This window comes from Phycicoccus sp. Soil802, from assembly GCF_001429605.1.
Lineage (GTDB): Bacteria > Actinomycetota > Actinomycetes > Actinomycetales > Dermatophilaceae > Pedococcus.
The window spans coordinates 621,214-678,340 of sequence record NZ_LMSS01000001.1 but is presented as its reverse complement, the minus strand read 5'-3'; the positions used below and the strand labels follow the sequence as shown (position 1 = coordinate 678,340).

Below are 57,127 nucleotides of genomic sequence, written 5' to 3'. Positions count from 1 at the left end.
CGTCCGGTGGCGTTGAGCCGGGCGCTGGCCTGCGTGCTCGACAACGCCGTGCGCGCCGCCGGCGACGGTGGTCACGTGCGGGTCGACACCTACACCGACCGTGAAGGTGTCCACCTCACGGTCACCGACGACGGACCGGGGCTCGGCAAGGTCAGCCCCCGCACGTCGCTCGGGCTGACCACCACCCGGGCGATGGTTGCGGCCTGCCACGGGTCGTTCCGGCTGCACGCCGGTGAAGACAGGGGAACCGTGGCCGACATCTGCCTCGCCCAGGCCGAGCTCCGGCGGGTGGCGTCATGAGGATCGTCGTCTGCGACGACCACCTGCTCCTGCTCGAGGCCCTGGGCCTCGCGCTGGGCGCCCGTGGTCACGAGGTCGTCGCCCTGGCGGGCACGCCCGAGGAGGCCGTCAGCGCGGTCGCGATGCACCGTCCCGACGTGTGCCTGCTCGACGTGAACTTCCCCGGTGGGACGTCGGTCTCGGCGATCCACGAGATCCGGGAGATCTCCCCGCAGACGAAGGTCGTGATGCTCTCCGCCGAGGCGGACCACGGCATCGTCGGCCGGGCCATCGCGGAGGGTGCGTCGGGCTACGTCGGCAAGGAGAAGCCGATCGTCGAGATCGTCGAGATGCTGGACCGCGCCGTGCGTGGTCAGCTCGCGGTCGAGCCGTCGCTGCTCCAGCGCGCGCTGCGCCCGCAGAAGTCGACCGACGACCCGCTGTGGGCGCTGCAGTTCCTGACCGACCGTGAGTGGCAGGTGATGCGCTGCATCATGGACGGCCAGACCACCGAGGAGATGGCGTCCTCGTTGGGGGTGCAGCGGAGCACGGCCAGGACGCACGTCCAGAACCTGCTCACCAAGCTCGGGGTGCACTCCAGGCTCCAGGCGGCAGCGCTGATGTCGGCCCACGGCTCGCACGAGTCGTGGCCGGTCCACCTGCGCTGACCACCTGCGCAGACGGCACGCTGCGCCGCACTGACCGTCTGGTCGGGGGTTGGGTGTGACGCCTGCGTCACGAGGGACGGGACTAGTCCCATCACCCTTTTGACGTAGGCGCCACTCCCGCACTCGCGTGTTCTGCGGACCGACGGGGTGCGCGACGCTGGGGTACATGCCAGCCCCTGTGCGCGTCTTGCTCGTGGATGACCATGAGGTGTTCGTGGACGCCTTGGCCCTCTGCCTGGGGGACTACCCGGACATCGTGGTCCAGGGGTCTGCGACCAGTGTCGCGCAGGGCCTCCGGCGCCTCCGGGAGTCCCCGTGCGACGTCGTCGTCCTGGACCTCGCCCTCGCGGGTGAGGACGGCCTGACGCTGGCGCGCGAGGCCCTGGCCGAGGACCCGACGCTCGGCATCGTCATCGCGACCGGAGCCGAGGCCGGCGACCAGATCGTCGAGGCCGTCCAGCTGGGCGTGCGCGGCTGGGTCACCAAGACCGAGACCGCCGATGCCCTCGTCGACGCGATCCGCGGCGTGGCCCGCGGCGAGACCCGCATCCCGGCCGACCTCCTCGCCGAGGTGCTGGTGTCGCTCTCGCGGGGCCAGCACACGACCGTCGAGCACGTCCAGGGCATCCGCGAGCTGACCAGCCGGGAGCTGGAGGTGCTGGCCTGCCTCGTCGAGGGCATGAGCCGCACCGAGATCGGGCTCCTGCTGCACGTCTCGCCCAACACCGTGCGCACCCACGTGCAGAGCATCCTGCACAAGCTCAAGGTCCACTCGGCCCTGGCCGCCGTCGCGATCGCACGCCGCGCAGGCATCACCGGAGCGACGGTCCCAGCCGGTTGAAGGGCACCGGCTCCGCGCGGGGCTAGGACCCGCGGGGGAGATGGGGAAGGTCGCCCTCCGGGCTGACCTCGCGGGCGTCCCGTCGCGCCAACCAGAGCAGCAGGCCGGCCCGCGGCCCCCGCACCGTGACCGCTCCGTCAGCCACCACCCACTCGTCACCCTCGTCGCTGACGACCCTCAGGCCGGGTGCGCCCTCGGTCGTTGCCAGCCGACCTACCGCGTCGTCGACGAAGCCGAGCACCAGCTCGGGCTCCACGTCCCCGAAGGTGAACCCGTCGGCGAGGTCGACGTGGTGGAAGACCACTTCGCGCAGCCGCAGCCTCGGCAGCACGAGCGGAGGGACCATCAGGCCACCCCGCATCTCGACCTCGGCGACGGCCAGCGGACCAGCGAGGGCGGCCAGGTGGGGCTCCAGCGCGGCAGCCGTGCCGGCCAGGTCGTCCAGGAAGGCTCCGGCCGGGCGGGGGTCGTCGGGGGAGGCCGGTCCGGGCTTCGCGGCGCCCTCCTCGATCGCGGCATCGCGACCCTTGGTGCCGCCGGGGTACATCGGCCTCGGCGCACCGTCGACGGCCCACTGCGCCAGCCGCTGGATGGCCTCGGCGTTGCGGGCCACGTGGGCCAGCACGTGCGCCCGGCTCCAGCCCTCGCACAGCGAGGGTGCCCGCACGTCGGCCAGCGTCGCGGTGTGCTCGACGAGCAGGGCGGTGTGGCGTCGCACGGCCGCGAGGTCGGCCTCGAGGTGGCCCGGGTCGGCCCTCACGGCAGCTGACCGCCGGGCTCGGCGGCGCCCTTCGCCTCCGCCTCCGCGAGGGCGTGGGCGGCGCCGATGAAGGTGAGGTGCGAGAAGGCCTGCGGGAAGTTGCCGACCATCCGCTTCTCGTGGGGGTCGTACTCCTCCGAGATCAGCCCCACGTCGTTGAACAGGGCCACCAGCCGGTCCATCAGGTCCCGGGCCTTCGCGACCTGGCCGCACACGGCATACGCACTCACCAGCCACCACGAGCAGGCCAGGAACGGGTGCTCGTCACCGGCGAGGCCGTCCACGCCGGTCTCGGTGCGGTAGCGCAGCAGGAAGCCGGCCCGCATGAGGTCCCGCTCGATCGCGGCGACCGTGCCGAGGACCCGCGGGTCGTCGGGCGGCAGGAACGCCACGAGGGGGATCAGCAGCAGCGAGGCGTCCACCTCGGTGGTGTCGTAGTGCTGCGTGAAGGTGTTGCGCTCGGCGTCGAAGCCCTTCGAGAGGATCTCCTCGCGGACCTGGTCGCGCAGCTCGCGCCACTGCTCGACCGGACCCTCGAGACCCCACTTCTCGACACCCCGGACGGCGCGGTCGAACGCGGCCCACACCATCACCCGGGAGTGGGTGAAGTGGCGCAGCGGCCCGCGGATCTCCCAGAGGCCGTTGTCGGGCTCCTGCCAGTGCCGGGCGAGGTTCTGCACCAGCGCGCGCTGCATGGCCCAGCTCTGGGTGGACACCTCGAGACCCTTGGCCCGGGCCTCGTCCAGCGCGATCATGACCTCGCCGAGGACGTCGGACTGGCGCTGGTCGACCGCACCGTTGCCGATCCGCACCGGTGTGGAGCCGGCATATCCGGGCAGGTGGTCGAGGGTGCGCTCGGGCAGCCGTCGCGACCCGTTGATGGCGTACATGATCTGGAGGTCCTCCGGGTCACCGGCCACGGCGCGCAGCAGCCAGTTGCGCCACAGCCGGGCCTCGTCGACGTAGCCCGAGGCGAGCAGCGCCTCGAGGGTCAGGGAGGCATCGCGCAGCCAGCAGTAGCGGTAGTCCCAGTTGCGCTCGCCCCCGAAGTCCTCGGGGAGGCTGGTCGTGGGCGCGGCGACGATACCGCCGTACCGCGAGTGGGTCATGCCGCGCAGGGTCAGCAGCGACCGCACCACCAGCTCGCGGTAGGGGCCCTCGTAGTCGCAGCGCTCGGCCCACTCGTTCGAGACCCGGATGGTCTCCGCGATCCGCGAGTCGATGTCCAGTGGCGGCGGGACCTGCTCGAACGAGGGGAACCACGTCGTCGAGAAGGTGTGCGTCTCCCCGGCGGCCACCTCGAACTCGTCCTCGTGGTGCCCGTCGTGGGCCTGGGGGAGCCGGCTGCCGCGCAGCACCAGCATGTCGGGCCCGGCCACGGCGGTGATCACGTCGCCGTCGAGCCGGTGGCCCACGCTGTGGGACACCCACGGGCGCACCTTGCCGTAGTCGAACCGGACGATCCACTCGTGCCGCATGGTCACGGTGCCGCGCAGTCCCTCGACGCTGCGGATGATGTCGGCCCGCCCGTCACCGAGCGGCATGAGGTCGAGGACCTTGACGGCCCCCGTCTCGGTCTCGTGGACGGTCTCCAGGACGAACGAGTTCTCGAGGTAGCGCCGGGTGCTCCTGGCCTCCCCGACCGGGCCGAGCAGCCACCGGCCGTGCTCGGGGGTGCCCAGCAGGGCCGCGAAGCACGCCGTGGAGTCGAAGCGTGGCAGGCAGAGCCAGTCGATCGACCCGGCCCGGCTGACCAGGGCGGCGGTCTCGGTGTCGCCGAGCACGGCGTACTCCTCGATGGGAGTGTGGGCGTGGGTGGCCATGCGCCGACTGTATGCCGCGGGGTGGGCGTGCGCCCACGGGCTCCGGCGAGCGTTGTCGGTGCGGCCACCTACGATGGGGCGCGTGACTTCAGCCGTACCTGCCCGCCGCCACCAGCACGACCAGCTCATCGTCCGGGGGGCCCGTGAGCACAACCTCCGCGACGTCTCGGTCGAGCTCCCGCGCGACTCGTTGATCGTCTTCACCGGGCTGTCCGGGTCGGGCAAGTCCTCGCTGGCGTTCGACACCATCTTCGCCGAGGGTCAGCGTCGCTACGTCGAGTCGCTGTCGGCCTACGCCCGCCAGTTCCTCGGCCAGATGGACAAGCCCGACGTCGACTTCATCGAGGGGCTGTCCCCGGCGGTGTCGATCGACCAGAAGTCGACCAACCGCAACCCGCGCTCGACCGTCGGCACGATCACCGAGGTCTACGACTACCTCCGCCTGCTGTTCGCGCGGGCCGGTCGCCCGCACTGCCCGGTCTGTGGCGAGCCGATCACCCGGCAGAGCCCCCAGCAGATCGTCGACCGCCTCCTCGAGCTGCCCGAGAAGACCCGGTTCCAGGTGCTCGCCCCGGTCGTCCGGGCTCGCAAGGGGGAGTACGTCGACCTGTTCGGCGAGCTGCAGAGCAAGGGCTTCTCGCGGGCCAGGGTCGACGGCGAGGTCGTATCGCTGACCGAGCCGCCCAAGCTGGAGAAGCAGGTCAAGCACACCATCGACGTCGTGGTCGACCGGTTGGTGGCCAAGGGTGACGACACCGGGGCCAAGCGGCGGCTCACCGACTCCGTCGAGACCGCGCTGGGGCTGGCCGGCGGTGTCCTGGTCGTCGAGTTCGTCGACAAGGACCCCAAGGACCCCGAGCGCGAGCGGCGCTTCTCCGAGCGGATGGCCTGCCCCAACGACCACCCGCTGTCGATGGACGAGGTCGAGCCGCGGTCGTTCTCGTTCAACAGCCCGTTCGGCGCCTGCCCCAAGTGCACCGGTCTCGGCACCGAGCTCGAGGTCGACCCCGAGCTCCTGGTGCCCGACGAGGACCTGACCCTGGCCGAGGGGGCGATCGCCCCCTGGGCCTCGACCAGCGGGTCGGCCGAGTACTTCCAGCGGGTCATGACCGCCCTCGGCGAGGACCTCAAGTTCGGCATGGACACCCCGTGGAAGGCGTTGCCGGCGCGCGCCAGGGAGGCGCTGCTGCACGGCCAGAACTACAAGGTGCACGTCCGCTACAAGAACCGCTACGGCCGTGAGCGGTCCTACACCACCGGCTTCGAGGGCGTCGTGCCGTTCGTCAAGCGGAGGCACTCCGAGACCGACTCCGAGTGGAGCCGGGAGCGCTACGAGGGGTTCATGCGCGAGGTGCCGTGCCCCGAGTGCGGTGGGGCCCGACTCAAGCCCGAGTCGCTGGCCGTGCACATCGGCGGTCGCAGCATCTCGGCCATCTGCGCGCTGGCGATCGCGGACTGCGCGAAGTTCCTCAAGGAGGTCGACTTCACCACGCGGGAGCGCCAGATCGCGGAGCGGGTCATCAAGGAGATCGACGCGCGGCTCGGCTTCCTGCTCGACGTCGGGCTCGACTACCTCTCCCTCGACCGGCCGGCCGGCACCCTGTCGGGCGGCGAGGCCCAGCGCATCCGGCTCGCGACCCAGATCGGGTCGGGGCTGGTCGGCGTCCTCTACGTCCTCGACGAGCCCAGCATCGGGCTGCACCAGCGTGACAACCACCGACTCATCGAGACGCTGACCCGGCTGCGCGACCTGGGCAACACGCTGATCGTCGTCGAGCACGACGAGGACACCATCGCCACCGCCGACTGGGTCGTCGACATCGGTCCGGGCGCGGGGGAGCACGGCGGGGTCGTCGTGCACTCCGGGCCGGTGCAAGGGCTCCTCGAGCACCCTGACTCGATCACCGGCAAGTACCTCTCCGGGCGCCTCGAGATCCCGATGCCGGCCGTGCGCCGTCCCCAGGAGAAGGGCCGCGAGGTCACCGTCGTCGGGGCCCGCGAGCACAACCTGCACGGGGTCGACGTGTCGTTCCCGCTCGGCAACCTCGTGGCCGTCACGGGCGTCTCCGGCTCGGGCAAGTCGACCCTCGTCAACGACATCCTCTACAACGTCCTGGCCAACAAGCTCAACGGCGCCCGCCACGTGCCCGGGCGACACAAGACGGTCAAGGGCCTCGACAACCTCGACAAGGTCGTCCACGTCGACCAGAGCCCGATCGGCCGCACCCCGCGGTCCAACCCGGCGACCTACACGGGAGTGTTCGACGCGATCCGCAAGCTGTTCGCCACCACGACTGAGGCGAAGATCCGCGGCTACCAGCCGGGCCGGTTCTCGTTCAACGTCAAGGGCGGGCGCTGCGACGCCTGCTCCGGCGACGGCACCATCAAGATCGAGATGAACTTCCTCCCCGACGTCTACGTGCCGTGCGAGGTCTGCCACGGGGCGCGCTACAACCGCGAGACGCTCGAGGTGCACTTCAAGGGCAAGACCATCGCCGACGTGCTCGACATGCCGATCGAGGAGGCCGCCGACTTCTTCGCCGCGGTCCCCGGGATCGCGCGGCACATGAAGACACTCAACGAGGTCGGGCTCGGCTACGTCCGGCTCGGCCAGCCGGCCCCCACTCTCTCGGGTGGTGAGGCCCAGCGGGTCAAGCTGGCCGCGGAGCTGCAGAAGCGCTCCACCGGGCGCACCATCTACGTGCTCGACGAGCCCACCACGGGGCTGCACTTCGAGGACATCCGCAAGCTGCTCATGGTGTTGCAGGGCCTGGTCGACAAGGGCAACACGGTGATCGTCATCGAGCACAACCTCGACGTGATCAAGAACGCCGACTGGATCGTCGACATGGGTCCCGAGGGTGGCAACGGCGGCGGCCGGGTCGTCGCCGAGGGCACCCCGGAGCAGGTCGCCCGGGTGGAGGACAGCTACACCGGGCAGTTCCTTGCGCCGATCCTGGCCCGCAGTGCCCGCACCCCGCAGCGGGCGACCGGGGCCAAGCGCACCGCAGCGGCGGCCGCCACGAAGAAGACGGCGACCACGTCGGCTGCCAAGGCCCCAGCCCGCAAGGTCGCGGCCAAGGCGACCACGCCCGCGACCAAGTCAGCCGCCAAGGCCCCCGCCCGCAAGGCGACGACCAAGGTGACCACCAAGGTGACCACCAAGGCGGCCGCGAAGTCGCCGGCCCGCAAGGTCGCCAAGAAGGCCTAGCCACCCCGTGCGAACGGCCCCCCGGTACACACCGGGGGGCCGTTCGGGGTGTGCCGGACGAGCGGCACGGAGGGAGCTCCTAGACGTCGCCACCGAGGTAGGCCGCCTTGACCGCGGGGTCGTTCGCCAGCTCCTGGCCGGTGCCCTCGCGGACGATCTCACCGGTCTCGAGGATGTACGCGCGGTGGGCGCGCTTCAGGGCCTGGGCGGCGTTCTGCTCCACGAGCAGCACCGTGGTGCCCTGCTTGTTGATCTCGGTGATGATGTCGAAGATCTGCTGGATCAGCTTGGGCGCCAGACCCATCGACGGCTCGTCGAGCAGCAGCAGCTTCGGGTTGGCCATCAGCGCTCGGCCGATGGCGAGCATCTGCTGCTCCCCACCGGACATCGTGCCGGCGACCTGGCTACGGCGCTCCGCGAGACGCGGGAAGAGCCCGAACACGCGGTCCCGGTCCTCCTTGATCTTCGGGGTCTTGCGGTCGGCCCGGGCGTAGGCCCCCATGTCGAGGTTCTCGAGCACGGTCATGCCGACGAAGCAGCCACGACCTTCGGGGGACTGCGCGATGCCGAGCACCGGCCGCTCGTGCGCGGGGGTCGAGGTGATGTCCTGGCCCTCGAACCGGACCGTGCCCTGGCGGACCGGCCGCAACCCGGAGACCGTCTTCATGGTGGTGGTCTTCCCGGCCCCGTTGGCGCCGATCAGCGTGACCACCTCGCCCTCGTCGACCGTGAACGAGATGTTGCGGATCGCCTCGATGCGTCCGTAGTTGACGCAGAGGTTCTCGACCTCAAGAAGCATCTTCATCAACTCCCAGATAGGCCGCGATGACGGCAGGGTTGTCCTGGATCTCCGCGGGGAGGCCCTCGGCGATCTTCTTGCCGAACTCCAGCACGACGATGCGGTCGGTGACGCCCATGACGAGCTTCATGTCGTGCTCGATCAGCAGCACGGTGTAGCCCTGTTCACGGATCGTCTGGATCAGCTCCATCAGACGGGCCTTCTCCGCCGGGTTGAACCCGGCGGCCGGCTCGTCGAGGCAGAGCAGCTTGGGGTTGGTCGCCAGCGCGCGGGCGATCTCCAGACGGCGCTGGTCGCCGTAGGGGAGGTTGCGGGCGAGCTCGTCGGCCCGCTTCTCCAGCCCCATGAACCGGAGCAGCTCGTAGGCCCGGTCGTTGCCCTCGGCCTCCTCGGCCTTGTGCTTCGGGAGCCGCAGCAGCGCCGAGCCCATGCCGGTGGAGTGGTGCGCGTCGGCTCCGACGAGGACGTTCTCCATGGCGGTCATGTTGTGGAACAGGCGGATGTTCTGGAAGGTCCGCGCGATCCCCAGCTTGGTGATCTGGAACTTCTGGCGCTTGCCGAGCGGCTCGCCCATGAACCGGGCCTGGCCGGAGGTGGGCTGGTAGACGCCGGTCATCACGTTGAAGCAGGTGGTCTTGCCCGCACCGTTCGGCCCGATGAGTCCGAGGATCTCGCCGGTGTTGATGTGGAACGAGACCCCGTCGAGCGCCGTGACACCACCGAACCGGAGGGTGACGTCGTCGACCTCGAGCATCTTGCCCTTGGGCAGGTGCGCCACCTCCTCCACGGAGATGTCGACGGAGGTGTCGGGCACGGCCTCCTCGTCGGGGGGCAGCACCGAGTCGTCGTCGACGCGGGTGCCGCGGTGCTCGTCCGCCTTGGTGACGCTGGCCTCGTCGGCGAGGTCCTTGGGGGGCTCGTTGGCGTCGGGGCGGCTGTCGCCGGCGGGACCCTTGGTGGCGTCAGGCATGCGCCGCTCCTTCCTCGAGAACTTCGGTTTCCTCGTCGGCCCGTTTCGCCCGGACGTTCCTTCGCGCGGGCATCAGGCCCTGCGGGCGGAAGATGGCCAGCGCCATCAGGGCCAGGCCGAAGAGCAGGAACCGGGCGTCGGACAGGTCCCGGAACCGCTCCGGCAGGTAGGTCAGCAACGCGGCTGCGACGACGACGCCCCAGCGGTTGCCCTGACCACCGACGACGACCATGGCGACGAACAGCACGGAGTAGAGGATGGTGAAGTTGTCGGGGTTGATGAACTGCTGCTTCGTGGCGAACAGCGCCCCAGACAGGCCACCGATGGCCGCGCCGGTGGCAAAGGCCAGCAGCTTGAACCGGAAGGTCGGCACACCCATCAGCTCGGCGGCGTCCTCGTCCTCACGAGTGGCTTCCCAGGCCCGGCCGACGCGGGAGTTCTGCATCCGCCAGTCGAGGAAGAGCACGAAGAAGACCAGGGTCAGCGCCAGCCAGTAGTAGGGGATCGAGTCGACCACCGAGAACTTGATGAAGCGGGTCTGGTTGTCGAGGTCGACCCTGGCGACGAAGCCGTCCCACACGAGGTGAGGGACCCCGAACAGGTCGAGGCTGGGCGGCGTCGGGATGCCGGAGATACCGCGGTTGCCATTGGTCAGCTTGTCGGCGTTGACCAGGATGAGCCGCACGATCTCACCGAACCCGAGCGTCACGATGGCGAGGTAGTCGCCACGCACGCGCAGGGTGGGCGCGCCGAGCACGACACCGGAGATCAACGTCACCGCCATCGCGGCGGGGATGCACAGCAGCAGCGGCACCTTCGCATGGGCCGAACCCAGCACACCGACGGTGTAGGCGCCGATCGCGAAGAAGCCGATGTAGCCGAGGTCGAGCAACCCGGCATACCCGATCACGATGTTCAGCCCGATGGCCACGAGGGCGTACATGGCACAGAGGAACAGCACCGCGCCGAAGTCGGAGTCGGGCGTCGTGATCACCGGCGGGTTGAGGATGGGCAGGAAGTAGACGAGCACGACCACGACGGCCAGAACCACGAGCCGGCCCCAGCGGGGCAGGGCACGGAACCGGTCGGCCACACCGTGGAAGAAGGACGAGACGGGGTTCATGCGCGCGCCTTTCCGAGGGACTCACCGAGCAGGCCGGTGGGTCGGAACAGCAGGATGACGACGAGCAGCGTGAACGCGACGACGTCCTTCCAGTTCGAGCCGAACAACGCCGAGCCGTAGCTCTCCGCGACGCCGAGCACGAAACCGCCGAGGAGGGCTCCGCGCAGGTTGCCGATGCCACCGAGGACCGCGGCCGTGAACGCCTTCACACCGAGCAGGAAGCCCGCGTTGTAGCGCGTCACCCCGATCTTCAGGAGGTACATCATCGCCGCGGCGCCTGCCATCGCCCCGCCGATGACGAAGGTCAGGCGGATCACCCGGTCGCGGTTCACACCCATCAGGGCGGCGGCCTCGGCGTCCTGGGCGACGGCCCGGATGCCTCGGCCGAGCCGGGACCGCTGCACGAACTGGTCGAGCACGACCATCATGACGATCGCCGACCCGAGCACGATCAGGTCGATGTTCGACACGTGGTAGTCGAAGATGTAGAAGAGCCGCACGGTCGGGACGTCGAGCGGCAGCGGCGAGGCCTCACGCGGCCGACCGACGTAGTCGGCCAGGTTGTCGTCGGCACCGAACCACTTGAACGGCTTGTCGCGCAGGCCCATCGCCTCCGAGAGCACGTACGAGGCGCCGATCGCGGAGATGAGCGCGATGAGGGGTGGTGAGTTGCGCTTGCGCAGTGGGCGGTAGGCGACGAACTCGAGCCCCAGGGCCACGGCTGCTGAGACGGCCATGGCCGCCGCGAAGCCGATGATCAGGAACGCGACCAGGCCGAGCCCGGTCGCGCCCTTCGCGCCGAGGGCGAGGAGCACCCAGACAGCGGCGAAGCTGCCCCACATGAAGACCTCGGAGTGCGCGAAGTTGATCAGTCGCAGTACGCCGTAGACAAGGGTGTAGCCGAGCGCGATCAGCGCGTAGATGGCCCCGAAGGCCAGCCCGCCGATCGTGTACGCCCAGAAGTTGCTGAGGAGAAGATCCATCGGGCCTCCGTGGTGGGGGACCGCCGCGTCATTTCGACGGGGCCCTGGTCCGGACGGGAACACGGTAGCGGCCAGGACCCCCGTTGCCGAGAGCCCTGGCCGCAATCCGGTCTAACTACTTGATTTCCTGGTCCGGAACGATCTTGCCGCCGGTGACCTTGTAGGCCCACACGGAGACCTCGGCCGGCTCGCCCTTGGCGTCGAACTTGACCGTCTTGGTCACGCCCTTGGCGCTGTACGAGCTGATGAACGACATCATGTCCGCGGAGGACGTCTTGCCGTCCTTGATGGCGGCCAGGAACACGTTCGCGGCGTCGTAGGCCTCAGCCGAGTAGGTGGCCGGGTCGGAGTTGTAGGCCTTCTTGAACGCCGCAGCGAACTCGGGGGCCTGGTCCGGGGGGAGGCACGGACAGGTCACGATGGTGCCCTCGGACGCCGCACCGGCGCCCTTGATGAACCCGTCGTCCTTGACGCCGTCGGCGCTGACGAACTGACCGGTGAAGCCACCGCTCTTGAGCTGCTTGACCAGCTTGCTGGCGTTCGAGTAGTAGCCGCCGTAGAAGAACACGGTCGCGCCCGAGGCCTTGGCCTTGGTCACGGTCGGCGAGAAGTCGTCCTGCTTGCCGTCGGCTGCGGTCTGGTCGGTCGCGACCACGGCGGAGCCGAGGTCCTTCTTGACGATGTCCGCGAGGCCCTTGCCGTACTCGGAGGTGTCATCGGAGACGAAGACCTTGTCGGCCTTGAGGATGTCCTTGATGTACTTCGCGGCGGCGGGACCCTGGGTGGCGTCGTTGCCGAGGATGCGGTGGAAGGTCTTCCAGCCGTTCTCGGACAGTGCCGGGTTGGTCGCCGAAGCGGTGATGGTGTTGAGGCCGGCCTGGGCGAAGATCGGGCCGGCTGCCTTGGACTCACCGGAGAACGCGGGGCCGACGATGCCGACGAGCTTCTTGTCGGTGACGGCCTTCTGGGCCAGTCCGGGAGCGATCGACGGGTCGCCCTGGCTGTCGAAGGACACCAGGGTGACCTTGCAGTCGGCGTTCTTGGCGTTGTACTCGTTGACGGCGAGCTCGGCGCCGTTCTTGATGTTGATACCGAGGTTGGCGGCATCTCCGGTCAGCGGGCCGAAGTAGCCGATCTTGAGGTCACACGCCTTGTCGCCAGAGGCGGAGTCACCGTCGCCGGTGGTCCCACCACAGGCAGACAGAGCGAGGGCAGCGGCCACGAGTGGCGCGCCAATCTTGAACACGGAACGCAAGACTCCTCCTGAAGTCATCTGGAGCACGCGGGACAGCCTGCGCCCGCGGGTCACCCCGGTTGGGGTGTGTGCAGACTATGCCGCCGTTCCCCGTGGATGTGGGCACATCGAGCCCATGCGTGACCGTGTCGTTATCACCCCGCCCGTCATATCCACATGAACGTCATGGCAGCGTCACACGTCGTACCCATGTCCGGCCCACACACTGGGCCCCCTTGGTCAGTCCCTCGGCAGGGGCACCTCCACCGAAAGGCGCGCGCATGACCACCCCCCACGACACCCCGACCCCCACCCACGTCGTCGAGCCGGCCGTCGAGCCGGCCGTCGAGCCGGTCACGGCTCCGGGCGCCCGGCCCGCGTCCGGCCCCTCGCGGCGCACCGTGCTGGCGTCCGTCGGCCTCGCCGGGGTCGGCGCGACGGCCCTGGCCGCGTGCGGCGCCGCGGAGGACGCGGCGAACGACGCCGCCGGCTCGGCCACCGACGCGGCGAAGGAAGCCATCTCCAAGGCGACCATCCCGGTCGGCGGCGGCAAGGTCTTCTCCGGCCAGAAGGTCGTCGTCACGCAGCCCACGTCCGGTGACTTCAAGGCGTTCAGCGCGGTCTGCACGCACCAGGCCTGCCTGGTGAGCGGCGTCGCCGACGGGACGATCAACTGCGCCTGCCACGGCAGCAAGTACGACATCGCCACCGGCGCCGTGAAGCAGGGCCCGGCCACCACGGCACTGCCCGAGAAGACGGTCTCCGTGAGCGGCGACGGGATCAGCGTCACCTGACCCACCCGCCCACCCCGCGCGCAGGGGGAGGTATGCCGCGTGGTCACCACGCGGCATACCGCTGGGTCGCGGGGCGGGCCGTCGGTGACCCTCCATAGAGTGGAGCCGTGGCTGACCCGTCGACCTACCGCCCGGCGCCGGGGGAGATCCCCGTCGACCCGGGGGTCTACCGGTTCCGCGACTCGGCCAAGCGGGTCATCTACGTCGGCAAGGCCAAGTCGCTGCGGCCCCGGCTGTCCTCCTACTTCCAGGACATCGCCGCCCTCCACCCCCGCACTGCGACGATGGTCACGAGTGCGGCGAGCGTCGAGTGGACCGTGGTGTCCACCGAGGTCGAGGCGCTCCAGCTGGAGTACTCCTGGATCAAGGAGTACGACCCGCGGTTCAACGTCAAGTACCGCGACGACAAGTCGTACCCCTACCTCGCCGTGACGCTCGGTGAGGAGTTCCCGCGGGCGCAGGTGATGCGGGGCGCCAAGCGCAAGGGCACGCGCTACTTCGGGCCCTACGCCCACGCCTGGGCGATCCGCGAGACGCTCGACCTGCTGCTGCGCGTCTTCCCGCTGCGCACCTGCTCCTCGGGGGTGTTCAAGCGGGCCGGTCAGGTCGGACGACCCTGTCTGCTCGGCTACATCGACAAGTGCTCGGCGCCCTGCGTCGGCCGGGTCTCGCCCGAGGAGCACCGCGCGATCGCGGAGGACTTCTGCGACTTCATGGCCGGCAACACCACCCGCTTCGTCAAGCGCCTCGAGCGCGACATGGCGGCCGCGTCGAAGTCCCTGGAGTTCGAGCAGGCGGCCCGGCTGCGCGACGACCTCGTGGCGCTGGGCAAGGCGCTGGAGAAGTCGGCCGTCGTGCTGGGCGACGGCACGGACGCCGACGTGTTCGCGCTCGAGGAGGACGGGCTCGAGGTCGCGGTCCAGGTCTTCCACGTCCGCGGTGGCCGGGTCCGCGGGCAGCGCGGCTGGGTGGCCGAGATGGACGCCGAGACGGTCCCGGAGATCGTCGGCCACCTCATGCAGCAGGTCTACGGTGGCGAGTCCGGCGACAGCGTCCCGCGCGAGGTCCTCGTGCCGGTGCTCCCCGACGAGGCCGACGCCGTGGCCGTCTGGCTCGGCTCGCTGCGCGGCTCCGCGGTCGACCTGCGGGTGCCCCAGCGGGGCGACAAGCGCACCCTCCTCGAGACGGTGCACCGCAACGCCAAGCAGTCGCTCGCGCGGCACAAGCTGGCCCGCGCCGGTGACCTCACCGCGCGCAGCCAGGCCCTGCAGGAGCTGCAGACCAGCCTCGACCTGGCGGACGCGCCGCTGCGGGTGGAGTGCTACGACATCAGCCACATCCAGGGCTCCCAGGTGGTCGGGTCGATGGTCGTGTTCGAGGACGGCGTGGCCCGCAAGTCCGAGTACCGCCGGTTCGTCATCCGCGGCGAGCAGGTCGACGACACCGCGGCGATGGACGAGGTGCTGACCCGACGGTTCCAGCGCTACCTCGAGGAGCGTGACCAGGCCTCCGACGTCGAGCTCGGGCCCGACCCGGAGGCGGGACCGGAGCGGATCGACCCCGACACCGGCAAGCCGAAGAAGTTCGCCTACCCGCCCAACCTCGTCGTGGTCGACGGTGGGCTGCCGCAGGTCAACGCGGCCCAGGCCGCCCTCACCGCGCTCGGCATCGACGACGTCGCCGTGGTCGGGCTGGCCAAGCGGCTGGAGGAGGTCTGGGTGCCGGGCCAGGACTACCCGGTGATCCTGCCCCGCACCAGCGAGGGCCTCTACCTGCTCCAGCGGGTGCGTGACGAGGCGCACCGCTTCGCCATCACGTTCCACCGGCAACGGCGGTCCAAGGCGATGACGAGCAGTGTCCTCGACGGCATCCCCGGGCTGGGCGAGACGCGGCGCAAGGCGCTGCTCCGGCACTTCGGGTCGGTGAAGAAGGTGCGGGCCGCCTCGGTCGAGGAGCTGCAGGAGGTTTCCGGGATCGGACCTGCACTGGCGGCCACGATTGCGGCAGAGTTGGTCTCGGCGGGCGCGCCCGCCCCGGCGGTCAACCTGATGACCGGGGAGATCCTCGACGATGACTGACCGCCACGAACCAGGAGACGGAGCAGGGATGAGCGAGGAGGAGCAGGCCGGGCACGACCCCGCCGAGCTCGTGATCGTCACCGGCATGAGCGGCGCGGGCCGGTCGACCACAGCGAACGTCCTCGAGGACTCCGGCTGGTACGTCATCGACAACCTGCCCCCGCACCTGCTGGTCTCCCTGGCCGACCTGGCCAACGAGGCACCGCGGCGGGCCGACCTCCCGCGCCTGGCCGCCGTCGTCGACGTGCGGGCCCGAGGCTTCTTCGACCACCTGCAGACGGCGCTCGACGAGCTGCGGGCCCGCGGCTGGCGGCCCAACCTGGTCTTCCTCGACGCCACCGACGAGGCGATCGTGCGGCGCTTCGAGTCGGTCCGCCGACCCCACCCGCTGCAGGGCGACGGCCGGCTGCTCGACGGGATCATCCGCGAGCGGGCCATGCTCGCCGACCTGCGGGCCCGGGCCGACGTCGTCATCGACACCTCGGGCCTCAACGTCCACCAGCTCGCCAAGAAGGTCCACCCGGTCTTCTCCGGCGACTCCGGGCACAAGGTGCGGATCGCGGTGATGTCCTTCGGCTTCAAGTACGGCGTGCCCCTCGACGCCGACTTCGTCTTCGACATGCGCTTCCTCCCGAACCCGTTCTGGATCCCCGAGCTGCGCAACTTCACCGGTCGCGATGCCCCGGTGGCCGAGTTCGTGATGGCCCAGGAGGGCGCTCCCGAGTTCGTCGACCGCGTCGTCGACCTGATGGAGCCGGTGACCGCCGGCTACATCAGGGAGGGCCGTCGCTACGTCACGCTCGCGGTCGGCTGCACGGGCGGCAAGCACCGTTCGGTCGCGGTGGCCGAGGCGCTGCGCGCCCGGCTGAGCAGCGACGACATCGCCACCTTCGTCGTGCACCGCGACCTGGGGCAGGAGTGAGCGGGCCGGCGGTCGTCGCCCTCGGGGGTGGCCACGGTCTCGCGGCCTCGCTCGAGGCGCTCAAGCTCGTCACCGACGACATCACCGCCGTGGTCACGGTGGCCGACAACGGCGGGTCGTCCGGCCGGCTGCGCGACGAGTTCGACGTGCTGCCCCCGGGTGACCTCCGGATGGCGCTGACCGCGCTGTGCGACGACACCGAGTGGGGACACACCTGGCGGGACGTCCTGCAGCACCGGTTCCGGGGCGAGGGGCCGCTTGCGGGTCACGCACTCGGCAACCTCCTCATCACCGCCCTGTGGGACGTGCACCAGGACCCGGTCGTCGGGCTGGACCTCGTCGGGCGGCTCCTGAACGCGCGCGGTCGGGTGCTCCCGATGGCCGCCGTGCCGCTGGAGATCACCGCGCGGGTGCACGGCCTCGACGCCGGCGACCCGGACACCCTGACCACCTTGCGCGGCCAGGTCGCGGTGGCCACGACCAGGGGCACCGTGGTGAGCATCGCGCTCGAGCCGCAGGACCCCCCGTCCGCACCCGAGACGATCGCCGCGGTCCTCGAGGCCGACTGGCTCATCCTGGGACCGGGCTCGTGGTTCACCTCCGTCATGCCGCACCTGATGGTCCCGGCCCTGCGCGAGGCGCTGCACGACACCACGGCCCGCCGACTGCTGACGCTCAACCTCGAGCACTCCGGTGAGACGGCCGGCTTCACCGCGGCGCAACAGGTCGAGGCCCTGGTCGACCACGCCCCCCGGATGCGTCTCGACGCCGTGCTGGCTGACCCCTCCGCCGTCGACGACGAGGCGGGGTTGCGGGCTGCCGCCGGACGGCTCGGCGCCGACCTCGTCCTCGCCCCGGTGGCGCAACGCAGTGCGCCGGGGCACCATGACTCGCTGCGGCTCGCCGCGGCATACCGTGACCTCTTCGGGTAGCGGGGTCAGGGGGGCCGTCGGCCGACATGCTTGACGGACGTGGTTGAGTCGGACGAGCAGGTCGGGGACGAGGGACGGGACCATGGGACGACAGCGAGATGGCAGGATGAACCAATGGCGATGACGGCGCGGGTCAAGGACGAGCTCAGCAGACTCGACGTCACGAAGCCGTGCTGCCGCAAGTCCGAGGTGGCCGCGACCCTGCGCTTCGCGGGCGGGCTGCACATCGTCGGGGGCCGGATCGTGGTCGAGGCCGAGCTCGACACCGCCAACGCCGCTCGTCGGCTCCGCAAGAACATCAGTGACCTCTACGGCCACCCCTCCGAGGTGCTCGTCCTCGCCGCCGGCGGGCTGCGCAAGGGCAGCCGCTACGTCGTGCGCGTGGTCCAGGACGGCGAGGCGCTGGCCCGCCAGACCGGGCTGATCGACGCCCGGGGCCGCCCGGTGCGGGGCCTGCCGCCCAAGGTCGTCAGCGCCTCGGCCTGCGACGCCGAGGCCGCGTGGCGAGGGGCGTTCATCGCGCACGGCTCGCTCACCGAGCCGGGCCGGTCGTCCGCCCTCGAGGTGACCTGCCCCGGACCGGAGGCGGCGCTGGCCCTCGTGGGCGCGGCCCGTCGGCTCGGCATCCAGGCCAAGGCCCGCGAGGTGCGTGGCGTCGACCGCGTCGTCATCCGCGACGGCGACGCCATCGGGGCCATGCTCACCCGACTCGGGGCCCACGACGCCGTGATGGCGTGGGAGGAGCGGCGGATGCGCCGCGAGGTCCGTGCCACGGCCAACCGGCTGGCGAACTTCGACGACGCCAACCTGCGCCGGTCGGCCCGCGCCGCCGTCGCCGCCGGGGCCCGCGTGCACCGGGCCATGGAGATCCTCGGCGACGACATCCCGGACCACCTCAAGGAAGCCGGGGCGTTGCGGCTGGAGCACAAGCAGGCCTCGCTCGAGGAGCTGGGCCAGCTGGCCCAGCCGCCGATGACCAAGGACGCCGTGGCCGGCCGGATCCGGCGGCTGCTGGCGATGGCCGACAAGCGCGCGCAGGACCTCGGCATCCCGGGCACGGAGGCCAACCTCACGCCCGACATGCTCGACGCCTGAGCCAGCTGCACGACGCACCCACGAGGAGCCAGCATGACGAGGATCGCCGTCGTCGGCACGGGGTACGTCGGACTGTCGATGGCCGTGCTGCTCTCGCAGCACCATGACGTCGTCGCGTTCGACATCGACCGTGAGCGGGTCGCGGGACTCCGCGAGGGTCGCAGCCCCATCAAGGACGCCGAGATCGAGGACTTCCTCGCCCACCGCGAGCTGCGGCTCACCTTCACCGACGACTCCGACGAGGCCTACTCCGGCGCCGACTTCGTCGTCATCGCCACCCCGACCGACTACGACCCGGTGACCAACTACTTCAACACCTCGACCGTCGAGAAGGTCGCCGCCGACGTGGCCGCGGCCAACCCGGCCGCGGTGATGGTGGTCAAGTCGACCGTTCCGGTCGGTTTCACCCGGGGCCTGGCCCAGCGGCTGGGCACCGACCAGCTCATCTTCAGCCCGGAGTTCCTCCGCGAGGGACGGGCGCTCTGGGACAGCCTGCACCCCTCCCGGATCGTGGTCGGCGACCTGGGGGATCGGGGGCGTGCCTTCGCCGACCTGCTCGTCGAGGGCTCGCTCGAGCCGGACGTGCCGGTGCTCCTCACCGACAGCACCGAGGCCGAGGCGGTCAAGCTGTTCGCCAACACCTACCTGGCCATGCGGGTGGCGTTCTTCAACGAGCTCGACACCTTCGCACTGACCCACGACCTCGACCCGCGCCAGATCATCGAGGGCGTGGGCCTCGACCCGCGGATCGGGCCGGGCTACAACAACCCGTCGTTCGGCTACGGCGGCTACTGCCTGCCCAAGGACACCAAACAGCTCCTGGCCAACTACCAGGACGTGCCGCAGTCGCTCATCGAGGCGATCGTCACGGCGAACACGACGCGCAAGGACTTCGTGGCGACCGACATCCTGCGCCGCAAGCCCCAGGTCGTGGGCATCCACCGGTTGATCATGAAGTCCGGCTCCGACAACTTCCGGTCCAGCAGCGTCCAGGGGATCATGAAGCGGATCAAGGCCAAGGGTGTCCAGGTCGTCGTCTACGAACCCGCCCTGGCGGACGACACCTTCTTCGGCTCACGGGTGATCCGCGACCTCGACGAGTTCTCCGAGCTCTCCGACGTGATCGTGGCCAACCGGATGGTGGCCGAGCTCGAACCGGTGGCGGAGAAGGTCTACACCCGCGACCTCTTCGGCGGGGACTCCTGACCGGGTGGGAGCCACCGGGTTACCCGCCCGTACGCCGGACCGCCCTGCCTGAGGCCCCAACCCATCCAATAGGCTCACCGCTGAGCAACACCGTGCCGCGAGCACGCGGCATACCGTCCCCATCTCAGAAGGACTTGGCATCGTGACTGTTCGCGTAGGTATCAACGGCTTCGGCCGCATCGGCCGCAACTTCTTCCGCGCCATCGAGGCGTCGGGCGCCGACATCGAGGTCGTCGCCACCAACGACCTGATGGACAACAAGACGCTGGCCCACCTGCTGAAGTACGACTCGATCCTCGGCCGCTTCCCCGGTGAGGTGACCTACGACGACACCTCGATCACCGCCGGTGGCAAGACCTTCAAGGTCTTCGAGGAGCGCGACCCGGCGAAGATCGACTGGGCGTCCGTCGGCGCCGACATCGTCGTGGAGTCGACCGGCTTCTTCACCGATGCGACCAAGGCCAGGGCGCACATCGACGGTGGGGCCAAGAAGGTCATCATCTCCGCGCCGGCGTCCAACGAGGACATCACCATCGTGATGGGTGTCAACGACGACGCCTACGACGCCGCGAAGCACACGATCATCTCCAACGCGTCCTGCACCACGAACTGCCTCGGCCCGATGGCCAAGGTCCTCAACGACGAGTTCGGCATCGTCAAGGGCCTGATGACGACCATCCACGCCTACACCCAGGACCAGAACCTCCAGGACGCCCCGCACAAGGACCTGCGTCGCGCCCGGGCCGCCGCCCTCAACATCGTGCCCACCTCCACCGGTGCGGCCAAGGCGATCGGCCTCGTGCTGCCCGAGCTCAAGGGCAAGCTCGACGGCTTCGCGCTGCGGGTCCCGATCGCCACCGGCTCGGCCACCGACCTCACCTTCGAGGCGGGCCGCGAGGTCACCGCCGAGGAGGTCAACGCCGCGGTCAAGGCTGCTGCCGAGGGCCCGCTCAAGGGCATCCTCGTCTACACCGAGGACGCCATCGTCTCCAAGGACATCGAGACCGACCCGGCCTCCTGCATCTTCGACGCCGGCCTGACCAAGGTGATCGGCAACCAGGTGAAGGTGATCGGCTGGTACGACAACGAGTGGGGCTACTCCAACCGCCTCGCCGACCTCGTCGTCCTCGTCGGCCAGACCCTCTGACCCGGTCCGGGCCACTCCTGATGCAGACCATCTCCGAGCTGGGCGACCTGCGTGGCAAGCGCGTCCTCGTCCGGTCCGACCTCAACGTGCCCCTCGACGGGAGCACGATCACCGATGACGGGCGGATCCGCGCGTCCGCGCCCACCATCGCGGCGCTGTCCGAGGCGGGGGCGCGCGTCGTCGTGTGCGCCCACCTCGGTCGCCCCAAGGGTGCACCCGAGGACAAGTACTCGTTGGCCCCGGTCGCGGCCCGGCTGGGCGAGCTGCTGGGCCGGGACGTCACCTTCGCCACCGACACGGTGGGGGAGAGCGCCCGGGCCGCGGTGGAGGCGGCGCAGGACGGCGACGTCGTGCTGCTCGAGAACCTGCGGTTCAACCCGGGAGAGACGGCCAAGACCGACGAGGAGCGGGCCGAGTTCGCGGCCCAGCTCGCCGGGCTGGCGGACGTGTTCGTGTCCGACGGGTTCGGGGTGGTGCACCGCAAGCAGGCCAGCGTCTACGACGTCGCCAGGCTGCTGCCGTCCGCCGTCGGCGGGCTGGTCGAGACCGAGGTCGGCGTGCTCAAGCGCCTCACCGAGGACCCCGAGCGCCCGTATGCCGTGGTGCTCGGCGGTGCGAAGGTCTCCGACAAGCTCGGCGTGATCGACAACCTGCTCCAGACCGCCGACCGCCTGCTGATCGGCGGCGGCATGGTCTTCACCTTCCTCGCCGCCAAGGACTACGAGGTGGGCTCTAGCCTGCTCGAGGCCGACCAGGTCGAGCAGGTCAAGGGCTACCTCGCCCAGGCCGAGGAGCGGGGCGTCGAGATCGTCCTGCCCGTCGACATCGTCGCGGCCACGGCGTTCTCGGCCGACGCGGACCACGAGGTCGTGCCGGCTGGCGCGATCCCGGCCGACCGGATGGGGCTCGACATCGGTCCCGAGTCCGGCGTGCTGTTCGCCGAGAAGCTCAAGGACTGCAAGACCGTGTTCTGGAACGGCCCGATGGGGGCGTTCGAGATGGCCCCGTATGCCGCGGGCACGGCTGCCGTCGCCGAGGCCCTCGTGGAGGTCACCGAGAAGGGGGCGCTCACCGTGATCGGTGGCGGCGACTCCGCGGCAGCGGTCCGCCAGCTGGGGTTCGCCGACGACCAGTTCGGTCACATCTCCACCGGTGGCGGCGCGAGCCTGGAGTACCTCGAGGGCAAGCAGCTCCCGGGCCTGACCGTGCTCGACGAGCCGAGCGCCTGAAACCACCGCCGACCACGTACCCTCCGGTGGGCCGGGCGCACTGCCCGGCCCACCGGCATACCCCCAAGGACGACACCTGATGGCAGCCAAGACCTCCGGCCGCACGCCCCTCATGGCGGGCAACTGGAAGATGAACCTCGACCACCTGCAGGCCACCCACCTGGTCCAGAAGCTTGACTGGACCCTGCGCGACGGACGCCACGACTTCGGCGCGGTCGAGGTGGCGGTGCTGCCGCCGTTCACCGACCTGCGCTCGGTGCAGACCCTCATCGACGGCGACCGGCTCGACCTGCGGCACGGCGCCCAGGACCTCTCGGCCCACGACAGCGGCGCCTACACCGGTGAGATCTCGGGTGCCTTCCTCGCCAAGCTCGGCTGCACCTACGTGCTGGCCGGCCACAGCGAGCGGCGCGAGTACCACCGCGAGACCGATGAGGTCGTGAACTCCAAGGTGAAGGCGGCGTTCCGGCACGGCCTGACCCCGATCTTCTGCGTGGGGGAGCACCTGGAGGTGCGCCAGGCCGGCACCCACCTCGACCACGTGCTCACGCAGCTCGAGGCCGGGCTGGTCGACGTCACCGCCGCACAGGCCGCCACGATCGTCATCGCGTACGAGCCGGTCTGGGCCATCGGCACCGGCGAGGTCGCCACCCCGCAGGACGCCCAGGAGGTCTGCGCCGCCATCCGCACCAAGCTGGCCGAGCTCTACTCCGGGGACCTGGCCGACGGCGTGCGGGTGCTCTACGGCGGGTCGGTCAAGGCCAGCAACGTGGCGGCGATCATGGCGCAGGAGGACGTCGACGGCGCCCTCGTCGGTGGCGCGTCGATCGACCCGGCGGAGTTCGCCTCGATCTGCCGCTACCGGGACCACCTGGCGACCTCCTGAGCATCGAACAGGTATCCTGACCCCTGCTGCGTTTTCGCAGCGACAACTGACGTCGACTCGAGATGGGTGCTCCGTGGAAGCCGTACGCATTGGCCTGCAGGTCCTGCTGGTCATCGGTGGTCTGTTCCTGACGCTGCTGGTCCTGCTCCACAAGGGCAAGGGCGGCGGCCTGTCCGACATGTTCGGTGGCGGCATGTCCACCTCGCTGGGCTCGTCGTCGGTCGCAGAGCGCAACCTCGACCGGTTCACCGTCGCGGTGGGCATCATCTGGTTCGCGTGCATCGTGGGGATCGGTCTGATCGACCGGTTCTCCAGCTGACGCAGCCAGCACGACGACCGAACCCAACCCTCACTTCCCTGACCAGATAAGGACCATTCGCACATGGCAGGTGGCAACGCAATCCGAGGTAGCCGAGTCGGCGCAGGCCCGATGGGCGAGGCCGAGCGCGGTGAGGCGGCCCCCCGGGTGTTCATCTCGTACTGGTGCGCCAACGGCCACCAGACGCGCCCCTCGTTCGCCGAGGAGCCCGGTCTGGCCGTCCCCGAGACCTGGGACTGCCCCCGCTGCGGGTTCCCCGCCGGGCAGGACGAGGCCAACCCGCCGGCCCCACCGAAGGTGGAGCCCTACAAGACCCACCTGGCCTACGTGAAGGAGCGTCGCTCCGACGCCGACGGCAAGGCCATCCTCGACGAGGCCCTGGCCACGCTGCGCGAGCGCAAGCTCATCCAGTAGCGGCAGCCACACCCCGGCACGACACGAAGCCCCGCCCGGTCCACCCGAGCGGGGCTTCGCCGGTCCTCACCACGTGTTGCGCCCTGATGGTCACGGAAGCCGCAGATCGGGCGCCGGTGATGAGCTCCCGGCAACACGTGCGGAGTGCTCTGGGTCAGCTCGGCAGGTCGGTCGCGGAGTCCGCGTCGACGAGCCAGATCGTCTCGCGGATGCCGCGGACCTGCGCCGCGCTGGACAGCTCCGGCCCGGCGCCCTCCACACCGTTGCGGACGGCTTCGGCCTTGTCCGCCCCGGCGACCAGGAACCAGACCCGGTCGGAGCGGCTGAGGCACTCGAAGGTGAGTGACACGCGGTCCGGCGGAGGCTTGGGGGAGTCGTGCACGGCCACGGCGATCGCGTCGGTCGTCAGCTGCGCCGGGTGTCCCGGGAAGAGTGAAGCGACGTGGCCGTCGGGACCGACGCCCAGGATCATGACGTCGAACTCGCCCCCGCCGCTGGCACGGACCGCCGCCGAGTAGAGCTCGGCGCTGTCCTCGGCCGAGGCGCTGGTGTCGGGGCCGGCGACGCGGTGCACGTTGGCTTGGTCGAGCCCGAGGCGGTCGAGCCCGGCGGCGTCGTTCTGGGTGTCGTTGCGGTCGGCGTCCCCGGCCGGGAGGTAGCGCTCGTCGCCCCACCACAGCGAGACCTTCGACCAGTCGACGGCCGTGTGGGCCGGCACCTCGAGGATCGAGGCGATGATCGCCGAGCCGAGCGAGCCACCCGTCAGCGACACGTGCGGGGCCCGTCCCGCGGCCTGCAGGTCGAGCAGTGTCGTCACCAGCCGGGCGGCGCCGCCGTCAGCCACGGACTGCTTGTCGGGGTGCACCACGACGACCGGGGCGGCGCTCATGCCTTGCCACCCTTCGGCGCCCGCTTCGTGGCCGCCTTGGCCTTCGCCGTGGTGCCCGTGGCCTTGGTCTTGGCCAGCTTGCGGGCCGCGGCCTTCTTGACGACCGCGGTGTCGGCCTTCGGTGTCGGTGCCGGCACCTGCACCATCTCGGCACTGCTGGCCTTCGACGCGCTCCGGGCGAGCCGGCGGGAGGCGCGCTCGGCCTCCTTGACCGACGGCGCCTCGCCCTCGCGGACGGCCTCGCTGGCGGTCACCGTCTTGGTGCCCACCTTCGCCAGCCCACTGCGGATGGTCTCCTCGTAGATCTCGTCCGGGTCGAGCCGGCGCAGCTCGTCGGCCAGGCACTCGGCCGTCGCACGGCGGGCCAGGGAGATCCGGCGGACCGGCTGTCCGGGCTGGCTGAGGGTCGCGATCGAGCCGTCCGGGCGGACCAGGTCGATGGCACCGCTGCGGCGTTCCAGCCGCACGCTGACCATGCCGGTCCCGGTGCGGGACCGGGCGCGGCGCACCGGGCACCGCAGGGTCAGGGCCAGCCAGGCTGCCAGCAGGTCGGTCGACGGGGAGTCCGAGCCGCCCGTGACGGTCGCCTCGATGACGGGCTCGAAGGGCGGCTGGTCGAGGGCGGCGGCGAGCAGCCCCCGCCACAGGGTGACCCGCGTCCAGGCCAGGTCCGTGTCACCACGGGTGTAGGCCTCGGCGCGCGACTTGAGCGTGGCCCGCGGGCTCTTGGACTCGGCGGCATCGGTGATCCGCCGCTGGGCCATCGAGCCGATCGGGTCCTGAGCGACGTGCACCGGGGCGTCGGTGGGCCACCACGCGACGACGGGGGAGTCGGGCAGGAGGAGCGGGATGACGACGCTGCGCCCGTGGTCGGTCAGCGCGCCGTAGAGCCGCAGCACGACCACCTCGCTGGCTCCGGCGTCGCCGCCGACCCGGATCTGCGCGTCGATCCGCGACTGTCCGCGCTTGTTGCCGATGACGACGGCGATGATGCGGCAGGGGTGCTGACGGCTGGCGTCGTTGGCCGCCTGGATCGCCTCCTCCGCGTCCTGCTCGTCGACGACGATCAGCAGGGTGAGGACCCGGCCGAGGGCCATCGCCCCGGTGTCCTGGCGGAGCGCGACCAGCTTCTTGCTGATCGCCACGGTCGAGGTGCTGGGCAGGTCGACGATCAAGGCATCCTCCAGACCCGGCCGTCACGGCGCATCATCTCGTCGGCCCCGGCCGGTCCCCAGCCGCCGGCGACATAGGGCTCGAGCTTGGCACGCGACTTGGACCAGTAGTCCTCGACCGGGTCGAGGATCTCCCAGGACAGCTCGACCTCCTCGTGCCGCGGGAACAGCGGCGGGTCACCCAGCAGCACGTCGAGGATGAGCCGCTCGTAGGCCTCGGGGCTCGACTCGGTGAAGGCCCGGCCGTAGCCGAAGTCCATCGTCACGTCGCGCACCTCCATCTGGGCACCCGGCACCTTGGCCCCGAACCGCATGGTGATGCCCTCGTCGGGCTGTACCCGGATGACGATGGCGTTCTGTCCGAGCTCCTCGGTGGCGGTGTCGTTGAACGGCAGGTGGGGAGCCTTCTTGAAGACCACGGCGATCTCGGTGACCCGCTTGCCCAGACGCTTGCCGGTGCGCAGGTAGAAGGGGACGCCCGCCCAGCGGCGCGAGTCGATCTCGAGCTTCATCGCGGCATACGTCTCGGTGCGCGAGCCCTTGGCCACGCCGTCCTCGTCGAGGTAGCCCCCGACCTGCTCGCCGCCCTGCCAGCCGGCGGCGTACTGCCCGCGGGCCGTGGACTTGCCGAGGTCCTTGGGGTGCCGGACCGCCGAGAGCACCTTCTCCTTCTCGGCGCGCAGGTGCTCCGCCGCGAACGAGACCGGCTCCTCCATCGCGGTGAGGGCGAGGAGCTGGAGCAGGTGGTTCTGGATGACGTCGCGAGCCGCCCCGATGCCGTCGTAGTAGCCGGCGCGCCCGCCGATGCCGATGTCCTCGGCCATGGTGATCTGCACGTGGTCGACGTAGTTGGCGTTCCAGACCGGCTCGAACATCTGGTTGGCGAAACGCAGGGCCAACAGGTTCTGGACGGTCTCCTTGCCGAGGTAGTGGTCGATGCGGAAGACGGCGTCGGCCGGGAAGACCCCCTCGACGATGTCGTTGAGCTCGCGGGCGCTCTTGAGGTCGTGCCCGAACGGCTTCTCGATGACGACCCGGCGCCACGCGTTGTCGTCGGGCTTGCTCAGCCCGGAGCGCTCGAGCTGCTCGCAGACCACCGAGAAGGAGGACGGCGGGATCGACAGGTAGAAGGCGAGGTTGCCGCCGGTACCGCGCTCGGTCTCGAGGTTCTTGACCGTCTCGGCGAGCAGGTCGAAGGACGTCGGGTCGTCGAACGTGCCCGGCACGAACCGGAAGCCCTCCGCCAGGTTGCGCCAGACGCTCTCCCGGAACGGCGTGCGGGCGTACTGCTTGACCGCGTCGTAGACGATCTTGCCGAAGTCCTGGTCGGCCCAGTCGCGGCGGGCGAACCCCACCAGTGAGAAGCCCGGTGGGAGGAGGCCACGGTTGGCCAGGTCGTAGATCGCCGGCATCAGCTTCTTGCGCGCGAGGTCGCCGGTTACCCCGAACAGGACCAGGCCGCAGGGGCCGGCGATCCGGGGGAGCCGCTTGTCGCGAGGGTCGCGAAGTGGGTTGCTGTCCTGCGTCACCCGCGTCGGACTCATGCGTCGCCTTCCGTGGGGGACAGGTCGGTCAGCGCCCGGGTGACCTGCGCCAGCCCGGCGTCGTGGTCGGTCAGGTGCAGCTGCAGCACCGGACGCTGGTGCTCGGCCAGCACCTGCGCGTCACCCGCGGCCTGCGAGGCGATGAAGTCACCGAAGGTGAACTCGCGACCCGGGATCGCGAGGTCCTCGTGGGGCGCCGTCGTGATCTGCAGGTAGACGCCGGTGGCCGGACCGCCCTTGTGGAACTGTCCGGTCGAGTGCAGGAACCGCGGCCCCCAGCCGAAGGTGGTGGGGCGTTCGGTATGCCGCGCCAGCCCGGGCCGCACGTCGGCCAGGGCCGCGTCGGTGATCCGGTCGAGGTAGGCCATCACGGACACGTAGCCACGCGCTGGGTCGAGCTGGGCGAACAGTGCTGCCAGCGCGTCCGAGACGGTGCTGGCGTCGCCGAGCCAGTCACCACCCAGGGAGCGGATCTCGACCGCCCCGTCCGTGGCGGCGGGTGCCTCGGAATCGCCGATTCCCTTGTCCAGCAACGCCCGAGCGGCCTTCTTGGCGCTCTCGACGTCAGGCTGGTCGAACGGGTTGATGTCGAGGAGGCGACCCGCCGCGGCGGTGGCCACCTCCCAGAGGAGCAGCTGGGCACCGAGGGTGCCACTGACGGCCACCTCGGAGCGGCTGCCGTCGACCTGGCCGTCGGGGCCGGAGCCGAGGGCGTCGAGGTCGACGTCGTCGTCGGAGTCGCCAACGAGCCGGGCGACGGTGACGTCGGCAGCCGGCCACCGGACCTCGGGGTCGGAGTCGCCGCCGACGACCACCGGCAGGACGCCGGTGCCCTGCTTGCCGGTGCTCTCGGCGATGAGCTGCTCGGCCCAGTCGGCGAACCCGACGATGCCTGACCCGTCGTCGACGATGACGAACTTGTCCCGCAGCGGGTCGGTGCCCGCCATGGCCGCGCCGAGGCGCAGACCCGGGTTGCCGTCGTCGTCGGCGCTCAGCACGTCGGCCACGGCCTCGGCGTCGTCGAGCAGCGCCTCGATGTCGGCGCCGGCCAGACCCGAGGGCACCAGCCCGAAGGCGGTCAGGGCCGAGTAGCGACCGCCGACGTTCGGGTCGGCGTTGATGACGCGGTAGCCCCCTGCGCGGGACTCCTCGTCGAGCGGGCTTCCCGGGTCGGTGACGATGACGATCCTGGCCGTGGGGTCGATGCCGGCCTCGGAGAAGGCGGCCTGGAAGGCGCGCCGCTGTGAGTCGGTCTCCACCGTGGAGCCGGACTTGCTCGAGACGACGACCACGGTGCGGTCGAGGTCGGTGATGGCAGCGCGCACCATGTCGGGCTGCGAGGAGTCGAGCACGACGAGGTCGACCCCAGCAGTGCCGCAGATGACCTCAGGGGCCAATGACGAGCCACCCATGCCGCAGAGCACGACCCGGTCGACACCCTCCTCCTTGAGCTGCTCGCGCAGCGCCGCGATCTCCCCGAGGAGCGGTCGCGACGCGCGCGGCAGGTTCACCCAGGACAGCCGGATGGCCGACTCGGACTCGGCGTCCGGACCCCACAGCGTGGCGTCCTGGGCGAAGAGCTTGCTGGCGAACTGCGACTCGACGAGGTCGGGCACCTTCATGGCGATGGCATCGGCTGCCGCGCCGGATGCCACCACGCCGAGAGAGCTCACTTGTCGCCAGCCTCGGCCACGTCGGCGCGGGCCAGGTCGAGGTCGTGCTGCGCCTCGTCGAGGAGCTCGCCCCACGCGGCCTCGAACTTCTCGACGCCCTCGCGCTCGAGCAGCGCCGTGACGTCGGCGTACGAGATGCCGAGGCCCTCGAGCGCGTCGAGCACGCCACCGGCCTCCTCGTAGGTGCCGGCGATGGTGTCACCGGTGACTTCGCCGTGGTCGGCGACGGCGTCGAGCGTCTTCTCCGGCATCGTGTTGACGGTGTTCGGGGCGACCAGCTCGGTGACGTAGAGCGTGTCGGAGTAGTTCGGGTCCTTGACGCCGGTCGAGGCCCACAGCGGACGCTGCGCGTTGGCGCCGTCGTCCTCGAGGTTCTTCCAGCGCGGGGTCGCGAAGACCTCCTCGTAGGCCTGGTAGGCCAGCCGGGCGTTGGCCACGGCTGCCTTGCCCTTGAGGGCCTTCGCCTCGTCGGTGCCGATCGCGTCGAGCCGCTTGTCGATCTCGGTGTCGACGCGCGAGACGAAGAAGGACGCCACCGAGTGGATCTTGGAGAGGTCCTCGCCCTTCTCCCGAGCCTGCTCCAGACCGGTGAGGAACGCGTTCATCACGCCGCGGTAGCGGTCGAGGGAGAAGATCAGCGTGACGTTGACGCTGATCCCCTCGGCCAGCACCTGCGAGATGGCGGGGAGCCCCTCGACGGTGGCGGGGATCTTGATGAGGACGTTGTCGCGGTCGACGGCGGCGGCGAGCTCCTTGGCCTGCTCGACCGTCTTGCCGGTCTCGTGGGCGAGCCGGGGGTCGACCTCGATGGAGACGCGGCCGTCGACGCCGTTGGTGGCGTCGAACACCGGCTTGAGGATGTCGCACGCGTTGCGGACGTCCTCGGTCGTGAGGCCGAAGACCGTCTCGTCGACGCTCTTCCCGTTGGCGGCGAACCTGCGCAGGTCGGCGTCGTAGCGCTCACCCTTCGCCAGCGCGGCCTGGAAGATCGACGGGTTGGTGGTCACGCCCACGACACCCTTGGTGTCGATGAGCTCCTGCAGGTTGCCGGTCTCGATGCGCTCACGCGACAGGTCGTCCAGCCAGACGGAGACGCCGTTGTCGGCGAGTGCCTTGAGGGCTGCATTGTCAGTCATGGCAGTTCACTTTCCCTTGACGGTCTTGAGGGACTTCTTGGCCGCGGCCACGACGGCCGCTGCGGTGAAACCGAACTCGCGGAAGAGCGTGGCGGCGTCGGCCGACGCGCCGAAGTGGTCGATCGCGATGATCTCGCCGGCGTCGCCGACGATGTCGCGCCAGCCCTGGGGCACCCCGGCCTCGACCGAGACGCGGGCCTTGACGGCCGCCGGCAGGACCTTCTCGCGGTAGGCCGGGGTCTGCTCCTCGAACCACTCGCGGCACGGCATCGAGACGACCCGGGTCGCGACACCCGACTTCTCGAGCGTCTCGCGGGCCGCGACGGCGAGCTGCACCTCGGAGCCGGTGGCCACGAGGATCACGTCGGGGGTCGCCTTGCTGGAGTCGTAGAGGACGTAGGCGCCCTTGGCGACCCCGCTGACCTTGCCCGCCGCGTCGGCGCCGGAGCGGTCGACGATGGGCAGGTTCTGGCGGCTGAGGGCCAGACCTGCCGGACGGCGGTTGCGCAGGATGGCCAGCCAGGCCGCGCCGGTCTCGTTGGCGTCGGCCGGTCGCACCACGTCGAACGACGGGATCGCCCGGAGCGCGGCGAGGTGCTCGATCGGCTGGTGGGTGGGCCCGTCCTCGCCGAGCCCGATGGAGTCGTGCGTCCACACGAAGGTCACCGGTGCCTGCTGGATGGCGGCGAGGCGCACGGCGGGACGCATGTAGTCGGAGAACACGAGGAACGTGCCACCGTAGGGACGGGTCAGTCCTTCGAGGGCGATGCCGTTGAGGATCAGGCCCATCCCGAACTCGCGGATGCCGAAGTGGAGGGTGCGGCCGTAGGGGCCGCCCGACCACTCACGGGTCTGCTTGGACTTCGGGATGAAGGAGGGCTGGCCCTCCATGGTGGTGTTGTTGGACTCGGCGAGGTCGGCCGAGCCGCCCCACAGCTCCGGGGCGATGTCGGCGAGGGCCCCGAGGACCTTGCCCGAGGCCGCGCGGGTCGCGATGCCCTTGGCATCGGCCGCGAAGGTCGGGACCGCCTTGTCGAGCCCGTCGGGCAGCTTGCCGGCGAGGAGGCGGTCGAGCAGGGCGGCGCGCTCGGGCTGGGCCCGGCGCCACGCGGCATACGTCTTGTCCCACGACTTGTGGGCGGCCTTGCCGCGCGCCACGACCTTGCGGGTGTGGCTCAGCAGCGGCCGCGGGACCTCGAAGGACTTCTTCGGGTCGAAGCCGAGGAGCTCCTTGGTGGCGGCGATCTCGGCGTCACCGAGGGCCGAGCCGTGCGACTTGCCGGTGTCCTGCTTGGTGGGTGCCGGCCACGCGATGATGGTGCGGAGCACGACGAAGGTGGGCTTGCGCGAGGTGCGGCTCTTCTCGAGCGCGGCCAGCAGCTGGTCGACGTTCTCGACGTAGCCACCGCTCGTGCCGTCGCCCCGCCAGTCGATCGTGACGACGTTCCAGCCGTAGGCCTCGTAGCGCTTGCCCACGTCCTCGGAGAACGAGATCTCGGTCTTGTCCTCGATCGAGATGGTGTTCTGGTCGTAGATGACGGTGAGGTTGCCGAGCTCCTGGTGACCGGCCAGGGCGGAGGCCTCGTGCGAGACGCCCTCCATGATGTCGCCGTCCGATGCGAGCACCCAGACGTGGTGGTCGAAGGGGCTGGTGCCCGGCTTCGCGTCGGGGTCGAAGAGACCACGCTGGCGCCGCTGGGCCATCGCCATGCCGACCGCGGAGGCCAGGCCGGAGCCGAGCGGACCCGTGGTGATCTCGACACCGTTGGTGTGGTGGACCTCGGGGTGGCCCGGGGTGAGGGATCCCCACGTGCGCAGCGCCTTGAGGTCGTCGAGCTCGAGGCCGTAGCCGGACAGGTAGAGCTGGATGTACTGGGTGAGGCTGGAGTGGCCGCAGGACAGCACGAACCGGTCGCGCCCCAGCCAGTGGGAGTCGGACGGGTCGTGGCGCATCACGTTCTGGTAGAGCAGGTATGCCGCGGGAGCCAGGCTCATGGCCGTGCCCGGGTGGCCGTTGCCGACCTTCTGCACGGCGTCGGCGGCGAGCACCCGGACGGTGTCCACGGCACGAACATCCAGGTCGGTCCAGCCGGCCTTGCGCGCCACCGGCGGCCGCAGCGAGCTGCTGCGTTTCCGCGCTGGCGTTGACTTGGCGGAGCGGGTCGAGGTGGGCACGGATGGGTCTCCTCACACTGAGCTGAACAGGCGTCGCACGGCAACGATCCGAGACTAGTCCCGAGGGTGACCCGCGTCGCATCCAGTCCCGTCCACCAGACAGGTGACGGGCGGGGATAGACTGGCCGCTGCTCCAAGCCCGCCCGCCCCTGCACCACCCGTGAAGGACGCCGTGACCGCACTCGATCCGTCTGCCCGGATCTCCGCGTCCCCGTCTGCCGGGAGCCGAAGCAAGGCTGCGGCATACCTCGCGCTCACCAAGCCGCGGATCATCGAGCTGCTGCTCGTGACGACGATTCCGGTGATGTTCTTGGCGCACAAGGGGATTCCGTCGCTCTGGCTGATCGTCGCGACGCTGGTCGGCGGCGCGCTGAGCGCCGGCGCGGCCAACACGTTCAACTGTGTCTACGACCGCGACATCGACGCGGAGATGCACCGCACGAGCAACCGGCCGATGGTCACTGGCGAGATCACCCCGCGCGAGGGCCTCGTGTTCGGGGTCGTCCTCGCCGTCGCCTCGACGGTGTGGTTCGCGGTGTTCACCAACTGGCTGTCGGCGGCCCTCTCGCTGGGCGCGATCGTCATGTATGCCGTGGGTTACACGATGATCCTCAAGCGCCGCACCGCGCAGAACATCGTCTGGGGTGGCGCGGCCGGGTGCATGCCGGTCCTCATCGGCTGGTCCGCGGTCGCCAACTCCCTGTCGTGGTCGGCCGTGATGCTCTTCCTCGTCATCTTCTTCTGGACGCCCCCGCACTACTGGCCGCTGTCGATGAAGTTCAAGGACGACTACGCCGCGGCCCACGTGCCGATGCTGCCGGTCGTCGAGGAGTTCGTCGTCGTCGCCCGGCAGATCGTGGCCTACTCGTGGGCGATGGTCGTCGTGTCGCTGGCACTGGTCTGGGTCAACCCGATGGGCTGGATCTACCTGGGCACCGCCGTCGTCACCGGCGTGCTGTTCCTCGCCGAGGCGCACCGCCTCCACCGGGCCGCGAAGAACGGTGCCGCACCCAAGGTGCTCAGGCCGATGCGGCTGTTCCACTTCTCGATCACCTACGTCGGGATCCTGTTCCTGGGCGTCGCGATCGACCCGCTGGTCTACCTGCCCGTCATCTCGCGCTGACCCCGGCGTCGCCACCCACCGGCATGTCCCGCAGTCCACGCAGCGGGCTCCAGTACATCGACAGGCACGCGACCACGTGGATCGCCGCCATCACCGCGATGGTGGGTCGCAGCCCGAGGGTGCTGCCCATCGCGCCGGCCATGAGGCCGGCCAGCGGCATGGTCCCGTAGTTGATCACCTGGACCGTGGTGACCTGCCTGGCCACCATGTGCTCGGGGACGTAGCGGTTGCGCCAGGCGCCGCGCACGACGTTGCCGGCGACGACGCCGGTGCCGACGAGGAGCATGCCGGCCACCATGGCGACCAGGCCGGCGCCCGGTGCGCCGAGTGGCACCAACAGGGCCGGCGGGCCGGCCAGGACCTGGAGGGCCAGCAGGGCGCGCGCCGAGCCGAGCCGGCGCGAGACGCGGGTCGCGATGGTCGCGCCGATGACACCGCCGAGCGAGCCGACGGCCATCACCAGCCCGACCGCCCCGGAGCCCAGGTGCACCTCGCGGACGAGGAACAGGACGAGGAGGGCCGCGTACCCGGTGAGTCCGAAGTTGCTCAGGCCGCCCATCACCGTGAAGAAGCGCAGGATCCGGTCGTGGCGGATGTAGTCGATGCCCTCACGGATGCGCTGGCCCAGTGAGGCGACCTCCGCGCCGTCCGTCAGGTGCGGCTCGGCAGCCGGGAGCTTGAGCCGCCACAGGCAGACCGCCGACACGAGGAAGCTGACCGCGTCGACGAGCAGCCCTCCGGCCGTGGAGATCGCCTGGGCGAGCAGGCCCCCGACGCCGGGGCCGGCGACCTGCATGGCCGACTCGGTGCCGAACAGCCGCGCGAACGCCTGCTCCTGCTGCTCGCGCGGTGCCACCTGACGCACGAGGGCGGGGTAGGCCGCGCGGAAGAACACGGTGCACACGCCGTTGCAGAAGGCGGCGACGGCGAGGTGGGGGAGCGTGAGGACGTCGAGCAGCCACGCAACCGGCACGCTGGCGAGGGTGAGCGCGGCGACGAGGTCGCTGGCGACCATGACCCTGCGGGCGGGGAGGCGGTCGACCCAGGCGCCGGCCGGCAGCCCGATGAGCAGCCACGGCACCCAGGCCGCGGCCGTGAGGGCGCCCATCCACCCGGCGCCGGCGTCGAAGCCGACGACGGCGAGCAGCGGGAGCAGCACCGACGTGGTGGCGTTGCCGAGGACGCTGACGCCCTCGCCGAACCAGAGCAGGGCGAAGTTCCGGTTGCGGGCCAGTGGGGGAGGCGGGGCAACCGGTGCGGTGTGGGTCGTCATGGCTGGGCCGGGAACCCTCGCGCGAAGACGTACACGGACTCGCGTTCGACGCCGTCGTCGGGCACCGGTCGGCTCGACCAGCGCAGGAGCACGTCGACGATCTCGTTCGCCACGTCGGTGAGCTCGTCCGGCGACAGCCGCATCCAGTTCTGGGTGGCGAACGCGGCGGCGTCCCAATCGGGTGCCGACGACGCGTTCGCGTTCCACTCCTGGGTGCGCTCGAACTGGCGCTGCAGCCCCAGGGCCTCTGCGGCATACGCCGCCGTCACCGCGGCCGTGTCGTCGGCGAAGTCGGCACGCGACCACCTGGTGCCGGCGTCGACCAGGCGCCACCAGCGCTCACGGCGGTCCTTGGCGAGCTCGGGCGCCTCCTCGACCAGGCCGGCCTCGTGCAGCACCTTGAGGTGGTGGCTCGCACTCCCGACCGCCTGGCCGGTGCGGGTGGCCAGGGCCGACGCGGTCGACGGGCCGTCGACCTTCAGGGCGTCCATCATCCGCGAGCGGAACGGGTTCGCCATGGCCGACAGGGCCTTGGCGTCGGTGACCGTCCTGATTCCGGGTCTGTCTACAGGCTTCATACCCACAAGACTAGTTGCACAAGTAGAATTGCACAAGAGTTCTTGTAGATGAGGCAACGATGAAGACGGCCACTAGGCCGGTTTCCCGCCCTGAGGGCGAGGTATGCCGCGTGGAAGCGGGCAGTTGGCCGGTTTCGTCAGGAGGTGGCGCGGAGCCGCACCATGGCGCGGGTCAGTGCCACGACGAGGAGGGTCGCGAGGAACATGTGCACCAGCACGACCACCCACGGCAGCCCGGTGACGTACTGGGTGTAGCCCACGACGCCCTGCGCGAGGGTCACCACGAACACGGCCGCCCAGGCCTGGCCGGGCAGGGCGGCCTCGGTGGTGAGCCGGCTGGCGACCCAGACGGCGACCACGAGGCCGACGAACAGCATCACCGCGTCGGCGTGCAGCCACGAGATGGTGCGCGGGTCGAAGCCGAACCGGGCCGGCTCGTCGGCGTCGCCCGAGTGCGGCCCGGAGCCGGTCACGACGGTGCCGAGCAGCAGCACGACGGCCGCCACCACGCAGGTGGCCCAGCCGAGCCGTTCGACCAGGGGGTGCACCACGAGCCGCCGTGGACCGACCGGCTCCTGCGCCCGGAAGACGAGGTAGGCCGCGGTCGAGACGAGGCACATGGACACCAGGAAGTGCGCGGCGACGGTGACCGGGTTGAGCCCCGTGCGGACCGTGATGCCCCCGAGGACGGCCTGGACGCCCACCCCGACGAGCACGCCGACGGCGGGGACGAGCAGGTCGCGACGACCGGCGGCCCAGCGCCACACGGCATACACGGTCGCGATCGCGGCGATGCTCACCACGCTGGTGAGGGTGCGGTTGCCGAACTCGATGTAGCGGTGCCAGCCCTCGGCCTGGTGGGGGACCGGCGTGTAGGAGCCGGGCACGCACTCCGGCCAGCTGGGGCACCCGAGTCCGCTGCCGGTCAGCCTGACGAGGCCGCCGGTGACGACGATGAGCACCTCGACGACGAGGTTCGCCAGCAGGATCCTCGGGAGCCAGGCGGCGCCGGTGGTGGGCTCTGCGACGGCCGGGGCTGACGTCGGGACGGGTGCTGCGGTCACGGCACGAGGGTACGGCTCAGGGTGGACCCTGACGCGGTTGGGGGAGTCCCCTCATGGTGCGCGGGCCGGCTCGCTGGCTGACTGGACCCATGGTGACGAACACGTGGCGGGCGGGGGTCGCGGTCGGCTACGCGGCGTTGTTCGCGGTGGCTGCCCTGACGGCTCGCCCCGGCTGGCTCGTGACCGGCCTCGCTGTCGCGGCCACCGCCTGCTGGGCCAGTGCCCGCGAGCCGGGTCAGTCGCTCCAGCGGAAGAACCGGCGGGCCGCGAGCGTGGCCACCACTGCCCAGCCGGTCAGGACGAGCCACGCCCCGGGCGCGGCCTGGCCGTCGACCAGGGCCGCGCGCAGGCTGTCACCGAGCGCCGCCGACGGCAGCACCCTGAGCACCGCCGCGAACCCGTCGGGCAGCTCGGTGCCGGCGACGACGACCCCACCCAGGCCCAGCAGGGCGACCCAGACCAGGTTGGCCACCGCGAGCACGCCCTCGGCGCGCAGGGTGCCGCCGAGCAGCAGGGCCAGGGCCGTGAACGCCCATGTCCCGAGGACGAGGGCGACGACCGCAGCCGGTATGCCGCGCAGCGCCGGCTCCCAGCCGAGCGTCGCCCCGAGGGCGCCGATCAGCGCGACCTGCACGGCGATCACGGCCAACACCGCCACCGCCTTGGCGAGCACCAGCCCGGTGCGCCCCAGCGGCGTGACGCCGAGCAGTCGCAGGACGCCGTAGCGGCGGTCGAAGCCGGTCGAGATGGCCTGGCCGGTGAAGGCCGAGGAGATGACGCACAGGGCGAGGACCCCCGGCACGGCAACGTCGACCCGGCGCCCGGCGCCCAGCGAGATCGACTCGGCGTGCACCAGGGCCACCAGCACCGCAGCGGGGAGCAGGACGGCGACGAGGAGCTGTTCGCCGTTGCGCAGCAGGGTCGTCGCCTCGAAGCGCGCCTGGGCCAGCACCCGTGCGGCGGGAGACGCGGGGCCGGTCGAGGTCACGGCCGGGTCGGCGGTCGTCATGCGACCGACCTGCGGGTGAGCGCGAAGTAGCGGTCCTCGAGCCGGTCGCCCTCGGTGACGTCGGCGAGCGACCCCTCGGCGACGACCGCCCCGCCCGCGACGACGACGATGTGGTCGGCCAGCCGCTCGGCCTCCTCGAAGGAGTGCGTGGTCAGCACGACCGCGACCCCGTCGTCCGCCAGCGACCGCACCAGCTCCCAGACGTCGAGCCGGGCGTGGGGGTCGAGGCCGGCACTGGGCTCGTCGAGGAAGGCCACCTCGGGGCGACCGACCAACGCGGCCGCGAGCGCCACCCGCTGGCGCTGCCCACCGGACAGCCGACGCACCGTCGTGTCGGCGAACCGGTCGATCCCGAGCCGCTGGACGATCGGGTCGAGCGGCGCGGGGGCGGCATACATCGCGCTCAGGTGGCGCAGCAGCCGGAGGGGCCGCGCGGACGCGGGCAGGCCGCCGTCCTGGAGCATCACGCCGACCCTGGCCCGGTGCTCGGGTAACGCGTTCCAGGGGTCGGTGCCGAGGACGCGGACCTGGCCGCCGTCGGGGCGTCGCAGGCCCTCGCAGCACTCGACCATCGTCGTCTTGCCGGCGCCGTTGGGTCCGAGCACGGCCGTGACGGCTCCGGCCGAGGCCTGCCAGGTGGCGCCGTCGAGGGCCACCACACCGCCGTAGCGCTTGGCGAGACCGGAGACGTGGACGGCGGGTGGCACGCACTGAGTGTAGGTCGCGGCGCCCCGTGCACCGGTCGCGGGCCCGGGGGCCTCAGACGCCCCGACCGCGCGGCAGTCATGGGCGACTTCCCCATGCCGGGGGGTACCTCAGGAGCGAACTGTGGAGTCATCCGCACGACCCGACCAGCACCACCCGAAGGAGCAGAGCAATGAGCCTCACCGCACACCCCTACGTCGTCCTCGCCGAGCAGCAGTGGAAGCAGGAGAGCCTCTCCGGCGCGAACCTCGCCGCGCAGCGGTCCAGCCGGCGTCGCCGGGCCCGTCGTCCCCGCACCGACTGGCACCTGCCCCGGCCGCTGGGAGCGCTGACCCGGCACACGCCGCGGCCCGTCTAAGGCCCCCCCTGGAGGGCGGCCGGACAGAGATAAGGCACTCGCCCCATGTGGGCGCCCACCTCAGGGCATCAGGTTTGAGACGTCACGAGAGACCACCAGAAGGAGCACACCATGAGCATCAACGCAGACCCGCTGTTCGTCGCCGCCGAGGTCCAGTGGCGCACCGAGAACCTCTCGGCCGGACTGGCCCACGCCTCGTCGGGCCGGCACCACGGTCACGCGATCCGCGCCGCGATCCAGCGGGTGCGCCACCCGCACGGAGCCGGCCGGCACGCCGCCGGTCAGCCCGCGGCTCGCGTCGCCTGAGCCGGCCGCCGCGATGGCGACCGCGCTCCATACCCCGATGGCGACCGCGCTCCACACCGAAACCCACGACACCGTGTCGGACCACTCCGACATAATCGGTGCCGTGGGTTTCGAGCGTTCGGCAGCCGGGTTGTTCGTCGGACGTGACGACGAGGCGGCCCAGCTCGCCCGGCTGTTGGGCATCTCCGACCCCGACGGCACCGGCCTGGTGCTGCTGTCCGGAGACGCCGGCATCGGCAAGACCCGCATCCTGGCCGAGGTCGCCGGACGAGCCCGCGAGGCCGGCTGGGCGGTCCTGACCGGGCACTGCCTGGGCGAGGCCGGTCAGGCGCTGCCCTACCTCCCGTTCATCGAGGTCCTCGGCCGGCTCGAGAACACCTCGCCCGAGCTGCTCGACCGGGTCCTGTCGGCCCACCCCGGACTCACCCGGCTGGTCCCGTCGCGCCGGCACGAGCCGAACCCCGACGACCCCACCGACGAGGTGGTCGACCGCGGTGACCTCGTCGAGGCGGTCCACGCGGCCCTCGACGACCTCGCCAGCGACGCACCGCTCCTGCTCGTGGTCGAGGACGTGCACTGGGCCGACCAGTCCTCCCGTGACCTGCTCACCCTGCTCTTCACCCGCGGCTTCTCGCGCCGCGTCAGCATCGTCGCCTCCTACCGCAGCGACGACCTCCACCGGCGCCACCCGCTCCGCACCACGCTGGCCCACTGGGCCCGGCTCGGTGACGTCGAGCGCCTCGACCTGGCACCCCTGCCCGACCGGGCCGTGCGCGAGCTGGTGCGCGGCCTGCAGTCCCAGCCCCTGCCCGAGGCCCAGGTGCGCCAGGTGGTCGCCCGGGCCGAGGGCAACGCGTTCTTCGCCGAGGAGCTCGTCGCCGCCACGGCCCTGGGCGGCTCCGGGCTGGCCGAGGACCTCTCGCGGCTGCTCCTGGTCCGCTTCGACCAGCTGGACACCGCCGGCCAGCACGTGGTCAGGGTGGCCTCCGCCGCGGGGCGCCACGTCTCCCACCGGCTGCTGGCCGCAGTGGCCGGGCTCGGCGAGGCCGAGCTCGACGCCGGGCTGCGCGACGCCGTCGAGCACCACGTCCTCGTGCCCACCGACAGCGGTGGCTACGCCTTCCGCCATGCGCTGCTCGGCGAGACGGTCTACGACGACCTCCTGCCGGGAGAGCGGGTCAGGGCGCACGAGCGGTATGCCGCGGCGCTGGCCGACGACCGCACGCTCGGCACCTGGGCCGAGCTGGCCCGGCACGCCACGGCAGCCGGGCTCCGCGAGCAGGCCCGCGAGGCCAGCGTCCAGGCCGGCGAGTCCGCGATGCGGATGGCCGGTCCGGAGGAGGGCTTCCGCCACTTCAAGAACGCCCTGGCCCTGATGTCCGAGACCGACGCCGACGTCGACGCCGTCACCCTGCGGGCCGCCGCTGCGGCCACTGCCGTCGGCCAGACGCTCAAGGCGCTCGAGCTGCTCGAGGACCGGCTCGCGCGTCGCACGCCCGGCTCCGACCCGGCTGGTCGGGCCGAGCTGCTGGCAGCGCTGGCGACCACCGCCCGCATCACCGAGAGCACCCTCGACACCCTGGCCGCCACCAAGGAGGGGCTCGGACTGCTCGACACCGTCGACCTCGACCACCCGCAGACCCGGGCCCGGCTGCTCGCCGCCAAGGTCCAGGCGCTGGCCGACCGTGGTCGCGACGGCGAAGCCCTCGCCGCGGTGGAGGAGTCCGTCGAGGCGGCCCTGGCCGCCGGGCTGCGCGACGTGGCCGACGAGGTGCGCGTCGTCGAGGCCCGCATCCTCGAGCGCGCCGGCGATCCCGAGACCTCGCGCCGCCGCCTCGAGCGGATCATCGCCGACTCCAGGGCACCGGGTGACCCGGCCGAGGTCCGGGCCTACCACCACCTCGGCTGGCTGCACCACCGCGCCGGACGGCTCGACGAGGCCGTCGACGTCTACCGACGCGGGGTCGAGCGAGCCAGGGGGGCCGGCCGCCCGTGGGCGCCCTACGCGTTCGACGGCCGGCTGCTGGCCGGCATCGCCGCCTACGAGCGGGGTCGCTGGCCCGAGGCGCTCGACATCCTCGACGTGTCCCACGAGGTGCCGCCCGAGCCGGCCCGCTCGCTCCTGCTCGGGGCCCGGATGTACATCGCGGCTGCGCAGGGCGACTACTCCGCCGTGTCCGGCTACGAGGTGTCCCGCCCCTGGTGGGAGAGCGAAGGACTCGTCCCGCTGCTCACCGGCAGCGCCGCCATCGACCTGCACGGCCACGCCGACGACCTCGACCAGGCCATCGCCGTCCACGACGAGGTCGTCGAGGTGCTGAACCGGGTCTGGTACCCGTTGTTCCAGGGTCAGCTGCGGCTCGACGCGCTCCTGCTCGGCCAGCTCGGCAGCCACATCCAGCGGGTGCCGAGCTCCGAGCGGCCGGCCCTGCTGGCCCGGGGAGTCGAGCTGGCCGAGTCGGCCACCCAGGTCTGGGACCGCGCCACCGCGCGGCCGGGCAACGACGGCCCCGAGTCGACGGCCTGGCTCGCCCGGGCCGCCGCGGAGGCGCTGCGCCTGCAGTGGCTCGGCGGGGCCGACGTCGACCCGACTCGGCTCGTCGCCGCCTGGCAGGCCGCGGTCGACGCGTTCGAGGCCTACGGGCACCCCTACGAGACGGCCCGGTCGAGGGCGCGGCTCGGCGCCTTCCTCAAGTCCGTCGGCGACCCGCGCGGGTCCGAGGAGCTCACCGCCGCCCTCGAGGTCGCCCAGCGACTGGGGGCCGACCCGCTCCGGGCCGAGATCCGGCAGGGCGGGGGAGCACGGGCCACCTCGAAGGCCGCCTCCCGGCAGGGCGAGTCCTTGACCGCGCGGGAGGCGGAGATCCTCGCGCTGGTCGCGCTGGGCCGCAGCAACCGCCAGATCGGCACCCAGCTGTTCATCAGCGCCAAGACCGCGAGCGTGCACGTCTCCAACATCATCGCCAAGCTCGGGGTCACCGGGCGCGGCGAGGCGGTGGCGGTGGCCCGCGACCGCGGACTGCTCGACTGACCCGGTCGGTGGGGGCGCTGGCGAGGTTAGGTAGACCTTGCTAGGCAGGGGGCCGGGCATTTACGTAACATTGGTGTTGTGAATATCCCGTCCGCCTCCGTGTCGCCCCGTGCGACGGACTCGCGGGCTCACGATGTGCCACTGGTGCTCGAGTCGCGCACCCGCGACCGGGTGCTCCAGGCGATCAGTGAGCGGGGTCCGATCACGGCGGCCACGCTGGCACTCGACCTCGGCCTCACCGCACCGGCCGTGCGGCGGCACCTCGAGAACCTCGAGGAGGCCGGCCTGATCACCGAGCGCGAGCCGGCCCCCGGCATCCGTGGTCGCGGCCGTCCGGCCCGGGCCTTCGTGCTCAGCGACGCGGGCCACCACGCGCTCGAGTCCGACTACGACCACCTCGCCACCGAGGCGCTGCGCTTCCTGGCGCAGGAGGCCGGCGAAGGGGCCGTGCGCCGCTTCGCCGAGAGCCGCGTCGCCGAGGTCGAGACCCGGTATGCCGCGCAGCTCGCCGCCGCGGGCACCGACCGCGCCGCCCGGGTCGACGCCCTCGTCGCCGCGCTGACCCGCGACGGGTTCGCCGCCTCGGCCCGGCCGGTCGGCGATCCGGGCTCCGCGAGCCCGTTCACCGGCATACAGCTCTGCCAGGGGCACTGCCCCGTGCAGGACGCGGCTCGGGAATTTCCCGAGATCTGTGACGCTGAGACTGATGCGTTCTCGCGGTTGCTGGGCGTGCACGTGCAGCGCCTCGCGACGCTGGCGCACGGCGAGCACGTGTGCACCACCTTCATCCCCACCGGTGCCGTGTCGGCGCCGACGCACCACACCACCCCCGACACCACCCCCGCCATCACCCACACACACCCAACAGAAGGGTCGTCCACGCGATGAGCACCCACATCGAGGAGCTGAACCCGGGTCTGAAGGACCTGGGCCGCTACGAGTACGGCTGGGCCGACAGCGACACCGCTGGCGCGACCGCCAGGCGTGGCCTCAACGAGGACGTCGTGCGCGACATCTCGGGTCGCAAGAGCGAGCCCCAGTGGATGCTCGACCTGCGCCTGAAGTCACTGCGGCTGTTCGGCAAGAAGCCGATGCCCAACTGGGGCAGCGACCTCACCGGCATCGACTTCCAGAACATCAAGTACTTCGTGAAGTCCACCGAGAAGCAGGCGACCACCTGGGACGAGCTGCCCGAGGACATCAAGAACACCTACGACCGGCTCGGCATCCCCGAGGCCGAGAAGCAGCGCCTGGTCTCCGGCGTCGCGGCCCAGTACGAGTCGGAGGTCGTCTACCACCAGATCCGCGAGGACCTGGAGGAGAAGGGCGTCATCTTCGTCGACACCGACACCGGTCTGCGTGAGCACGAGGACCTGTTCCGCGAGTACTTCGCGTCGGTCATCCCCGCCGGTGACAACAAGTTCGCCGCGCTCAACACCGCGGTCTGGTCGGGTGGCTCGTTCATCTACGTGCCGCCGGGCGTCCACGTCGACATCCCGCTGCAGGCCTACTTCCGGATCAACACCGAGAACATGGGCCAGTTCGAGCGCACCCTGATCATCGCTGACGAGGGCTCCTACGTGCACTACGTCGAGGGCTGCACCGCGCCGATCTACAAGTCCGACTCGCTGCACTCCGCGGTCGTCGAGATCATCGTGAAGAAGAACGCCCGCGTGCGCTACACGACCATCCAGAACTGGTCCAACAACGTCTACAACCTCGTCACCAAGCGGGCCACCGCCGCCGAGGGCGCGACGATGGAGTGGATCGACGGCAACATCGGCTCCAAGGTCACCATGAAGTACCCGGCCGTCTTCCTCCTCGGCGAGCACGCCAAGGGCGAGACGCTGTCGATCGCCTTCGCGGGCGAGGGCCAGCACCAGGACGCCGGGGCCAAGATGGTCCACGCTGCCCCGAACACCTCGAGCACCATCGTCTCCAAGTCGGTGGCCCGTGGTGGTGGCCGCACGTCCTACCGGGGTCTGGTGCAGATCCTCGAGGGCGCGCACGGCTCGCGTTCGAGCGTGGTCTGCGACGCCCTGCTGGTCGACACCATCAGCCGCTCCGACACCTATCCCTACGTCGACATCCGCGAGGACGACGTGACGATGGGCCACGAGGCGACCGTCTCCAAGGTGTCCGAGGACCAGATGTTCTACCTCATGTCCCGCGGGATGACCGAGGAAGAGGCCATGGCCATGATCGTGCGCGGGTTCGTCGAGCCCATCGCGCGTGAGCTGCCCATGGAGTACGCCCTCGAGCTGAACCGCCTGATCGAGCTTCAGATGGAAGGAGCCGTCGGCTGATGAGCCTTCTGGCCCAGAAGACCCCCGAAGCGACGGCGGGGTCCCACGAGGACTCTGCCGCCGCGTTCGTCCCCGACCAGTCGCGCGCCGAGCGCAGGACCTCGTATGCCGTGGACGACTTCGCCGTACCCGGTGGCCGAGAGGAGGAGTGGCGCTTCACGCCGGTCGACCGGCTCGCGTCGCTGTTCCAGGTCGCGCCGACCGACACCGGCAAGCTGACGGTCGACGTGCAGTCGCCCGACGGCGTGACCGTGTCGCAGGTCGACCCCCGGTCCGCCGGCGTGCTCGTGCCCGCCGACCGCGCGTCAGTCGTCGCCTTCGCCGGCGAGGCGCAGGCCACCCGGGTGAGCATCGCGGCCGAGGCCGAGCTCACCGAGCCCGTGCGCATCACGGTCACCGCGACCGACCTCGCGCGGGTCAACGGCCACCTGGTCGTCGACGCCGGCCACCACAGCAAGGCCACCGTCGTGCTGACGCACCGCGGCTCCGCCGAGTGCGGTGCCAACGTCGAGATCAAGGTCGGCGACGGCGCGGACCTCACCTTCGTCACCGTGCAGGAGTGGGACGACGACGCGCTGCACGTCACCCAGAACGACGCGCTCATCGGCCGGGACGCCCGGCTGCGCCACATCGCCGTCACGCTGGGTGGCGAGATCGTCCGCGTCTCCACCAACGCGCGCTACTCCGGGCCGGGCGGTTCCTTCGAGGGCCTCGGCGTCTACTTCGCCGACGCCGGTCAGCACCAGGAGCACCGCCTCTTCGTCGACCACGAGGCGCCGCACTGCCACTCGAACGTCGAGTACAAGGGCGCCCTCCAGGGCGACACCGCCCACACCGTCTGGGTCGGCGACGTCCTCATCCGCGCCAGCGCCGAGGGCACCGACACCTACGAGCTGAACCGCAACCTGGTCCTCACCGAGGGTGGTCGCGCCGACTCGATCCCGAACCTCGAGATCGAGACCGGTGAGATCGTCGGTGCCGGACACGCGTCGGCCACCGGTCGGTTCGACGACGAGCAGCTGTTCTACCTGCAGGCCCGTGGCATCCCCGAGGACGTCGCCCGCCGCCTGGTCGTGCGTGGCTTCTTCGCGAGCATCGTCGCGCGGATCGGCGTTCCCGAGATCTCCGAGCACCTGATGGAGGTCATCGACGCCGAGCTCGGTGCGGTGCCCGGCATCGCCACCGAGGACGTCGCGTGAGCGCCGCCCCCGAGCTGGTCACCGACGACGGCGACTTCGTGCGGGTCTGCCGCGTGGACGAGCTGCCCGAGGTGGGCGTGGCCGCGGCCGACATCAACGGCACCATCGTCGCGATCGTGCGCACCGCGGCGGGTGACATCCACGCCGTGGACGACACCTGCAGCCACGCGAACGTCTCCCTCTCCGAGGGTGAGCTCGACGGCTGCACGCTGGAGTGCTGGCTGCACGGCTCGCGGTTCGACATCCGCACGGGTGAGCCGTCGGGCCCGCCCGCGATCATCCCCATCAACGTCTACCCGGTGCGGGTCGAGAACGACGAGGTCTTCGTCGGCACGACCCCGCTGAACGCCTGAACGACCTGCACTGACTGCCGAGCAGTGTCCTGAAACAGATTGAGGAAACGAATCACCATGGCAACACTTGAGATCCGCGGCCTGACCGTCACCGTCGACGTGGAGGAGGGCACCAAGGAGATCCTGCGCGGCGTCGACCTGACCGTGAAGTCGGGGGAGACCCACGCGATCATGGGTCCCAACGGCTCGGGCAAGTCGACCCTCGCCTACTCCATCGCCGGGCACCCGAAGTACACCGTCACCGGTGGCACGGTCACCCTCGACGGTGAGGACGTGCTGGCCATGAAGGTCGACGAGCGCGCCCGCGCCGGCCTGTTCCTCGCGATGCAGTACCCCGTCGAGGTCCCCGGCGTGACGGTGAGCAACTTCCTGCGCACCGCCAAGACGGCGATCGACGGCCAGGCGCCCAAGCTGCGCACCTGGGTCAAGGACGTCAAGGCCTCGATGGACGCCCTGCGCATGGACCCCGCGTTCGCCGAGCGCAACGTCAACGAGGGCTTCTCCGGTGGCGAGAAGAAGCGCCACGAGATCCTCCAGATGGAGCTGCTCAAGCCGAAGGTCGCGATCCTCGACGAGACCGACTCCGGCCTCGACGTCGACGCGCTGCGCATCGTCTCCGAGGGCGTCAACCGCGCCAAGGAGGGCACCGACATCGGCGTCCTGCTGATCACGCACTACACGCGCATCCTGCGCTACATCCGGCCCGACTTCGTGCACGTCTTCGTCGACGGCAAGATCGTCGAGGAGGGCGGCCCCGAGCTGGCCGACCGCCTCGAGGCCGAGGGCTACGACCGCTACCTCGCCACCCAGGCCTGAGAGCCGACCACGAGCCGGCCGGCACCTGACATGAGCGCCACGACCTTCACCGACGCGGAGCTGGCCCGGATCCGGGCCGGGTTCCCGATCCTGTCGCGCACAGTGCGTGACGGGAAGCCGCTGGTCTACCTGGACTCCGGGGCGACGTCGCAGCGGTATGCCGGTGCCCTGGATGCCGAGCGCGCCTTCAGCGAGCAGGTCAACAGTGCCGTGCACCGCGGGGCCCACCAGCTCAGCGAGGAAGCCACCGACGCCTACGAGGGTGCTCGCGCCACGGTCGCGCGGTTCGTCGGGGGAGCGGACGAGGAGGTGGTGTTCACCAAGAACGCCACCGAGTCGCTCAACCTGGTGGCCTACGCGTTCTCGAACTCCGTGGCGGGCCAGGCCAAGGACCCTCGGCTCGACCTCGGTGTCGGCGACGAGATCCTCATCACCGAGATGGAGCACCACGCCAACCTCGTGCCCTGGCAGGAGCTGGCCCGCCGCACCGGCGCGACGCTGCGCTGGATCGGTGTCACCGACGAGGGCCGGCTCGACCTCGAGGGCGTGCACGGACCTGCCCTCGGCGAGCTGCTGACCGAGCGCACCAAGGTCTTCGCCTTCACCCACGTGTCCAACGTGCTCGGCACCATCAACCCGGTCCGCGAGCTCACCGCCGCGGCCCGGGCGGTGGGCGCACTCACCGTCCTCGACGCCTGCCAGTCGGCGCCGCACCTGCGGCTCGACGTGGCTGACCTCGGGGTCGACTTCGTGGCGTTCTCCGGCCACAAGATGTTCGGGCCCACCGGTGTCGGCGCGCTCTGGGGTCGCAGCGAGCTGCTGCACGCCATGCCGCCGTTCATCACCGGTGGCTCGATGATCGAGACGGTCCGGATGGAGGCGACCACCTATGCCCCGCCGCCGCAGCGCTTCGAGGCCGGGTCGCCCAACTCGGCGCAGGTCGTGGGTCTCGGTGCCGCCATCGACTACCTCGACGAGCTCGGCCTCGACCGCATCGCCGCCCACGAGCACGCCCTCACCGAGCGACTGCTCGCCGGCCTGGCGCAGCGCCCCTGGGTCCGGGTCGTCGGTCCCGCCGACGCGGTCGACCGGGTCGGCGCCGTCGCCTTCGACGTGCAGGGGGTGCACGCCCACGACGTCGGGCAGGTGCTCGACGACCAGGGCGTTGCCGTCCGGGTGGGCCACCACTGCGCCTGGCCGCTGCACCGCCGGATGGGCGTGACCGCCACGACGCGGGCCACCCTCGCCGCCTACAACTCGCCCAGCGAGCTCGACACCATGCTCGACGCCCTCGACCGGGTGCCCGCGATCTTCGGGGTGGCCAGCTGATGGACCTCTACCAGGAGCTCATCCTCGAGCACTCCAAGCGACCGCACCACGCCGGGCTGCGCGAACCGTTCGGCGCCGAGGTGCACCACGTCAACCCCACCTGCGGTGACGAGGTGACCCTGCGCGTGCACGTCGAGGGCACCGGCGCCGATGCGGTGGTCCGCGACATCTCCTACGACGCGCTCGGCTGCTCGATCTCGATGGCTTCCACCAGCGTGCTGGCCGAGGAGGTCATCGGGCACACCGTGGCCGAGGCGATGACCACCCACGAGGCGATGCGCACCATGCTCACCTCCAAGGGCGCCGACGCCGGCGACGAGGAGCTGATCGGTGACGGCGTGGCCTTCGCCGGCGTGAGCAGGTACCCAGCGCGCGTGAAGTGTGCTCTGCTGGGATGGATGGCCTTCACCGACGCGTTGCACCAAGCAGGCATCGACACCACGACCACCGACAGCACCAGCAACGACTCCACCATCATCGAACGCAGCAGCAAGGACGAGTCATGAGTGACACCACCACCGCCACCCCCAACGTCGCCGACGTCGAAGAGGCCATGCGCGACGTGGTCGACCCCGAGCTCGGCATCAACGTCGTCGACCTCGGTCTGGTCTACGGCATCACGGTCGACGCCCAGAAGCACGCCGTCCTCGACATGACGCTCACCTCGGCGGCCTGCCCGCTGACCGACGTGATCGAGGACCAGACCGCCCAGGCGCTCGAGGGCCTGGTCGCGTCCTACCGCGTCAACTGGGTGTGGATGCCGCCGTGGGGCCCCGACAAGATCACCGAGGACGGCCGCGAGCAGCTGCGGGCCCTCGGGTTCAACCTCTGAGCCCTTCCCCGGCTGACTCCCGGCCGCGCGTCGTCGAGGTCGCTCCCGAGCGGATCGGCGGCTGGCTGGAGCGGTTCGCCGCCAACAACGCCGAGCGCGAGTCGCCGCAACGGGTCACGGCGCGCGAGGAGTTCCCGCACGACCCGGTCGGGGTCCTCCTCATCCGGCGCGGTGGGTATGCCGTGGGGCTGGCCGACGGCCCGGCGTTCACCGAGTCCAAGGTGGGCAAGCGGCACGTCCAGTCCCGGACCGCCGCCGGCGGTTGGTCACAGCAGCGCTTCGCGCGGCGCCGGGGCAACCAGGCCGACGAGCTGGTGCGCGCCGTCACCGAGCACACGCTGCGGATCCTGCCCCGCGGCATACCCCGTGGTCTGGTCGTCGGCGGCGACAAGGCGCTGGTGCGCGCGGTCCTCGACGACCCGCGGCTGGCGCACCTCGACGCGCTCCCGCGACGCGAGCTCTACGACCTGCCGGACCCCCGACGGGATGTCCTGGAGGACGCCCTGCGCCGGGGCCGGGCGGTTCGGGTGACCATCGAGGACGGACCTGTCGCATGATGGCGACATGGCGAAGTACAAGGTCAACCGGGCCGCCGTGCGGCACTGCCGCGAGCTAATCAGGGCCGGCCAGGTCGTGCTCGACAGCGAGTGGGGCGCGGTGCAGCCCGATGCGGACAGCGAGAACGCGTTCCTCGAGGAGCACGGCTGGGACGACTACCCGAAGTGGTTCCTCGGGCTCACCGAGGGCGCCAACGACGAGACCAAGGCGCGGCACGCCTTTGCCTACGGGGACTTCACCAAGGTCCACCGCAGCGGGCTCATCGCCTGCGTCTACCGGGCCGCCGAGTGGCGCCACAAGGACGTCGAGCTGGCGGCACACCGCCTGCTGCAGGAGCTCGACAAGGCGCATCCCGGCGCCAAGGACGACTGAGTCGCAGCGACCCGCGCGCGGCCGCGCCTACTCGACGGTGTCCGGGCTCAGGGTGTCGCACTGGTTGAGGTCGCCCGACTTGTAGCCGGTGGTGAACCACTTCTGGCGTGCGGCAGCGGAGCCGTGGGTCCACGACTCGGGGCTGACCCGGCCCTGGGTCTTCTCCTGGATCCGGTCGTCACCCACCGAGGAGGCCGCCGAGAGGGCGTCCTTGATGTCCTGGTCGGTCAGCGGCTTGAGGAAGGCGACCTCGCCACCGCTGGTGCTCTCACCCTTGGTCTCGGTGGCGTGGTTGGCCCAGACGCCGGCGAGGCAGTCGGCCATGAGCTCGATGCGCACCCCGCCGCTCTGCTCGCCCTTGGGGTCCTTCTGCGCCTCGTCGAGCAGGCCGAGCAGGTCCTGGACGTGGTGGCCGTACTCGTGGGCGACGACGTACTCCTGGGCCAGCGGGCCGCTGCTCGAGCCGAACTGGTCGCTGAGGATCTGGAAGAAGCTCGCGTCGATGTAGACCTGCTTGTCGAGCGGGCAGTAGAACGGGCCGACCTGGTTGCTCGCGGTGCCGCACGCCGACTGCGTCGAGCCGTTGTAGAGGATCGTCGTCGCGGGGGTGTACTCCCGCTTGTACTTCGGCAGCTCCTGCGACCAGAACGTGTTGACGGCCAGGACGGTGGCCTTGACGCGGCAGGCGTCGTTCTTGTTGGCGTCGGCCCCGGTCTTGCAGTTGGCCAGCTCCGAGTCCTGCTCGGTGCCGCCCGGCTGGACCTGGCCCTGGTCGCTGCCGCCGCCGCCGGGGTTCGTCGGCAGGTCGCTGGGGTTGATGCCGAAGATGAGCGCGATGATCAGCAGGATGATGCCGCCGATGCCGCCCCCGACGACCGCGCCGCCGGGGCCGCCGCCGCTGCCGCCGGACCCGACTTGTGAGCCGCCGATGTTGACGTCGTCGTTGAAGCTCATCTGGCCTCCGCGGTCGTGGGCGGGTGCTGCCCGGTGCAGCTGTCCTGAGTGGTCAGCCTTGCAAGTTAGACTAATGATCTCAGCCTCTGAGCGGCGCATCCGCAACTCGTCGGAGCGCCCCACCCCTCGCCTGTGATGTCTGGAGTTCCGTCGTGATTGCCGCCAGTGGGATCGAGCTGCGTGCTGGGTCCAGGCTCCTGCTCGACGGTGCGACCTTCCGGATCGCCGCCGGAGACCGCGTCGGGCTGGTGGGCCGCAACGGTGCCGGCAAGACCACGCTCACCAAGGTGCTCGCCGGTCAGGGTCAGCCTGCTGCCGGCTCGGTGACCGCCACCGGCGAGGTCGGCTACCTGCCCCAGGACCCGCGCACCGGCGACCTGCACGTCCTGGCCCGCGACCGCATCCTGTCGGCCCGCGGCCTCGACCGGATCATCACGCAGATGCGCGAGGCCGAGGGCGCGATGGCGAGCGCCGACGACGAGACCCGGGACAAGGCGATGCGTCGCTACTCGCGGCTCGAGGCCGAGTTCACCGCCGAGGGCGGCTATGCCGCGGAGTCCGAGGCCGCGACCATCGCCAGCGCGCTGTCGCTCGAGGAGCGGGTGCTCGGCCAGCCCCTGGGGACGCTGTCCGGTGGTCAGCGTCGCCGGGTCGAGCTGTCGCGGATCCTCTTCTCGGGGGCGGCCACGCTGCTGCTCGACGAGCCGACCAACCACCTCGACGCCGACTCGATCGGCTGGCTGCGCGACTACCTCAAGGGCTACCAGGGCGGGCTGGTCGTGATCAGCCACGACGTCGAGCTGCTCGACTCCGTCGTCAACCGGGTGTTCCACCTCGATGCCAACCGCGCCGAGCTGGACCTCTACAACGTCGGCTGGAAGCCCTACCTCCAGCAGCGCGAGACCGACGAGCGGGCCCGCAAGCGGGAGTATGCCAACGCGACCAAGAAGGCCGCCGCGCTGATGGAGCAGGCCGAGAAGATGCGGGCCAAGGCGACCAAGGCGGTGGCCGCCCAGAACATGATCAAGCGCGCCGAGCGGATGCTCGCGGGAGTCGAGGGGGAGCGGACCAGCGACAAGGTCGCCAAGCTGCGGTTCCCCGACCCCGCACCGTGCGGCCGGACGCCGCTGCGCGCCTCCGGCCTGTCGCGGTCCTACGGCAGCCAGGAGGTCTTCACCGACGTCGACCTGGCCATCGACCGCGGTTCGCGGGTCGTCGTGCTCGGGCTCAACGGTGCGGGCAAGACCACCCTGCTCCGGATGCTCGCCGGGGCCGACCAGCCCGACACCGGCCAGGTCGAGCCGGGGCACGGGCTCAAGCTCGGCTACTACGCGCAGGAGCACGAGAACCTCGACGTGTCCCGCAGCGTGCTGGCCAACATGAAGTCGGCCGCGCCCGCCTCGTTCGGCGAGACCGAGGTGCGCAAGGTGCTGGGGTCGTTCCTGTTCAGCGGTGACGACGTCGACAAGCCGGCCAGCGTGCTGTCCGGTGGCGAGAAGACCCGGCTCTCGCTGGCCATGCTGGTCGTCTCCAGTGCCAACGTGCTGCTGCTCGACGAGCCCACCAACAACCTCGACCCCGCGTCGCGCGAGGAGATCCTCGGCGCCCTGCGCACCTACAAGGGCGCGGTCGTCCTCGTGACGCACGACGAGGGTGCGGTCGAGGCACTGGAGCCGGAGCGGATCCTGCTGCTGCCCGACGGCGTCGAGGACCACTGGGGCCAGGACTACCTGGACCTCATCTCACTGGCCTGACCCCTCGTCCCCGGCGGCACGGCATACCCACCGGTTTGGTGGGGATTGCGGTCGGATAATGGACGGTTATGCAATGCATAAGCGAACGGGCAGAATGGTGGGGTGACGCAGACCCCCATCCGTCCCCAGCGGCAGGCAGGCAAGGCCACCGGCGCCTGGGCCGACGGCGATCGCACCCCCCTGAACGCCAACGAGGAGTTCAAGCAGGCCGATGACGGCCTCAACGTGCGGGCCCGCATCGAGGAGGTCTACTCCAAGGAGGGCTTCGCCAGCATCCCGGGGGAGGACCTGCGGGGTCGGATGCGCTGGTGGGGTCTCTACACGCAGCGCAAGCCCGGCATCGACGGCGGCAAGACCGCCACCCTCGACCCCAGCGAGCTCGACGCGGAGTTCTTCATGCTGCGGGTCCGCAGCGACGGCGGGGCGCTCGACGCCGACCAGCTGCGCACGGTCGCCGAGATCAGCCGGGAGTTCGCCCGTGACACCGCTGACGTCACCGACCGGCAGAACATCCAGCTGCACTGGATCCGGGTGGAGGACGTGCCCGAGATCTGGCAGCGCCTGGAGGCGGTCGGCCTGACCACGGCCGAGGCCTGCGGCGACACCCCGCGCGTCATCCTGGGCTCGCCGGTCGCGGGCATCGCGGCCGACGAGGTGCTCGACGGCACGCCGGCGGTGCGCCAGATCCTCGACCGCTACATCGGCAGCCCGGAGTTCTCCAACCTGCCCCGGAAGTTCAAGACCGCGATCTCGGGCAGCCCCAGCCTCGACGTCGCGCACGAGGTCAACGACATCTCGTTCGTCGGGGTGGAGCACCCCGAGCACGGCCCGGGGTTCGACCTGTGGGTCGGCGGGGGCCTGTCCACCAACCCGATGTTCGCGCAGCGCCTGGGGGCCTGGGTGCCGCTCGAGGAGGTCCCTGACGTCTGGAAGGGCGTCGTCTCGATCTTCCGTGACTACGGCTACCGCCGGCTGCGCAACCGCGCCCGCCTGAAGTTCCTGATGGCCGACTGGGGAGCCGAGAAGTTCCGCGACGTGCTCCAGAACGAGTACCTCAAGCGGGTGCTCCTCGACGGACCCGCGCCGCCCGCCCCGAGTGCCCACCGCCGCGACCACGTGGGCGTGCACCCCCAGCAGGACGGCAACTTCTGGGTCGGCGTCGCCCCGATCGCCGGCCGCGTGAGCGGCACGACCCTGGCTGCCGTCGCGGAGCTGGCTGCGAAGCACGGCTCGGGCCGGGTGCGCCTCACCGCCCACCAGAAGCTGCTCGTGCTGGACGTGCCCCAGAAGCAGGTCGCAGCCCTCACGGCGGCCCTGGACGAGATCGGTCTCCCGGCTGCCCCGAGCGAGTGGCGGCGCGGTCTCATGGCGTGCACCGGGATCGAGTTCTGCAAGCTGGCCCTCGTCGAGACGAAGGCGCGGGCGCACACCGTGATCGCCGAGATGGAGCGCCGCCTGCCGGAGTGGGACGTGCCGTTCTCGATCCACATCAACGGCTGCCCCAACTCGTGCGCCCGCACCCAGGTCGCCGACGTGGGCCTCAAGGGCATGGTGCAGACCGACGACGACGGCAACCTCGTCGAGATCTTCCAGGTGCACCTGGGCGGTGGGCTGGGCACCGAGCCGCAGCTCGCGCGCAAGACCCGCGCGCTCAAGGTCCGTGCCGAGGACCTGCCCGACTACGTCGAGCGGCTCGCCGGCCGGTTCGTCGCGCAGCGCGAGGGCGAGGAGTCGTTCGCGCACTGGGCGCACCGCGCCGAGGAGGACGACCTGCGATGAGCGACAGCCCCCGCGCCAGCATCATCTACTACTGCCCGTTCTGCGCCGAGGAGGACCTCCGGCCGGTGGAGGAGCCCCGGGGTGGATGGCGCTGCAACGCCTGCGCCCGCGTCTTCACCGTGCAGATGGCCGCCCTCGACACGACCCGCATCCCGGGTCGTCTCCGCGAGGAAGCCGAGCTCCGAGGAGGAGGACCAGCATGAGCCCGACCGACACCGACACCACCGCAGGCACCCGCTCCGGCGAGGAGCTGAAGGCCCTGGCTGCGGCCGCCGAGGAGCGCTTCGGTGCGCTGGAGGCGCAGGGCGACGCCGCGGCCTACGAACAGCGGGTGGAGCTGGCGCGGGACGCGCTGCGCTGGGCGCAGGAGACCTTCGGCGAGCACCTCACAGTGGCGTCGTCGATGGGTGACGAGGTGCTCGTGCACCTCGTCGGGACGACCATCCCCGGGGCCGACGTGTTCTTCCTCGACACCGGCTACCACTTCGTCGAGACGCTGGGCACCCGAGACGCCTACGCGGCCATGCTGCCCCTGAACATCCGGACCATCCTGCCGCTGCTGACCGTCCCGCAGCAGGACGAGAAGTACGGCGCCAAGCTGCACGACCGCGACCCGAACGCGTGCTGCGCGATGCGCAAGGTGGAGCCGCTCAACCGCGCGCTGTCGACCCACCAGGCCTGGGTCACCGGCATGCGTCGCGTCGACGCGCCGACCCGCACCGACATCGGCATCGTCGGCTGGGACGAGAAGCGCGAGATGGTCAAGCTCAACCCGATCGCCGGCTGGTCCGACGACGACGTCGACCGCTACGTGGCCGAGCACGGGGTCTTCCTCAACCCGCTGCGGCAGGAGGGCTACGCGTCGATCGGCTGCGCCCCTTGCACCCGCCCCGTCGCCGAGGGCGAGGACGCCAGGGCCGGCCGCTGGGCCGGCCAGGACAAGACCGAATGCGGGCTGCACACATGACGACGACCGCCGCGCGGGCGCTGCCCGACGAGTTCACCCTCGACCACCTCGACCACCTCGAGTCCGAGGCGATCCACATCTTCCGGGAGGTGGCAGGGGAGTTTGAGCGACCGGTCATCCTGTTCTCGGGGGGCAAGGACTCGGTCGTCATGGTGCACCTGGCGCTCAAGGCGTTCGCGCCGGGGCAGCTGCCGTTCGCGCTCCTGCACGTCGACACCGGTCACAACTTCCCGGAGGTGCTCGACTACCGCGACGCCACCGTGGAGCGCCTGGGGGTGCGGCTCGTCGTCGCCCACGTGCAGGACTACATCGACGACGGCCGGCTGCGCGAGCGCCCCGACGGCACCCGCAACCCGCTCCAGACCGTGCCGCTGCTCGACGCCATCGAGGCCGGGAAGTTCGACGCCGTCTTCGGTGGCGGCCGTCGCGACGAGGAGAAGGCCCGCGCCAAGGAGCGCGTCTTCAGCCTCCGCGACTCGTTCGGGGCCTGGGACCCGCGCCGGCAGCGACCGGAGCTCTGGGACCTCTACAACGGCAAGCACGCGCCAGGCGAGCACGTGCGGGTCTTCCCGCTCTCGAACTGGACCGAGCTCGACGTCTGGCGCTACATCGAGCGGGAGGGGATCGCCCTGCCCGACCTCTACTACGCCCACGAGCGCGAGGTCTTCGCCCGTGACGGCATGTGGCTGTCCGCCGGAGACTGGGGTGGACCCAAGGACACCGAGCGGGTTGAGACCCGGATGGTCCGCTACCGCACCGTCGGCGACATGAGCTGCACCGGTGCCGTCGACTCCGCCGCGACCGACGTCGCCGGGGTGATCCTCGAGCTCGCGGCCTCCCGCCTCACCGAGCGCGGTGCGACCCGAGCGGACGACCGGATGTCCGAGGCCGCCATGGAGGACCGGAAGAAGCAGGGGTACTTCTGATGACTGCGACCCATGAGGCGGATGCTGCCGTGACCCTCGCCACCTCCGACGACCCGGCACCCGCGCACCGGCACGAGCTGCTCAGGCTGGCGACGGCGGGCTCGGTCGACGACGGCAAGTCCACCCTGGTGGGCCGGCTCCTCTACGACACCAAGTCGGTCCTCGCCGACCAGCTCGACGCGGTCGAGCGGGTCAGCCGGGAGCGCGGGCTGGACGCCGCCGACCTCGCCCTGCTGACCGACGGCCTCCGGGCCGAGCGCGAGCAGGGGATCACCATCGACGTCGCCTACCGCTACTTCTCGACGGCGACCCGCTCCTACGTGCTGGCCGACACCCCCGGCCACGTCCAGTACACCCGCAACATGGTCACCGGTGCCTCCACGGCCGAGCTCGCCCTGATCCTCATCGACGCGCGTCACGGGGTCGTCGAGCAGACCCGCCGCCACCTCGCGGTCACCGGTCTGCTCGGCGTGCGCCACGTCGCGGTGGCCGTCAACAAGATGGACCTGGTCGACTGGTCGCAGGAGCGGTTCAGCGAGATCGTGGCCGAGTTCTCCCGCCACGCAACGCGGTTCGGCATCGACGACGTCGTGGCCGTGCCGGTGTCCGCGCTCTTCGGCGACAACGTGGTGGACCGCACCGACCGGGCCGGCTGGTACACCGGGCCCACCCTGCTCGAGCACCTCGAGTCCGTGCCCGTCGGCACCGACCCGTCGGCCCAGCCCCTGCGCATGCCGGTGCAGTACGTCATCCGTCCGCAGAGTGCCGAGCACCGGGACTACCGCGGGTATGCCGGTCGGCTGGCTTCCGGGGTGGTGCGCCCCGGCGACGAGGTCACCGTCCTGCCCGGTGGTGCGCGCACCACTGTCGCCGGCATCGACCGCGCCAGGGCCGACGGCTCGCTGGAGTCACTCGACGTGGCCTTCGCGCCGCAGTCGGTGGTGCTCCGGCTGACCGACGACCTCGACGTGTCGCGGGGCGACCTGTTGGCCGCGGCCGACGAGCCGAGCCTGACGACCCGCAACCTCTCCGGCACCGTCGCCGTGCTGTCGGAGCGTCCGCTGCGCCAGCGTGACCGGGTGCTGCTGAGGGTCGGCACGCGCACCGTCCGGGCCCTGGTCGACGACGTCGTGGACCAGCTCGACATCGCGACGATGGAGCAGCAGACCGCCCCGGATGGCTTGGCGCTCAACGCGATCGGCCGCGTGCGCATCCGCCTCGCGGACGACATCG

General features: G+C 70.9%; 54 protein-coding genes (2 of these 54 running past the window's edge). 35 read left to right on the top strand and 19 right to left on the bottom strand.

The genetic code is table 11. The features are described 5' to 3' along the window. From ASG91_RS03190 to ASG91_RS03180, 3 genes are all read left to right on the top strand, one after another. A protein-coding gene (locus tag ASG91_RS03190) for a sensor histidine kinase KdpD (RefSeq protein WP_056921121.1) crosses the window boundary here: on the top strand, nt 1-300 show its 3' portion. The gene continues 189 nt to the left of window position 1, outside the view; the window shows 300 of its 489 coding nt (coding positions 190-489); its start codon lies off the left edge, out of view; it ends in the stop codon at nt 298-300. After that, complete coding sequence (locus ASG91_RS03185) at nt 297-947, top strand: response regulator transcription factor (protein ID WP_056921120.1); 651 nt, start codon at nt 297-299, stop codon at nt 945-947. Before ASG91_RS03190 ends, ASG91_RS03185 begins: the two co-directional genes overlap by 4 nt. 166 nt (nt 948-1,113) lie before the next feature. Then, nucleotides 1,114-1,788: a response regulator transcription factor gene (locus ASG91_RS03180; RefSeq protein ID WP_082593851.1), complete on the top strand. Its 675-nt coding sequence runs from the start codon at nt 1,114-1,116 to the stop codon at nt 1,786-1,788. 22 nt (nt 1,789-1,810) lie between these two features. On the opposite strand, the gene ASG91_RS03175 is transcribed toward ASG91_RS03180, so the two are convergent. Both ASG91_RS03175 and ASG91_RS03170 read right to left on the bottom strand, forming a co-directional pair. Beyond that, a complete protein-coding gene (locus tag ASG91_RS03175; protein WP_056921118.1) occupies nt 1,811-2,548 on the bottom strand; it encodes a maleylpyruvate isomerase family mycothiol-dependent enzyme in 738 nt (245 codons plus the stop codon). Beyond that, complete coding sequence (locus ASG91_RS03170; protein WP_056921117.1) at nt 2,545-4,371, bottom strand: glycoside hydrolase family 15 protein; 1,827 nt, start codon at nt 4,369-4,371, stop codon at nt 2,545-2,547. The genes ASG91_RS03175 and ASG91_RS03170 overlap by 4 nt, the downstream gene beginning before the upstream one ends. Nucleotides 4,372-4,444: 73 nt before the next feature. On the opposite strand from ASG91_RS03170, the gene uvrA reads away from it, so the two are divergent. Next, on the top strand, nt 4,445-7,582 hold the full coding sequence (gene uvrA / locus ASG91_RS03165) for an excinuclease ABC subunit UvrA (protein ID WP_056921116.1): 3,138 nt from the start codon (nt 4,445-4,447) through the stop codon (nt 7,580-7,582). A gap of 79 nt (nt 7,583-7,661) precedes the next feature. On the opposite strand, the gene ASG91_RS03160 is transcribed toward uvrA, so the two are convergent. The 5 genes from ASG91_RS03160 to ASG91_RS03140 form a co-directional block, all read right to left on the bottom strand. Further along, nucleotides 7,662-8,381: an ABC transporter ATP-binding protein gene (locus tag ASG91_RS03160; RefSeq protein ID WP_056921259.1), complete on the bottom strand. Its 720-nt coding sequence runs from the start codon at nt 8,379-8,381 to the stop codon at nt 7,662-7,664. Next, nucleotides 8,371-9,351, bottom strand: a complete 981-nt coding sequence (locus tag ASG91_RS03155; RefSeq protein ID WP_371262022.1) for an ABC transporter ATP-binding protein — start codon at nt 9,349-9,351, stop codon at nt 8,371-8,373. The genes ASG91_RS03160 and ASG91_RS03155 overlap by 11 nt, the downstream gene beginning before the upstream one ends. Further along, nucleotides 9,344-10,474 carry a branched-chain amino acid ABC transporter permease gene (locus ASG91_RS03150; protein ID WP_056921115.1) on the bottom strand — a complete coding sequence of 377 codons (1,131 nt, stop codon included), beginning with the start codon at nt 10,472-10,474 and terminating at the stop codon, nt 9,344-9,346. Before ASG91_RS03150 ends, ASG91_RS03155 begins: the two co-directional genes overlap by 8 nt. Beyond that, nucleotides 10,471-11,457 (bottom strand): branched-chain amino acid ABC transporter permease, encoded by a 987-nt coding sequence (locus tag ASG91_RS03145; protein ID WP_056921114.1) that lies wholly within the window; start codon nt 11,455-11,457, stop codon nt 10,471-10,473. The genes ASG91_RS03150 and ASG91_RS03145 overlap by 4 nt, the downstream gene beginning before the upstream one ends. A gap of 115 nt (nt 11,458-11,572) precedes the next feature. Further along, nucleotides 11,573-12,703, bottom strand: a complete 1,131-nt coding sequence (locus ASG91_RS03140) for a branched-chain amino acid ABC transporter substrate-binding protein (protein WP_235543730.1) — start codon at nt 12,701-12,703, stop codon at nt 11,573-11,575. A 269-nt stretch (nt 12,704-12,972) separates the two neighbouring features. Here ASG91_RS03140 and ASG91_RS03135 point away from each other — a divergent pair, with 269 nt between their 5' ends. The 11 genes from ASG91_RS03135 (at nt 12,973) to ASG91_RS03085 (ending at nt 23,713) form a co-directional block, all read left to right on the top strand. Next, nucleotides 12,973-13,485: a Rieske (2Fe-2S) protein gene (locus ASG91_RS03135; RefSeq protein WP_082593850.1), complete on the top strand. Its 513-nt coding sequence runs from the start codon at nt 12,973-12,975 to the stop codon at nt 13,483-13,485. Between the two features lie 107 nt (nt 13,486-13,592). Next, nucleotides 13,593-15,563: an excinuclease ABC subunit UvrC gene (gene uvrC, locus ASG91_RS03130; protein ID WP_056921113.1), complete on the top strand. Its 1,971-nt coding sequence runs from the start codon at nt 13,593-13,595 to the stop codon at nt 15,561-15,563. 28 nt (nt 15,564-15,591) lie between these two features. After that, nucleotides 15,592-16,485, top strand: coding sequence for an RNase adapter RapZ (gene rapZ / locus ASG91_RS03125; RefSeq protein WP_056921112.1), 894 nt, complete (start codon nt 15,592-15,594; stop codon nt 16,483-16,485). Further along, a complete protein-coding gene (gene yvcK / locus ASG91_RS03120; RefSeq protein ID WP_056921111.1) occupies nt 16,482-17,417 on the top strand; it encodes a uridine diphosphate-N-acetylglucosamine-binding protein YvcK in 936 nt (311 codons plus the stop codon). The genes rapZ and yvcK overlap by 4 nt, the downstream gene beginning before the upstream one ends. A 114-nt stretch (nt 17,418-17,531) precedes the next feature. Beyond that, on the top strand, nt 17,532-18,512 hold the full coding sequence (gene whiA, locus ASG91_RS03115) for a DNA-binding protein WhiA (RefSeq protein WP_056921110.1): 981 nt from the start codon (nt 17,532-17,534) through the stop codon (nt 18,510-18,512). A gap of 33 nt (nt 18,513-18,545) precedes the next feature. Continuing rightward, nucleotides 18,546-19,718 carry a nucleotide sugar dehydrogenase gene (locus tag ASG91_RS03110; protein ID WP_056921109.1) on the top strand — a complete coding sequence of 391 codons (1,173 nt, stop codon included), beginning with the start codon at nt 18,546-18,548 and terminating at the stop codon, nt 19,716-19,718. 142 nt (nt 19,719-19,860) lie between these two features. After that, complete coding sequence (gene gap / locus ASG91_RS03105; RefSeq protein WP_056921108.1) at nt 19,861-20,865, top strand: type I glyceraldehyde-3-phosphate dehydrogenase; 1,005 nt, start codon at nt 19,861-19,863, stop codon at nt 20,863-20,865. Nucleotides 20,866-20,885: 20 nt separating this feature from the next. Beyond that, complete coding sequence (pgk, locus tag ASG91_RS03100) at nt 20,886-22,094, top strand: phosphoglycerate kinase (RefSeq protein WP_056921107.1); 1,209 nt, start codon at nt 20,886-20,888, stop codon at nt 22,092-22,094. Between the two features lie 79 nt (nt 22,095-22,173). Continuing rightward, the gene (gene tpiA, locus ASG91_RS03095) at nt 22,174-22,980 is read left to right on the top strand and encodes a triose-phosphate isomerase (protein WP_056921106.1); all 807 of its coding nucleotides are present in this window, start codon (nt 22,174-22,176) and stop codon (nt 22,978-22,980) included. Nucleotides 22,981-23,053: 73 nt separating this feature from the next. Then, complete coding sequence (secG, locus tag ASG91_RS03090) at nt 23,054-23,299, top strand: preprotein translocase subunit SecG (protein WP_056921105.1); 246 nt, start codon at nt 23,054-23,056, stop codon at nt 23,297-23,299. Nucleotides 23,300-23,362: 63 nt separating this feature from the next. Further along, the gene (locus tag ASG91_RS03085; protein WP_082592485.1) at nt 23,363-23,713 is read left to right on the top strand and encodes an RNA polymerase-binding protein RbpA; all 351 of its coding nucleotides are present in this window, start codon (nt 23,363-23,365) and stop codon (nt 23,711-23,713) included. 154 nt (nt 23,714-23,867) lie between these two features. Here the strand turns inward: ASG91_RS03085 and pgl are convergent, their stop codons facing one another. Genes pgl through tkt form a run of 6 tightly spaced genes read right to left on the bottom strand, consistent with a single transcriptional unit; the run spans nt 23,868 to nt 32,302 of the window. After that, entirely contained in the window at nt 23,868-24,602 is a 735-nt protein-coding gene (gene pgl, locus ASG91_RS03080) for a 6-phosphogluconolactonase (protein WP_056921103.1), read from the bottom strand. Next, nucleotides 24,599-25,777, bottom strand: coding sequence for a glucose-6-phosphate dehydrogenase assembly protein OpcA (opcA, locus tag ASG91_RS03075; protein ID WP_056921102.1), 1,179 nt, complete (start codon nt 25,775-25,777; stop codon nt 24,599-24,601). Before opcA ends, pgl begins: the two co-directional genes overlap by 4 nt. Then, nucleotides 25,774-27,318 carry a glucose-6-phosphate dehydrogenase gene (gene zwf / locus ASG91_RS03070; RefSeq protein WP_056921101.1) on the bottom strand — a complete coding sequence of 515 codons (1,545 nt, stop codon included), beginning with the start codon at nt 27,316-27,318 and terminating at the stop codon, nt 25,774-25,776. The genes opcA and zwf overlap by 4 nt, the downstream gene beginning before the upstream one ends. Then, nucleotides 27,315-28,991: a hypothetical protein gene (locus ASG91_RS03065; protein WP_056921100.1), complete on the bottom strand. Its 1,677-nt coding sequence runs from the start codon at nt 28,989-28,991 to the stop codon at nt 27,315-27,317. Before ASG91_RS03065 ends, zwf begins: the two co-directional genes overlap by 4 nt. Further along, nucleotides 28,988-30,127, bottom strand: coding sequence for a transaldolase (gene tal, locus ASG91_RS03060; RefSeq protein WP_056921099.1), 1,140 nt, complete (start codon nt 30,125-30,127; stop codon nt 28,988-28,990). Before tal ends, ASG91_RS03065 begins: the two co-directional genes overlap by 4 nt. A gap of 6 nt (nt 30,128-30,133) precedes the next feature. Further along, a complete protein-coding gene (gene tkt / locus ASG91_RS03055) occupies nt 30,134-32,302 on the bottom strand; it encodes a transketolase (protein WP_056921098.1) in 2,169 nt (722 codons plus the stop codon). A 172-nt stretch (nt 32,303-32,474) separates the two neighbouring features. On the opposite strand from tkt, the gene ASG91_RS03050 reads away from it, so the two are divergent. Beyond that, nucleotides 32,475-33,425, top strand: a complete 951-nt coding sequence (locus ASG91_RS03050; protein WP_056921097.1) for a heme o synthase — start codon at nt 32,475-32,477, stop codon at nt 33,423-33,425. Here the strand turns inward: ASG91_RS03050 and ASG91_RS03045 are convergent. From ASG91_RS03045 to ASG91_RS03025, 5 genes are all read right to left on the bottom strand, one after another. After that, nucleotides 33,412-34,698, bottom strand: coding sequence for an MFS transporter (locus ASG91_RS03045; RefSeq protein ID WP_056921096.1), 1,287 nt, complete (start codon nt 34,696-34,698; stop codon nt 33,412-33,414). The two genes, ASG91_RS03050 and ASG91_RS03045, sit on opposite strands and share 14 nt — an antisense overlap. Beyond that, nucleotides 34,695-35,276, bottom strand: a complete 582-nt coding sequence (locus ASG91_RS03040) for a helix-turn-helix transcriptional regulator (RefSeq protein WP_056921095.1) — start codon at nt 35,274-35,276, stop codon at nt 34,695-34,697. Before ASG91_RS03040 ends, ASG91_RS03045 begins: the two co-directional genes overlap by 4 nt. 137 nt (nt 35,277-35,413) lie before the next feature. Continuing rightward, nucleotides 35,414-36,340: a heme A synthase gene (locus ASG91_RS03035; protein ID WP_082593848.1), complete on the bottom strand. Its 927-nt coding sequence runs from the start codon at nt 36,338-36,340 to the stop codon at nt 35,414-35,416. Nucleotides 36,341-36,575: 235 nt separating this feature from the next. Further along, nucleotides 36,576-37,349, bottom strand: a complete 774-nt coding sequence (locus ASG91_RS03030) for an ABC transporter permease (RefSeq protein WP_056921094.1) — start codon at nt 37,347-37,349, stop codon at nt 36,576-36,578. Continuing rightward, a complete protein-coding gene (locus ASG91_RS03025; protein WP_056921093.1) occupies nt 37,346-38,056 on the bottom strand; it encodes an ABC transporter ATP-binding protein in 711 nt (236 codons plus the stop codon). The genes ASG91_RS03030 and ASG91_RS03025 overlap by 4 nt, the downstream gene beginning before the upstream one ends. A 170-nt stretch (nt 38,057-38,226) precedes the next feature. Between ASG91_RS03025 and ASG91_RS03020 the strand changes: the two genes are divergently transcribed. From ASG91_RS03020 to ASG91_RS02960, 13 genes are all read left to right on the top strand, one after another. After that, nucleotides 38,227-38,412, top strand: a complete 186-nt coding sequence (locus tag ASG91_RS03020) for a hypothetical protein (RefSeq protein ID WP_056921092.1) — start codon at nt 38,227-38,229, stop codon at nt 38,410-38,412. Nucleotides 38,413-38,523: 111 nt separating this feature from the next. Further along, nucleotides 38,524-38,718, top strand: a complete 195-nt coding sequence (locus tag ASG91_RS03015; RefSeq protein WP_056921091.1) for a hypothetical protein — start codon at nt 38,524-38,526, stop codon at nt 38,716-38,718. Between the two features lie 103 nt (nt 38,719-38,821). Then, entirely contained in the window at nt 38,822-41,749 is a 2,928-nt protein-coding gene (locus tag ASG91_RS03010; protein WP_162257493.1) for an AAA family ATPase, read from the top strand. A gap of 144 nt (nt 41,750-41,893) precedes the next feature. Continuing rightward, on the top strand, nt 41,894-42,637 hold the full coding sequence (locus tag ASG91_RS03005) for a helix-turn-helix transcriptional regulator (protein ID WP_371262021.1): 744 nt from the start codon (nt 41,894-41,896) through the stop codon (nt 42,635-42,637). Continuing rightward, the gene (gene sufB / locus ASG91_RS03000; RefSeq protein ID WP_056921090.1) at nt 42,634-44,055 is read left to right on the top strand and encodes a Fe-S cluster assembly protein SufB; all 1,422 of its coding nucleotides are present in this window, start codon (nt 42,634-42,636) and stop codon (nt 44,053-44,055) included. Before ASG91_RS03005 ends, sufB begins: the two co-directional genes overlap by 4 nt. Beyond that, complete coding sequence (gene sufD / locus ASG91_RS02995) at nt 44,055-45,254, top strand: Fe-S cluster assembly protein SufD (protein WP_056921089.1); 1,200 nt, start codon at nt 44,055-44,057, stop codon at nt 45,252-45,254. Before sufB ends, sufD begins: the two co-directional genes overlap by 1 nt. Beyond that, a complete protein-coding gene (locus ASG91_RS02990; protein WP_235543732.1) occupies nt 45,251-45,607 on the top strand; it encodes a non-heme iron oxygenase ferredoxin subunit in 357 nt (118 codons plus the stop codon). Before sufD ends, ASG91_RS02990 begins: the two co-directional genes overlap by 4 nt. 57 nt (nt 45,608-45,664) lie before the next feature. Beyond that, on the top strand, nt 45,665-46,423 hold the full coding sequence (sufC, locus tag ASG91_RS02985; RefSeq protein ID WP_056921088.1) for a Fe-S cluster assembly ATPase SufC: 759 nt from the start codon (nt 45,665-45,667) through the stop codon (nt 46,421-46,423). Nucleotides 46,424-46,453: 30 nt separating this feature from the next. Beyond that, on the top strand, nt 46,454-47,752 hold the full coding sequence (locus tag ASG91_RS02980) for a SufS family cysteine desulfurase (RefSeq protein WP_056921087.1): 1,299 nt from the start codon (nt 46,454-46,456) through the stop codon (nt 47,750-47,752). Continuing rightward, on the top strand, nt 47,752-48,258 hold the full coding sequence (gene sufU, locus ASG91_RS02975; protein WP_056921086.1) for a Fe-S cluster assembly sulfur transfer protein SufU: 507 nt from the start codon (nt 47,752-47,754) through the stop codon (nt 48,256-48,258). The genes ASG91_RS02980 and sufU overlap by 1 nt, the downstream gene beginning before the upstream one ends. After that, nucleotides 48,255-48,584 carry a metal-sulfur cluster assembly factor gene (locus ASG91_RS02970; protein ID WP_056921085.1) on the top strand — a complete coding sequence of 110 codons (330 nt, stop codon included), beginning with the start codon at nt 48,255-48,257 and terminating at the stop codon, nt 48,582-48,584. The genes sufU and ASG91_RS02970 overlap by 4 nt, the downstream gene beginning before the upstream one ends. After that, a complete protein-coding gene (locus tag ASG91_RS02965; protein WP_235545351.1) occupies nt 48,518-49,141 on the top strand; it encodes an acVLRF1 family peptidyl-tRNA hydrolase in 624 nt (207 codons plus the stop codon). The genes ASG91_RS02970 and ASG91_RS02965 overlap by 67 nt, the downstream gene beginning before the upstream one ends. A gap of 7 nt (nt 49,142-49,148) precedes the next feature. Further along, on the top strand, nt 49,149-49,514 hold the full coding sequence (locus ASG91_RS02960; RefSeq protein ID WP_056921084.1) for a hypothetical protein: 366 nt from the start codon (nt 49,149-49,151) through the stop codon (nt 49,512-49,514). A gap of 27 nt (nt 49,515-49,541) precedes the next feature. Here ASG91_RS02960 and ASG91_RS02955 read toward each other — a convergent pair whose 3' ends face one another. Next, nucleotides 49,542-50,468 carry a neutral zinc metallopeptidase gene (locus tag ASG91_RS02955; RefSeq protein WP_056921083.1) on the bottom strand — a complete coding sequence of 309 codons (927 nt, stop codon included), beginning with the start codon at nt 50,466-50,468 and terminating at the stop codon, nt 49,542-49,544. 152 nt (nt 50,469-50,620) lie between these two features. Between ASG91_RS02955 and ASG91_RS02950 the strand changes: the two genes are divergently transcribed. The 6 genes from ASG91_RS02950 to ASG91_RS02925 form a co-directional block, all read left to right on the top strand. After that, a complete protein-coding gene (locus ASG91_RS02950) occupies nt 50,621-52,222 on the top strand; it encodes an ABC-F family ATP-binding cassette domain-containing protein (protein ID WP_056921082.1) in 1,602 nt (533 codons plus the stop codon). A gap of 102 nt (nt 52,223-52,324) precedes the next feature. Then, nucleotides 52,325-54,001, top strand: coding sequence for a nitrite/sulfite reductase (locus ASG91_RS02945; protein WP_056921081.1), 1,677 nt, complete (start codon nt 52,325-52,327; stop codon nt 53,999-54,001). After that, entirely contained in the window at nt 53,998-54,204 is a 207-nt protein-coding gene (locus ASG91_RS02940) for a hypothetical protein (RefSeq protein ID WP_056921080.1), read from the top strand. Before ASG91_RS02945 ends, ASG91_RS02940 begins: the two co-directional genes overlap by 4 nt. Next, nucleotides 54,201-54,968, top strand: coding sequence for a phosphoadenylyl-sulfate reductase (locus tag ASG91_RS02935; protein WP_082593846.1), 768 nt, complete (start codon nt 54,201-54,203; stop codon nt 54,966-54,968). Before ASG91_RS02940 ends, ASG91_RS02935 begins: the two co-directional genes overlap by 4 nt. Next, nucleotides 54,965-55,894, top strand: coding sequence for a sulfate adenylyltransferase subunit CysD (cysD, locus tag ASG91_RS02930; protein WP_056921079.1), 930 nt, complete (start codon nt 54,965-54,967; stop codon nt 55,892-55,894). The genes ASG91_RS02935 and cysD overlap by 4 nt, the downstream gene beginning before the upstream one ends. After that, nucleotides 55,894-57,127 carry the 5' portion of a sulfate adenylyltransferase subunit 1 gene (locus tag ASG91_RS02925; protein WP_056921078.1) on the top strand. The gene runs 125 nt beyond the window's last position, so the window shows 1,234 of its 1,359 coding nt (coding positions 1-1,234); it begins with the start codon at nt 55,894-55,896; the stop codon falls past the right edge of the window. The genes cysD and ASG91_RS02925 overlap by 1 nt, the downstream gene beginning before the upstream one ends.

Bases quoted from the DNA above. Each gene is read 5' to 3' on its own strand.
- ASG91_RS03180 (WP_082593851.1), top strand. From the start codon at position 1,114: ATGCCAGCCCCTGTGCGCGTCTTGCTCGTGGATGACCATGAGGTGTTC.
- ASG91_RS03150 (WP_056921115.1), bottom strand. From the start codon at position 10,474: ATGAACCCCGTCTCGTCCTTCTTCCACGGTGTGGCCGACCGGTTCCGT.
- ASG91_RS03145 (WP_056921114.1), bottom strand. From the start codon at position 11,457: ATGGATCTTCTCCTCAGCAACTTCTGGGCGTACACGATCGGCGGGCTG.
- cysD (WP_056921079.1), top strand. From the start codon at position 54,965: ATGACGACGACCGCCGCGCGGGCGCTGCCCGACGAGTTCACCCTCGAC.
- ASG91_RS02960 (WP_056921084.1), top strand. From the start codon at position 49,149: ATGGCGAAGTACAAGGTCAACCGGGCCGCCGTGCGGCACTGCCGCGAG.
- whiA (WP_056921110.1), top strand. From the start codon at position 17,532: ATGGCGATGACGGCGCGGGTCAAGGACGAGCTCAGCAGACTCGACGTC.
- ASG91_RS03040 (WP_056921095.1), bottom strand. From the start codon at position 35,276: ATGAAGCCTGTAGACAGACCCGGAATCAGGACGGTCACCGACGCCAAG.
- ASG91_RS02970 (WP_056921085.1), top strand. From the start codon at position 48,255: ATGAGTGACACCACCACCGCCACCCCCAACGTCGCCGACGTCGAAGAG.
- sufC (WP_056921088.1), top strand. From the start codon at position 45,665: ATGGCAACACTTGAGATCCGCGGCCTGACCGTCACCGTCGACGTGGAG.
- rapZ (WP_056921112.1), top strand. From the start codon at position 15,592: ATGAGCGAGGAGGAGCAGGCCGGGCACGACCCCGCCGAGCTCGTGATC.
- ASG91_RS03160 (WP_056921259.1), bottom strand. From the start codon at position 8,381: ATGCTTCTTGAGGTCGAGAACCTCTGCGTCAACTACGGACGCATCGAG.
- tal (WP_056921099.1), bottom strand. From the start codon at position 30,127: ATGACTGACAATGCAGCCCTCAAGGCACTCGCCGACAACGGCGTCTCC.
- ASG91_RS03015 (WP_056921091.1), top strand. From the start codon at position 38,524: ATGAGCATCAACGCAGACCCGCTGTTCGTCGCCGCCGAGGTCCAGTGG.
- sufU (WP_056921086.1), top strand. From the start codon at position 47,752: ATGGACCTCTACCAGGAGCTCATCCTCGAGCACTCCAAGCGACCGCAC.
- ASG91_RS02940 (WP_056921080.1), top strand. From the start codon at position 53,998: ATGAGCGACAGCCCCCGCGCCAGCATCATCTACTACTGCCCGTTCTGC.
- ASG91_RS03185 (WP_056921120.1), top strand. From the start codon at position 297: ATGAGGATCGTCGTCTGCGACGACCACCTGCTCCTGCTCGAGGCCCTG.
- uvrA (WP_056921116.1), top strand. From the start codon at position 4,445: ATGGGGCGCGTGACTTCAGCCGTACCTGCCCGCCGCCACCAGCACGAC.
- sufD (WP_056921089.1), top strand. From the start codon at position 44,055: ATGAGCCTTCTGGCCCAGAAGACCCCCGAAGCGACGGCGGGGTCCCAC.
- ASG91_RS03020 (WP_056921092.1), top strand. From the start codon at position 38,227: ATGAGCCTCACCGCACACCCCTACGTCGTCCTCGCCGAGCAGCAGTGG.
- ASG91_RS03030 (WP_056921094.1), bottom strand. From the start codon at position 37,349: ATGACGACCGCCGACCCGGCCGTGACCTCGACCGGCCCCGCGTCTCCC.
- zwf (WP_056921101.1), bottom strand. From the start codon at position 27,318: ATGAGTCCGACGCGGGTGACGCAGGACAGCAACCCACTTCGCGACCCT.
- tpiA (WP_056921106.1), top strand. From the start codon at position 22,174: ATGGCAGCCAAGACCTCCGGCCGCACGCCCCTCATGGCGGGCAACTGG.
- ASG91_RS03085 (WP_082592485.1), top strand. From the start codon at position 23,363: ATGGCAGGTGGCAACGCAATCCGAGGTAGCCGAGTCGGCGCAGGCCCG.
- ASG91_RS03045 (WP_056921096.1), bottom strand. From the start codon at position 34,698: ATGACGACCCACACCGCACCGGTTGCCCCGCCTCCCCCACTGGCCCGC.
- ASG91_RS02980 (WP_056921087.1), top strand. From the start codon at position 46,454: ATGAGCGCCACGACCTTCACCGACGCGGAGCTGGCCCGGATCCGGGCC.
- sufB (WP_056921090.1), top strand. From the start codon at position 42,634: ATGAGCACCCACATCGAGGAGCTGAACCCGGGTCTGAAGGACCTGGGC.
- ASG91_RS03155 (WP_371262022.1), bottom strand. From the start codon at position 9,351: ATGCCTGACGCCACCAAGGGTCCCGCCGGCGACAGCCGCCCCGACGCC.
- ASG91_RS02935 (WP_082593846.1), top strand. From the start codon at position 54,201: ATGAGCCCGACCGACACCGACACCACCGCAGGCACCCGCTCCGGCGAG.
- pgl (WP_056921103.1), bottom strand. From the start codon at position 24,602: ATGAGCGCCGCCCCGGTCGTCGTGGTGCACCCCGACAAGCAGTCCGTG.
- ASG91_RS03135 (WP_082593850.1), top strand. From the start codon at position 12,973: ATGACCACCCCCCACGACACCCCGACCCCCACCCACGTCGTCGAGCCG.
- ASG91_RS03110 (WP_056921109.1), top strand. From the start codon at position 18,546: ATGACGAGGATCGCCGTCGTCGGCACGGGGTACGTCGGACTGTCGATG.
- pgk (WP_056921107.1), top strand. From the start codon at position 20,886: ATGCAGACCATCTCCGAGCTGGGCGACCTGCGTGGCAAGCGCGTCCTC.
- ASG91_RS02955 (WP_056921083.1), bottom strand. From the start codon at position 50,468: ATGAGCTTCAACGACGACGTCAACATCGGCGGCTCACAAGTCGGGTCC.
- ASG91_RS03170 (WP_056921117.1), bottom strand. From the start codon at position 4,371: ATGGCCACCCACGCCCACACTCCCATCGAGGAGTACGCCGTGCTCGGC.